Here is a 57671-nt window from a genome sequence, read left to right as displayed (position 1 = left end):
TTTACTCGCCACGGACCAGACGGTCAAAGGCAACGACGGTAATGGTGTCGCCGAGCTCCTTGGAGACCTGCTCAGCGTACTTCTTGATGGTGAGGGAGCTGTCCTTGATGAACTCCTGCTCGGTGAGCACGGACTGCTTGTAGAACTTCTCCAGACGGCCAACAGCCATCTTCTCTTGGATAGCCTCGGGCTTGCCGGACTCGGCAGCCTGGGCCATGTAGATCTGCTTCTCGTGCTCGACGGTCTCGGCCGGAACCTGATCGCGGGTAGCGCAGATCGGGGCGACGGCGGCAACCTGAAGGGCAACGTCGTGAGCGAAGGTCTTGAAGGACTCAGCCTGAGCGGTCTCGGCCTTCTCGAAGGCGAACTCGACGAGGACGCCGATCTTACCACCCATGTGGATGTAAGAAGCGAGCGCGCCGTTCTCGGCCTTGCGGGCAGCGAAGCGGGAGATCTTCATGTTCTCGCCCATGATGTGAATCATCTCGGTGAGCTCGGAGGAAACGGTCTCCTCGCCCATCGGCTTCTCGAGCAGAGCGTCGACGTCAGCAGGCTCGGTGGTAGCGACAACCTCAGCGACCTTAGAAGCAAAGCCGGTGAACTTGGCGTTGGAGCCAACGAAGTCGGTCTCGCAGGAGAGCTCGAGCAGAGCGCCGGTCTTGCCATCCTCGGAGACGAACGCGGCGACAGCGCCCTCGTTGGTCTCACGGCCAGCCTTCTTGGCAGCCTTGGCAAGGCCGTTCTTACGCAGAACGTCGACAGCGGCGTCCATGTCGCCGTCAGCCTCGACGAGAGCCTTCTTGCACTCCATCATCGGGGAGTCGGTCATCTCGCGGAGCTGCTTGACCATAGCGGCGGTAATCTGGGCCATTGTGGTTCCTTTCAAAGAGATGAAAAAGAATTAACTAAGACTGATTTACTCGGCCTTGGGCTCAGCGGCCATCTCGGCCTCGGAGACCTGCTCCTTACCGGAGCCAGCGAGGCAGGCGTCAGCCATGAGCTCGCACATAAGGGTGACAGCGGAGATAGCGTCATCGTTGCAGGGGATGCCGTACTCGACCTCGTCGGGATCGGAGTTGGTGTCGATCAGAGCGACGACGGGGATGTTCAGGCGCTGAGCCTCCTTGATGGCGTTCTCCTCGCGCTTAGTGTCGATGACGAAGAGAGCCTGGGGCAGACCCTTCATGTCGCGGGCGCCACCGAGGTTGGTCTGGAGCTTGGTGAGCTCCTTGCCGAGCACAGCCTGCTCCTTCTTGGGGAGCACTGCCATGCGGCCGTCCTCGACCATGGCCTCGAGCTCCTCCATGCGGTTGATGCGGGAGCGGATGGTGACGAAGTTGGTCAGCATACCGCCGAGCCAACGCTGGTTGATGTAGGGCATATTAGCGCGCTCAGCAGCGTTCTTGACGGCCTCCTGAGCCTGCTTCTTGGTGCCGACGAACAGCACGTTGCCACCCTTGGCGACGTTCTTGACGAAGGTGTAGGCCTGGTCGGCGTCGAGGATGGTCTGCTTGAGGTCGAGGATGTAGATGCCGTTGCGCTCACCGAAGATGAACGGCTTCATCTTGGGGTTCCAGCGACGGGTCTGGTGACCGAAGTGGCAGCCGGCCTCGAGCAGGGTGCGGATATTAATCTTGGTAGCCATGTTAAACCTCCTGTGGTTTGCCTCCGCGCGGGGTCATCCTCCAAAACCAACCCGGACATGTGCTACCAAAGCCCGGGCACCACGGTATGAAGTAGCCGCGCGTGCGTGATAAAAACATGTTGCCGTGAAGCAACCCGATGAATGATAGCAGGAATGCATCTTCGTGCCAACCCGCAATCAAAACCACACACCTGAGTGCGGCGCGGGACGTCCCAGCCACTATTCGCCTCGGGGATGGGCTTGAGCCACGGCACGTTTGAGCCGATCGGGCGTGAGGTGCGTGTAGATCTGCGTCGTGGACAGGCTCGCATGACCCAGCAGCTCTTGAACCGAGCGCAGGTCCGCACCGCCCTCGAGCAAGTCGGTCGCAAAGGTATGGCGCATCGCATGCGGGGCGATGTCGGCCGGAATGCCGGCGAGTGTCGCCAGAGTATGGAACCGCCGCCTGAGCATGGCGGCACTCATGCGATTACCGCGCGCCGATATAAGCAGCGGATGCGGCCCGGTAGTGGGGTCACGGCGCTTTGCCTGAGCGAGCAACTCCGGCCGCCCCTCCTCAATATAGAGACGCGTCGCCTCGAGCGCGCGACGATACAGAGGGACGATACGTTCTTTGCTCCCCTTGCCCCACAGGCGCAGCGTGCGTTCGGACCACACAATGGACTCCACATTGAGTGCTGCGAGCTCAGAGATACGGGCGCCCGAGGCATAGAGCAGCTCGAGCGTCGCCGCATCGCGCAGTCCCGCGGGTGTTGAGGTATCAGGCGTCTTGAGCAGCGCCTCCACCTGTTGGGTCGTCAGCACACCGGGTAGATCGCGCGGGAGCTTGGGCGAGGAAATTGCCGAGACCACATCGCCCTCCACGACCCCCTCGGCAGCCATCCACCGATAGAGCGAGCGAATGGCAGACAGGTGTGCCGCAAGCGTTCGGGAAGCCACCTGCTCACGCGAAAGTTCGGCAAGATAGCGACGAATGGTGCGCACGTCGGCAGCGAAAGCATCTATATCCTCACGCTCGCACCAGGCAGCAAAACGCTCCAGCCTCGAGCCATAGGCCGTCACCGTGTTGGGAGAAAGTCCCTCGACACGTGAGATATAGGCGATAAACGAGTCGACGGTGTCGTACAGGTCAAAGGCTATGACCGGTCGCCTCCAAACAAATCGGGGCGAGTGGCCAGATAGGCATCAAGGGCCTCGAGCGCACGGTCCGCATAGGCCTGGTAGCGGTCGCGCTTGCTGCAGCGCTTACCATCCTCGAGTGGCGGCACCAGGCCAAAGTTGACATGCATAGGCTGATAGCCCACGGTGGCAGGATCGGTCGCATAGCCCACGAGCGCACCCAGGGCGCCCACACGCGGCAGCTCGACGCCCGCGGCCCCGATAGCCTCGGCATAGGTGTTGAGCGCCGCGAGCAGACCCGTCGCCACGGCTTCCATGTACCCCTCGGTGCCGGTGATCTGACCGGCCAGGCGCACGCCGGTGCCGGGCACGGCAAAGGTGCCATCGAGCACGTGCGGGGCGTCGACAAAGGTATTACGGTGCATGACACCGTAGCGGAAGAACTCAGCGTTCTCCAGGCCCGGCACCATATGGAAGACGCGCTTCTGCTCGCCAAAGGTCAAGTTGGTCTGGAAGCCCACCAGGTTATAGGCGGTCTTCTCCTTATTCTCGGCACGCAGCTGAATCGCCGCCCAGGGACGACGACCGGTTCGCGGATCGGTGAGGCCGACAGGCTTCATGGCGCCAAAGCGAATGGCGTCCTTGCCGGTGCGCGCAACTTCCTCGGCAGGCTGGCAGGCCTGGAACAGATCGCCGCCCTCAAAGTCCTTGAGCACCACGCGGTCGGCCGTGGTAAGCGCCTCGATAAAGGCCTCGTACTCCTCCTTATTGAGCGGAGCGTTGAGATAGTCGCCGCTCCCCTGCTCCTCGTAGCGCGACTGCGAGAACAGCACGTCCATATCGAGCGTGGAGGCATCGACGATCGGCGCCGCGGCATCGAAGAACGCAAGGGCGTCGCCACCGACGAGCTTCATGACCTCTTCGCTCAGCGCCGGCGAGCACAAGGGGCCGGCGGCAATGACCACGTGACCTTCGGGAATCTGCGTGACCTCGCCGTGAATGATCTCGATATTGGGACGGGCGGCAACCTCGGCCTCGACAAGCTCGGAAAACTTGACGCGGTCGACCGCCAGGGCACCACCGGCGGGAACAGCCGCACGATGGGCGCAATCGAGCAGGACTGAACCCATGCGCTCAAGCTCGGCCTTCAGCAATCCAGCCGCGGAATCCGGACGGGTCGACTTAAACGAATTGGAACAGACGAGCTCTGCCAGGTGATCGGTATGGTGGGCCGGGGAGCTAACCTGGGGGCGCATCTCGCACAGCCTTACGGCGAACCCGCGATCTGCCAGCTGAATCGCGCACTCCGAACCCGCCAGACCGCCACCGATAACCGTCACCTGATCAAACAGCATCTGCAAACACCTTTCTAATTGACATGTTTTCCATTGTGACCGAAGGGTGTCTGAGCGTGAAGGGCAAACTTGGAGGGCGCATACCTTCCATCCATCATGCGCTCGATAAGACCCTCGAGCTCAAGCGAACCCAGGAGTTTGAGTACGCCGACGGCATCGAGCGAGACGAGCGCCGCGATGTCGTCGACCTTGAGCGGAGAGGCGATGAGCGCATGCATCACGGTCTGCTGTGTTTGATCCAGGTCGGCAATGCCGGGAGCATCGGGGCGCGAGTAGCGCAGGGTGCCGTAGATGCGTGAAATAGCCATCTCGATAGATTCCTCGTCGATGATGCAGCAGGCACCGTTCGCAATGAGGTAATTCGTGCCACGCGACTCGGGCGATAGGATCGACCCTGGCACGGCAAGAAGTTCTCGCCCCAAATCCATAGCAGCCTCGGCTGTAGAAAACGTCCCGGAAGGCATACCCGCCTCGGATACAAAGAGGGCTTGCGACAGGGCCGCGATTACGCGATTGCGGCGCGGAAAGGCAAACTTGCGCGGACCCATGCCCCACGGAGAGATCGACACGACCGCGCCACCCGTATCGAGCGTGCGCGTAATAAGCCCCGCGCTCGAACGCGGGTAGACCACGTCGGCGCCCGTCCCCAGCACCACGACGTGTTTGCCGCCGGCATTGACCGCAGCCCAACCCGAGGCCTGGTCACAACCGACCGCGCCGCCCGAAACTACCGTCACGCCCGCCTCGACCGCAACCTTTGCCGCAAGCTCTGCCACGGCAAGACCATACGGAGAGGCCTTGCGCGCGCCGATGATGGAGAGCGCGGGCGTCGAAAGCACCTCGGGGTTGCCGCGCACATAGAGTGTCTGGGGTACATCAGAAAGCTCCAAAACGGTCTCGGGATACAACGCGTCACCTGGATGCAGCTCGTAGGTCCCCTCGGCCATCATTGGTCCCTCCTTCCCTGGTACATCGCCGCCTCGAGCACGTGGTCCTGCGTCACTTGCTCGCTCTCGGCGACGTCGGCGATGGTACGCGCGATACGCACCAGGCGCACGATGCCGCGGCCCGTGAGATGCGTGCGCTTCGACAGGCCGAGCACACACTTCTCCGCCGCATCATCGAGCTCAAAGGTCGAAACGACGCCGTCAATGGACCGTGTCTCGTCATCCTCGGCCTCGGCATCAGCATCGTCCATACGGGATTCGCGCCAAGCGCGAAAAGCGCGACCGCGCACAACGTAGTCACGTAACTCAGCTGACGACATACCCTCCGCGCCCTCGATAATCACCTGAGGGTCGGGACGGGTCACATCGATCATCATGTCGATACGGTCGGCCAAAGGACCGCGCAGTTTAGACCGATAGCGCTCGACCATCGCCGCCGAGCAGCGACACGGTACCTCACGATCGCCCAAAAAGCCGCAGGGGCAGGGATTGCTCGCAGCCAGCAGCTGAAAGCGCGACGGGAAGGTAAAAGCCCCGTCGACGCGTACGATCCTGACGTAGCCGCGTTCGATGGGCTGACGCAGCGTCTGCAGCACACCCGTGGGAAACTCAGCAAGCTCGTCCAAAAAGAGCACGCCGCCATGAGCAAGGCTGATCTCACCCGGGTGCACCGGGCGCCCACCGCCGATAAGACCTGCGGTCGAAATACTGTGATGGGGACTGCGGAAGGGCCGGTGCCCTGCCAACAAGCCATCAATGTTCTCACCCAAAACCGAATGGATGCACAGCGCCTCCTGTTGATCCTCAACGGAAAGCTCGGGCAGGATGCCGGTCATACGACGCGCGAGCATCGTCTTGCCCGATCCCGGGGACCCGATCATAAGCAAACCGAGCTCACCCGCTGCCGCCAGCGCCATGCCGCGCTTGGCGACCTCCTGACCCAGTACGTCGGCATAGTCGAGTTCGGGCTCAAAGGTCGCCTCGAGCACTTCAGAATCCAAGTAGTGCCGCGCGGCATCGCCCATGCCATGGGCAAGCTGAGACAAATGATCGATAAATCCGCAATCCACGCCCGCAAGCGGCACATGCTGATCGGACCTGCCGGCGATAAAGGACAGCCCCATATCACGCGCCAATAGCTGAAACGCCACCTCGCCCTTGACGGGAAGCACCGTACCGTCCAAGCCGAGCTCGCCGGCGATAAGGCAGCGATCGAGGTTGTCACGGGGAATCTGCCCATCGGCCGCCAGAACCGCGATGGCGATGGGCAGATCAAAGCCGCTACCGGTCTTGCGAATATCGCCAGGCGCCAGATTGACCGTAATGCCCGAGCGCGGGATTTCGAACCCGGCGGAGCGCATCGCGCAGCGAATACGACCGCGTGACTCCATCACCTCCATACTCGGAATGCCGAGCATCTGAATGCCCGGAACGCCGCCGGCAAGCGAGACCTCGACCGTGACGTGAATCGCCTCGACGCCACGGATGCAGGCCGCGTGAACGGCAAACGTCTCGAACGCCATCACGACACCTGCCAATCGAACGCGTTGTACTGATGCTCGATCTCAGCGATATGCCCGCCGCGAATGGTGACACCCACGGCATCGAAGCGAATCGCCTTGAGCGGATAATGTTCCATGAGATAGCAACTTGCGATGCGGCGGTAGCGGCGTTGCTTTTGGGCGTCCACGGCCTCCTCGGGAAAGACCCGCGTGCTGCAATCCAGTGCGACGCGTCTGGTCTTGACCTCGGCCATCACCACGACATCGTCGAGCTCATCGAGCAGCACCAGATCGGCCTCGCCCTCGGTGCAACGATAACCCTGCTCCAGCAAGGTGTAGCCGCGCTCGTTAAAGTAGTCGATGGTGATCAGCTCGCCCAGCATGCCCAGCTCGCGGGGACTGAGCCCCTTGATAAACTCGGGCGTCATCGCCCCGCAGTCGAGCTCGCCGTTTTCCCAACGCTCCTTGAGCTGCTGCGTCTTGCTCTTTTTGCTTGCGGCACTCATGGGGTCTCCTTTCCCGCACGCTGCATTGCCCCGATGATGAGGGCACCTTTCATGCGGGTAAGTACCGGAAGCAAACCAAAAGCTGACCAAATGCCGTCAAAAAACGGGCCGTACGCAGCAATGGTGTTGCATACGGCCCGCTACCAGCAGGTTTATAAAACCCCTGAGGTCCCTGTCTCCACAATTGACCTAGAAAAGGCGCTCAGTCTGCAGAAAGTTTCCGCAAAAGCTCACGCGGTGCAGTGGACAAAGTCCATGTTTGCGAATGGCCTCGATATGCTCGGGGCTTGCATAGCCCTTCGACTCGGCCAGATGGTACTCGGGATACTCGGCGTCGTACTCGACCATCATCTCGTCACGCGTGACCTTGGCCATGATGGACGCCGCGGCGATGCAGGCGATTTTGGCATCACCCTTCACCACATCGCGCTCGTTAGGAACGGCGCCCAAGGGGTTGCCATCCATGAGGACGCAGTCGGGTTCAAGTCCCGTATCGGCCACGGCGCCCGCAACGGCAGTACGGATAGCACGGGCCATGCCCATCTCATCGATATCCGCAGGAGCGATATGGCAAAAGCCGATGGCAGTCGCCACCTCGGCTATCTTCACCGAGAGCAGCTCGCGGCGCGCGGGCGTGAGCTTTTTGGAATCGTTGATGCCCCAGATGCGCGGCTCCATCGGAAGACACACGGCACACACGGTCAAGGGACCCGCTACCGAGCCACGGCCCACCTCGTCGACGCCCACGACCACACCATCACCGCCGAGCTCATGCATAAGCTGATACATGCCGTTGACGCGCTCGCGCTCGGCAAGCTCTTTGGCATGGCGTTTGAGGGCACGCTCGCAAGCCTTGATCACCTGCTGGCGCGGATCCTCGCGATAATGCTCCACGAGGGCAGGAATCTCCTCAAATGTAGCGCTCGCCAACTCACCGGCAACCTGCGATGCCGAAACCGAGCTCGTCATGTTGGCCATACCAGGCCCTCCTTGCATGCAAATCAGATAAAAAGAAGGGCCACCCGAAGGTGACCCTTGTGTCCAAACGAGTGGACAGACGCTGCGATCTTCTTAGCGCTTCTCGGGGATGCGAGCAGCCTTGCCCACCTTGTCGCGGAGGTAGTACAGCTTGGCGCGACGGACGCGACCATGACGAACGACCTCGAGCTTGGCGATCTTGGGGCTGTGAAGCGGGAAGGTACGCTCAACACCGACACCGAAGGACATCTTGCGGACGGTGAAGGTCTCGCGGGCACCGGCGCCGGCCATGCGGATGACGTCGCCCTGGAAGACCTGGATGCGCTCGCGGTCGCCTTCCTTAATGCGGTAGTGAACCTTGACGTTGTCGGCGACGCGAACCTGAGGAATGTCCTCGCGGATCTGCTGACGCTCGATTGCGCGGATGTAATCCATGTGCAATTCCTTACTCTTCTAGAGGTGCCGTACCACCTTGGCCGGCACGTAGTTGAACAAACGTATTCGAGTATACACGCGCGGGTTTCTGCTGCAAGAACATTTTTTTACGCAGACAAAAAGACAAAACCCGCACATGATAACCGCCCGTCTCACAATGAGACGGGCGGCATGAAGGGGGCTACGCTAGGCGTCTAAACCCAAAACGTTAGGCGGAACGCTTGGCCTCGAGCTTGGCCTGGGCGGCAGCCAGGCGCGCGAGGGGCACGCGATAGGGCGAGCAGGACACGTAGTCCACGTCGGCCACGTTAAACAGGCCCTTGATGGACTTGGGGTCGCCGCCGTGCTCGCCGCACACGCCAAAGTGCATATCGGGATTGGTGGCGCGGCCCTTCTCGACGGCCAAGCGCACGAGCTCCAGCACCGCCGTGTCGATGGTCTCGAAGGGGTTGTCCTTCAGGATCTTCTTGTGCAGGTACAGCGGGATGAACTTGGCCTCGGCGTCATCGCGCGAGAAGCCAAAGGTCGTCTGGGTGAGGTCGTTGGTGCCAAAGCAGAAGAAGTCGGCATGATGGGCGATCTCGTCAGCGACCATGCAGGCACGCGGCAGCTCGAGCATCGTGCCCACGGGAATATTGAGCTCGACGCCTTCCTCGGCGGAAACCTCGGCGATCACGCGCTCGATAACCTCGCGGGTCTGGACATGCTCGGCCGTGATGGAAACGAGCGGAACCATGATCTCGGGGCGCGGGTCGACACCCTCCTTGATAAGGCGGGCAGCAGCCGTGGCGACGGCGCGAACCTGCATGAGCGGCAGATCGCCAAAGACGACGGACAGGCGCACGCCGCGCAAGCCCAGCATGGGGTTGGACTCGACCATGCCGTCAATGCGACGCAGGCGGGCGCGCAGGGCAGTGAGCTCCTCCTCGGGAGCGCCGGCGGCCTCCTTCTTGGTGATGGCGATCTCGAGCTCGCGAGGATTATCCAGGAACTCATGAAGCGGCGGATCGAGCAGGCGGACGACCACATCGCGACCGGACATGGTCTTGAACATCGCCAGGAAGTCCTCGGTCTGAACCTTGAGCAAGTCGGCCAGGGCCTGCTGCTTCACGGCCTCATCGTCAGACAGGATAAAGCTCTGGATGATGTTCTTGCGATCGCCCAGGAACATGTGCTCGGTGCGGCACAGACCGATGGCCTCGGCGCCAAACTCGAGCGCGAGTGCAGCATCCTCGGGGTTGTCGGCGTTGACGCGCACGTGGTTGGCGTGACCGTCGGTCTCGTCCAAACGGATCTCATCGGCCCAAGACAGGATGGTGTCCAGGTCGCCGGTGAGCTCTGCAGAGACCAGGTCGACCGCGCCGTCGACAACGATACCCTGGGTGCCGTCGATGGAGACGACATCGCCCTCGCGCAGCACGCGGTCGCTGCCCTCGATGCGCACGACCTTCTCTGCCTCGTCAATGTGGAAGCGCTCAACGCCGCAAACGCAGGGCGTACCCATGCCGCGGGCGATAACGGCGGCATGGCTCGTCTTGCCACCGTGGCTGGTCAGGATGCCCTCGGCGGCGACCATGCCCTTCAGGTCGTCGGGGTTGGTCTCCCAGCGGACCAGAATGACCTTGTGGCCCTCGTTGGCGCGCGCGACGGCGTCATCACTCGAGAACACGACCTCGCCCACGGCGGCACCAGGGCTGGCGTTAAGGCCGCTGGCCAGGGCCTCGTACTTCTTGGAGGCGTCGAACTGCGGGTGCAGGAGCTGGTCGAGCTGCGCGGGATCGATGCGGCTCACAGCCTCCTCGCGGGTGATGAGGCCCTCCTCGACCATTTCGATAGCAATGCGCAGGGCGGCAGTGGCGGTGCGCTTGCCCACGCGGGTCTGGAGCATCCAGAGCTTGCCCTGCTCGATGGTAAACTCGATATCGCACATATCGCGGTAATGATCCTCGAGCGTCAGGAACACGCGCTCGAGCTCCTCGCCTGCGGACTCGAGGCCCGAGGTGGTCTTGAGGTCGGCGATGGGCTCGGTGTTTCGGATGCCGGCGACGACGTCCTCGCCCTGGGCATTCACCAAAAAGTCGCCATAGAACTCCTTGGTTCCGTCGGCCGGGTTGCGCGTAAAGGCGACGCCGGTCGCCGAGGTCTCGCCCTTGTTGCCAAAGGCCATGGCCTGGACGTTGACGGCGGTGCCGAGCTCATCGGAAATGCCATGCTGCTTGCGGTAGATGCAGGCGCGCTCGTTCATCCAGCTGCCAAAGACGGCCTGGATGGCAAGGCGCAGCTGAAGCTCCGGGTCGTGCGGGAAGACGGGCTTGCCGTCAGCGACCTCGAGCTCGGGATACAGGGCAGCCTCGACGTTCTCGGAGAAGATGCCCTTGAAGGTCTCGACGAGTTCCTGCAGGTCCTCGGCCGAAAGCTCGGAATCGACGCGAACGCCGGCGACCAGGCGGGCCTGGGTCAGGGCATTCTCGAACAAGTCGGCATCGACACCCATGACGACGTTGGAGAACATCTGGATAAAGCGACGATAGCTGTCCCAGGCAAAGCGCGGGTTTTGCGTCTGGGCGATAAGGCCCTGAACGGAGTCGTCGTTGAGGCCCAGGTTGAGAACCGTGTCCATCATGCCGGGCATGGAGAACGGAGCGCCCGAGCGAACCGACACGAGCAGCGGATCGGAGGCGTCGCCGAGCTTCTTGCCGCAGCGGGCCTCGAGGTCCGTCTCGGCGGCAACGATCTCATCGAGTGCGCCTTCGGGCCAGACGTTGCCGGCACCGGAGTACTCGACACAGGTCTGGCAGGTAATGGTAAAGCCACCGGGAACCGGCAGACCGATGCGGCTCATCTCGGCAAGGTTTGCGCCTTTGCCGCCAAGCACGAAGTTCATGGATTTGTCGCCCTCAGTGACACAGGTGCCCTGGGCGTCGGTTCCAAAACGGTAAACCCTCTTGCAATCGCTCACGATACTTCCCCTTCCATGCGCTTACGCGCACGACCGTGGTAACGAATCGACCCGCCGGATGCGGGCCGTGAGGGAACTATACGGCGGGTTTTGGACAGGCTTGAGCAGAGGGTGCGCGGTTTGGTAAACGTGCTAAAACCGGCGGTAAACGGTAGGTAAAGGTGGTTACCTTATGAAGATACCACTACAAGGAAAGTGCAGGTCGGATGCGATGTTTTTGCTAAATCGCTTTACCATTTATCAGCATTATTTCCAAGTATTCTCTTTGGTTAGCTAAAAGAGCCCCGTCCCAAATTAGCTACCCAAACAACCTTGTCCCAAGTGAGCTACTTTTGTTGAGCGCGGCGGACGGCACGGCGGGCTCTTGCCTCTTGAATCTCTTCAAGGTGAGCAATGATCTCGGCAGCGCTTTCCTCGATGGCTTTGCCGTCGGTACGCACAACAAAGCAGCCTAAGCGCTTCATGAGAGCACGAGCTTCCTCAAGCTCGCCGCGCACGCTCTCGGGCTCGGCATAGGAGCCGGCAACGGCACGGGCGTAGTCATCGCCCAAGCGGCTATCGCGAATTTCGGAAATCACATCGACGGTCGAAATCAGGCCGAACAGGTGCATCGGGTCAACCTCGTAAATCGACTTGGGCGGCTCCATGCCATGCGCCAGTGGGACATTGGCGACCTTGTAGCCCTGATAGGCTAAATACATCGACAGCGGCGTCTTGGATGTACGCGACACACCCAGCAGCACGATATCGGCACCCGACAGATCGTCGCAACCACGACCGTCATCGTGCTCAACGAAATACTCCATGGCCTCGATACGATGGAAATAGCGGTCATCGGTCTTGTGAATCACGCCCGCAACGCACTTGGGCGGCACACCGATGAGCGACGACAGCACGGCAAGCGTCGGGCCGATCAGGTCGACCGAACGGATATGCAGCATACCCAGGTAATCGAGCACGCGGGCGCGAAGCGCCGGATCGACAATGGTATGGAACACGGCGACATCGCGATGGTCGGCATCGACGCGCGGCCCCACAAATGACTTGACCTGCTCCACCGAGGTCACCTTGGGCAGGCGCAAGAGACGAAAAGCCCCTTCATCAAATTGCCCGGACGCCGCAAGCACCACCTCACAAGCGGTATCGCCGAGCGAATCGGAGATAACGATAACGGTGGGACGAGCGGTGACCGGGCAATCCATGCGGGGCTCCTTTTGCGCTTATGCGCAGGCTGGCTTACTTTTTGCGGGCAAGCTCACCGATGTTGGCGATGCCGGAGAAAACGGCCTCGAAGCGGTTGAGCAGCTTAAGGCGATTATCGCGAAGCTGCTCGTCCTTGTCCATGACCATGACCTCATCGAAGAAACGGTCGATGGGCGCACGCAGGGCGGCGAGGGCGGCAAATGCGGCCGGGTAGTCCTCGGCAGCAAGGGCGGCATCGACGGCAGTCTGAGCGGCCTCGGAGGCGTCGGCAAGCGCAAGCTCAACCTCGCCCATCAGGGCGCGGTCGTACTCCGCACCCAGCTCGGGCTTGGAGATATGCGCGGCGCGGGCATAGGCGGTCGCCAGGTTGTCGAACGTCTCAGCGTCGTTCTTGCGGGCCTCGTCGAGGGCGGCGCAGCGGGCGAAGAAGACGGACGGGGCGATAATGTGCACCGCGGAGACGGCGGCAACGGTATCGGCCGGGATCTTTTCGTCGCGGGCCATGCTCACCAGGCGGCCATGGAAGAAGTCACGAACCTGCTGGGCGACCTCGGCGGCGTCGAACTCAATGCCCTGCTCGCTATAGAGCTCGAGCGCAAAGTCGATGAGCGACGTAGGATCGATCGACAGACGGTCGCGCAGGATGTTGATGATACCGATAGCGGCACGACGCAGCGCGTAGGGATCGGAGGAGCCAGTCGGGGGCTCGCCGATGGCAAAGATACCGGCGATGGTATCGAGCTTGTCGGCGCAGGCCACGATGCAGCCAGCGGTGCCCTCTGGCAGCTCGTCGCCGGCAAAGCGGGGACGATAATGATCGCGAATGGCGTGGGCAACCTCGTCGTTCTCCCCCATCGCGGTCGCGTAATAACCGCCCATCACGCCCTGCTGGCTCGTGAACTCGACGACGGCGTTGGACACCAGGTCTGCCTTGCACAGGTGCGCGGCGCGAGCAGCGTCGGCGGCAAGATGGGCGCCCAGGTGAGCCTCGCGGGCGATGGCGAGCGCGAGCTGCTCGATGCGCTCGGACTTGGCGAGCACGCTGCCGAGCTTCTCCTGGAAAGCGACCTTGGACAGGCGCTCACGGAACTCGTCGAGGGAGATCTTCAGGTCCTCCTCGTAGAAGAACTTAGCGTCGTCCAGACGGGCGCGCACGACGCGCTCGTTACCGTCGATCACGCGCTCGGCGTTCTCGGGCTTGCTGTTGGAGACGACCACGAACTCACGCGTAAGCTTGCCCTCGCCGTCATAGATCGGGAAGTAGCGCTGGTTGGTGAGCATGGACTCGCAGATGATCTCGTGCGGGACCTTGAGGAACTCCTCGTCGAAGGTACCGACGAGCACCGTCGGCCACTCGCAGAGGTTAATGACCTCCTCAAAGACCTTCTTGGGCGTGTCGACATGGCAGCCGGGGCGAGCGGCCTCGACCTCGGCGATACCGGCAAGGATGGCCTCACGACGACGCTCGGCAGAAAGCACGCCGGCGTCCTCGAGCACCTGCTCGTAGGCGGCGGGGCTAGCGACAACGTGGTCACCGGGGCCAAGCACGCGATGGCCGCGCGTAGTGTTGCCGCTCGTCACGTCGGCAAACGACACGGGCACAACATCCTCGCCCAGAAGGCAGCAGATCCAGCGGACCGGGCGCACGAAGGTGGCGTGCTCGTGGCCCCAGCGCTGACTACGGTAGTTGGGCCACTGCAGGCCGGCGATGGTCTTCTCGCACAGGGCCGTCAGGATCGGAGTAGCCGGAGCGGAAGGAATGTTCTTCTCGGCAAAGACGTACTCACGGCCGTCGGTGTCCTCGCGACGGACCAGATCCTCGGCAGCCACACCGCACTTGCGGGCGAAGCCCTGGGCGGCCTTGGTGGCGTTACCGTCAGCGTCGAAGGCGATGTTGGCCGCAGGGCCACGCTTGACCTCGTGAACCTCATCGGTCGCAGTGGCGACGTTGGCCACGAGCGCAGCCAGACGACGCGGACTCGAGATCACGCGGACCTCGCCATGGGCCAGACCGGCCTCGTCGAGGCCCTTGGCGATCATGGTGCCAAGCTGCTTGACAGCATTGTTCAGCGGTGCGGAGGGCATTTCCTCCGTACCGATCTCAAACAGGAAATCCTTAGCGTCTGCCATGGCTTACGCCACCTCGCCTTCCTGGTCGGCATTCTCGTTGACTCCGGCGACCTCGGCCATATAGGCCTCGCAGCACGCCTTGGCGACGGCGCGGACGCGCAGGATGTAGTTGGCACGCTCGACCGCGGACAGGGCGCCGCGGGCATCGAGCAGGTTGAAAGCGTGGCTGCACTTCATGACACAGTCATACGCTGGCAGCGGCAGCTTGCGCTCCAGGCAGGAATGGCACTCGGCCTCGTAGTCGTCAAACTTCTGACGCATCATCTCGACGTTGGCGACCTCAAAGTTATAGGCACTGAACTCGCGCTCGTTCTCGAGGAACACGTCGCCATAGGTCATGGGCGTACCGTCGGGCAGGTAGCTCCACACCAGGTCGTAAACGGAGTTGACGCCCTGGGCATACATGGCGATACGCTCCAGGCCATAGGTGATCTCGACGGGCACGGGGTCGACCTCGATGCCGCCCACCTGCTGGAAGTACGTAAACTGCGTGACCTCCATGCCGTTGAGCCAAACCTCCCAGCCAAGGCCCCAGGCGCCCAGGGTCGGGCTCTCCCAGTCATCCTCGACAAAGCGGACGTCATGGTCGTTGGGGTCCAGGCCAATGGCGGCCAGCGAACCCAGGTAGAGCTCCTGGGCGTTGACCGGCGAGGGCTTGATGAGCACCTGGAACTGATAGTAGTGCTGCATGCGGTTAGGGTTCTCGCCGTAGCGGCCGTCGGCGGGACGGCGGCAGGGCTGCGCATAGCAGGTGCGCCACTCGGCGGGACCGAGCGAGCGCAGCGTGGTCGCGGTATGGAAGGTACCGGCACCGACCTCGGAGTCATAGGGCTGCATAATGACGCAGCCCTGCTCGCCCCAGTACTGCTGGAGGCGCAGGATGATGTCTTGGAAGGAAAGCGATGAAGCGTTCATGCCTCTAATATCCCCTCGTCGAAACGATTACACGGTTAGGTACTGTACTATAGCGGTTTTTAGTCGATAGCGCCGATGCGGTTGAGCGGCCAGTAGCGCACAAGCGCCACAGCGATTAAATCAGAGCGATCGACGGGACCAAAGTAGCGCGAGTCGGCAGAGTTTTCGCGGTTGTCGCCCATCACCCACACGCACCCGTCGGGAACGGTGTAGGGATAACTCACCTGGGCGCCAGGCGCTTGGACCGAAAGCGGCCAGCTCATGCCGGTCGTATAGTCCTCATCGAGCGCCTGGCCGTCAACGACCACGCGACCGTCCTGCAAATCGACCGTCTGGCCGGCCGTGGCGATAACGCGCTTGACAAGAACATCGTGCTCGGAGGTGCCATCGGGGTTGTGAAACACCACGATATCGCCCTGCTTGACGGGCTGGCCGAGCTCAAGGCTCACCTTTTGCGCCAAGATCTGGTCGCCAATCTCGATCGTGGACTCCATGGAGCCGGTGGGCACCACAAAGGGCTCGACCACAAAGGTGCGGATCAGGAAGGTGGCCACGAGCGCGATTGCGATGACCGCGATCCACTCAAAGGCGCCCCTCAACGCGGAATGCTGCGATGGAACCATTCTCACTCCTCGCTCTGCGAATACGAAGCGTCCAGAATCTCCTGCGCGTATGCGCGCTCCTGGGGCGTAAGCCGCGCCGTCTCGATCAGGTCGGGACGCCAGCGGCAGGTGCGCTCGATGGCATTCTTACGGCGCCAGGCGTCAACCTTGGCATGGTCGCCGCTCACGAGCACCGGAGGCACACCCTGGCCATTGAACTCAGCGGGGCGGGTGTACTGCGCATACTCGAGCAGGCCTCCGTCCTCGGCGGTCGAGAACGACTCGTCGACGTTGCTCATCTCGTCGCCCAGGGCGCCGGGAATCAGGCGTACGACGGCATCGGCAACGACCATAGCGGGAAGCTCGCCGCCCGTGAGCACGTAATCGCCGATCGACAGGCGCTCGTCGGCATACGCATAGGCACGCTCGTCGACACCTTCGTAACGGCTGCACACAAACAGCAGGCGCTCGCTTTTGAGCAGACGCTCGGCCACATGCTGCGTAAAGGGCTCGCCGCACGGGGTGAAGAACACCACCGTCGGCTTGGGGCCCTCGGAGCTGATTGCCTCGATTGCCTCGGCAATGGGCTCGACCTTCATGAGCATGCCCTGCCCGCCGCCGTACGGCTCGTCATCGACGGTACGATGGCGGTCGTGCGTCCAGTCGCGCAGGTTATACGCCTTAAAATCAAAAAGGCCGGCCTTGCGGGCGCGGCCCAAGATCGACGTGGACATAACGGGCTCAAACATCTCGGGAAAGACCGAAAGGGTCTCAATCAGCATGTTGTCCTCCCTACTTGTCCATATCGATCAAGCCATCCATCACGTGGACGGAAATTGTTCCTGCATCGGGAAGATCGAGCACGACCTGCTCGATCACGGGAATCAGTACCTCGCCGTACCGATCGCCTTCGACAACCCAAACATCGTTGGCAGGCGTCGACATGATCTCGACAATCGTGCCGAGAGAACCGAAGCGCTCGTCGACCACCTCGCGACCCATCAGGTCGGTATAGGCGGCGTCGAGCGAATCGAGCTCAAAGTCGTCACGATTTGCCAGCACATAGCATCCCGTGATGCCCTCGGCGGCCGTCAAGTCGTCAATGCCCTCAAACGAGACCAGATCGCCATCGCCCGTATCGGTGACGGACACGACCGTGCAAAAGCGGTCGCGCTTGAGCGCCGGCGGCGTCAGGGCGACGCGCATACCCGGCTCTAATACAGAAGGAAGCCCCCGCAGCGGCTGCGCGAGGACCTCCCCCTTCCTTCCGTGCGGCTTGACCACACGGGCGATGTTTTTGTACTGGGACCTCAAGGTCCTAGCCCAGAACCTCTACCTCGACAGCAGTGTCGAGGCGAGCGGCCAGTGCACGGGCGAGCGTGCGAATGGCCTTGATGGTACGGCCACGACGGCCGATGACCTTGGCGACGTCATCCTCGGCGACCGAAACCTCAATCGTAGAGGCGTCGTCACCATCGATGACCTCAAGGCTCACGGAATCCGGGTCGTCGACGATCTGAACAACGAGATATTCGACGAGATCGGCGATGCGATCTGAGAGCATTGCCTCACCCTCGAGCTGTGCAGCGTCAACCTCAGGCACGATTTACTCCTCGGCGCCCTCAGCGGCCTTAGCGGCCTCGGCCTCTTTGGCGAGCTGCTTCTTGGACTTCTTGACGACGGTCTCGGTCTTCTCGCCCTCGTTGGCGGCCTTGACCAGAGCGGCGACGGCGTCGGTGAGCTGAGCGCCCTTGGACTGCCAGTCGGCGATCTTCTCGAGGTCGAGGTTGATGGTCTTGGGGGCGGTCATCGGGTTGTAGCGGCCAACCTCCTCGATGATACGACCGTCACGCGGGGCGCGGGAATCGGCGACGACGACACGGTAGTACGGACGCTTCTTAGCGCCGTGACGAGCAAGGCGAATCTTGACTGCCAAAGGAAACTCCTCCAACCAAGCAGCTTTAGGCTGCAACTACAAACAAACAGTTGAACATAATACGCCATCGACGCGGGCAGGTGAAGTCCGTGAGACCAACTTCTTCGGTGTAGTCGAGGGCAAATCCATATCTTAGACAAGAATTCGGGATTTGCAAGCACATACACGCACCCCACATGAGCTGCGCGGTATACTCATGACATGGAAAGACGCGAACATACATACGGTTATGAGGATGCCATGGGCGTCACGCCGCCTCCCTGGACGGGTCCGGCGGTGGGCCTCATGGACCTCGATGCGTTTTTTGCGAGCGTGGAGATGCTCGATCATCCCGAATGGCGCGGAAAGCCGCTCATCGTGGGCGGAGACGCCGATTCGCGTGGCGTCGTGTCCACGTGTTCGTATGAGGCGCGTCGCTTTGGCGTGCACTCTGCCATGGCCTCGGCCGAGGCGCGGCGCTTGTGCCCGCAAGCCATTTGGACGCACGGGCACTTTGATCGCTACCGCGAGGTGAGCGCGCAGGTCATGGCGATTCTTGCCGAGGAAACGCCGCGCGTAGAGCGCGTATCCATCGACGAAGCCTTTATCGATATCACACCGGGTCGCTTTGCGCCCGAAGACCCGCTACTGGTTGCGCGGCGTATAAGCGACCGCGTGGCAGCGCTGGGAGTGACCTGCTCCATTGGCGTGGGCTGCAACAAGACGGTCGCAAAGATCGCAAGCGAGCGTGACAAGCCGTTTGGATTGACGATTGTGCGCCCCGGGACGGAACAGCGCTTTTTGGCCACGCTACCAGTGTCTGCCATGAGCGGCATCGGGCGCTCGGCCGAGGAACGACTGCGCCGCATGCGCATCTATACGCTCGGCGAGCTGTCACGCGCGCCGGAATCCACGTTGGCTGCAATTTTTGGCGTCAACGGCGAGTGCATGCGCCAGCGTGCGCTGGGACTCGAAATCTCCGAAGTCACAAGTTTCGATGAAGAGCGTGAGGTTAAATCGGTGAGCAATGAGCGCACCTTTGCGAAAGATTTGACTGAGCGCGGGGACATCGAAGCGGCGATTGCGCTGCTGGGCGAGTCAGTGGGACGCCGCCTGCGCCGTCAGGGACTGACGGGCGCCACGGTGACGCTCAAGCTCAAGTATTCGTATGGCAGCGGGCGTACGGCACAGCGCCGGCTGCCTCATCCGACCGACGATGAGAATATCTTCGTGGCGGTTGCACTCGAACTGCTCGACAACATCTGGCAGGAAGGCATGCATGTTCGCTTAGCGGGCATCGGCATGAGCGACTTCGACCACCAAGGCGGCATCCAGACCGACCTGTTCTGCGAAGTCGACGACCGCGGAGCCCAATCGAGCGACCGTCGCGACCTCTCCGTCGCGATCGATGCCGTCCGAGACAAGTTCGGCGACACCGCCCTATCCTTCGGCCGCCAATCCCGCTTCAACGATTAACCGCCTTTAGGCAAAAAGAAAGCCGGGCAGGTACGGAAAACCGCAACTGCCCGGCGAAATACACGAGGCTAGCTAAAAAGCCCCGTATCAAATGTGCTGTTAGAGGAGGTTGAGGGGGAGCTGGGGGGCGTCACCCCAGAGCTTTTCTAGGCGGTAGAAGTCGCGGGCTTCGGGAGTGAAGACGTGGACGACGACCGAACCGTAGTCCATGAGCATCCAGGTCTTCTGCTCGCGGCCCTCGATGGAGAACGGATGCTCGCCGCAAGCCTCGGCGACCCTCTCCTCGATCTCGTCGACGATAGAATCGACCTGGCGGTTGTTGGTACCGGTGGCAAGCACAAAGTAGTCGCACACGTCGGAAAGCTCGGTCAGGTTGAGCACCTGCACGTCCTCGCCCTTCTTGTCGAAGGCGGCCTGCGCGGCGGCGCGGGCGACATCCTCAGCGGCGACACCGCTCGCAGACAGCGAGGCGGCGGTGCGGTCGGACGTGGCAACGAAACTCTTGTGCTCCACACCTTCAAGAATCTGCTCGTCAGTCATGGTCTCGTCGGCCATGGAATACCTCTTTCTAGACACACCCGAGCTAGCGCAGCTGGGCGTAATGGTTGTAAATCGTAATAGCCGTGGGATAAAGATAGCGCCCGGACTGGATCACATAGACCAGACCCTGCGCAAAACAGGAGAAGAACAACTCGTCAAGCGTCGACTCCCCCACCATCTTGCGCAGCGCGTGGGCATAATCACCATGGCGGTTGGGTTCGATGGCATCGGCCACAAAGACCACCATATCGAGCGGCGTCATGTCGCAGGCACCCACGGTGTGACGGTCGACAGCCTGGAAAACAGCCGGCGACAGCTCGGGGAAAAGCTGCGGAAGCTCATAGGCGGCAACAGGGCCATGCAAAAGCGGCGTCGCGGCGGAAGGAGAGCCGGCAACCTTGATGCCATAGTGAAGCGCGCGGGCCACGAGCTCGTCATCGGAAAGAACCTTGTCCCAATCGTGAATTAAGCCGGCGGCAGCCGCATCAAAGCGGTCAACGCCGTAGACCTCGGCCAGATGAAGTGCGGTCTCGGCAACACCCAGCGAATGCACATAGCGCTTGCGCTTATCTTTCATGCGAACATCGAGCAGCTCTTGAATGCGCTTGAGCAGCGCGCGCTCATCGCCCTCAAACTGATCCTCTACCGACAACGTAGCCCCCATCACTCAAAATCTTCTTGGCCCAAATCGGCATATAGCCTGCGCTTGCGAATGTAGCCGAGCACGGACTCGCTCGTAAGATAGCGCACGCTCATGCCGCGGGCAACTCGCTTACGAATGTTCGTCGAGCTGATCGCCAGCGCCGGAATCTGAATATAGCGCACGTCGAACGGCAGCCCCGACTCTTTGATTCGGGCACGCGCCGTATCGATATCAAAGCCCGGTCGCGTCGCCGCAATAAAGGTAGCAAGCTCAGCGATTCGTTCGGCATCATGCCAGGTCACAATATCGATAATCGCATCGGCGCCCGTAATAAAGTAGAGCTTTACCTGCGGCGGGTAAAAATCGCGAAGGGCATGAAGCGTATCGGCAGTATAGGTTACACCCGGACGGTCAATCTCGAACCGGCTCGCCAAAAAGGCCGGGTTCGCGGCGGTGGCGAGGACCGTCATGGCATAACGGTCCTCGGCAGGCGTAACCGGCTTGTCAAGCTTAAAGGCGGGAGAGCCCGCCGGCATAAAGAGCACAGCGTCCAAGTCGAGCGACTCGCGCGCCTGCTCGGCAGTCACCAGGTGCCCGTAATGAATCGGGTCGAATGTGCCGCCCATAATGCCAAGCCGAAACTCCTTGCCCTCTTTTATGGGCAGCTCGGGCAAACCGATTCCACCGCGCAGCGACATGGCTTACTCGCCCTCCGAGGTCTCGGCATCGTCCGCGGCATCCGCCGCATCGACAACCTCGACGCCCTCATCCGCAGCATCGGCCACGTCAATGGCCTCAACGGCAACGTCCTCGCCAGCGTCCTCGAGCTCCTCGTACTCCGAGAAGTCCTCAGCGCCCTCAAAGTCAAAGGCACGCTGGCAAATGCGGACCTCGTCGCCCGCACGGCAACCGGCCTTCTCGAGCGCGTCGTCAACACCCATACGCGCAAACTTATGCTGCAGGTAAATGACGGCTTCCTCGTTTTCCCAGTCGGTCTGGATGACCATGCGCTCGATAGCACGACCGACCACGCGGAAGGCACCGGGCTCTTCCTGGACAATGCGGAAACGCTTCTCGCGCTGCAGACGGCGACGCTCCCACTCCTCGTCGCGCAAATCGACCGGCTCATCAGAGACCGCCAGCTCGGCGCGAAGCTTAGCCACCTGCTCGCCCACGGCAAGCATCAGCGTGTTGAGGCCGGCGCCCGTCACGGCGGACACGGCAAAGAACATATGGCCGTCGTCGAGTGCCGCACGCTTGAGGTCGGCAATCTTGTCGGCCGTGCCCGGCGCATCGCACTTGTTGGCGACGACGATCTGCGGACGCTCCGAAAGCTCGGCGCCATACTGCTCGAGCTCACGGTTGATGATACGGTAATCCTCAACCGGGTCGCGATCCTCAAACCCGCCCGTCATGTCAACGACATGCATGATGAGCGCCGTGCGCTCAATGTGGCGCAGGAACTGATGGCCCAGGCCCTTGCCCTCGCTTGCGCCCTCGATCAAACCAGGAACGTCGGCAACGACGTAAGAATACTCACCGGCACGCACCATGCCGAGGTTCGGCACGAGCGTTGTAAACGGATAGTCGGCGATCTTGGGACGGGCGGCACTCATGCGCGCGATAAGCGAGGACTTGCCCACCGAGGGGAAGCCCACGAGTGCGGCATCGGCCATAAGCTTCATCTCAAGCTCAATCCAGTGCTCCTCGGCCGGTTCGCCCAGTTGAGCGAACGCGGGCGCGCGGCGCACCGACGTCACAAAGTGCGTGTTGCCCAGGCCACCGGCACCGCCGGGCGCCACGACAACGCGCTCGCCATCGTGCACCAGGTCGGCAATCTCGAACATCGGGGTCTGCGTCTCGGGGTCGAGCTCGCGCACCACGGTGCCCATGGGAACCTTCAGGATCAGGTCCTCGCCGCTCTTGCCGTTACGACGGGCACCCTGCCCGTGCGTGCCGCATTCGGCGCGGAAGTGATGCTTAAAGCGGTAATCGATCAGCGAAGACAGCTGAGCATCGGCCTGGATGACGACATTGCCGCCACGACCGCCGTCGCCGCCATCGGGGCCGCCCTTGGGGACAAATGCCTCGCGCCTAAACGACATGCACCCGGCTCCGCCGTCGCCGCCGCACACGTTAATGCGGCTGATATCGGTGAACTGTGACAACAGAATCGCCTCCTACAAAAACGAGGGAGACCCTTGAATCCTAAAACTCAAGTGCCTCCCACATATGTGCTCTATGAAGGGTGAATTACGCGTTCGCGAGCGGGCGTACGCTGACCCTGTGCTTGATACCCTTGTGGAACTCAACGGTACCGTCGACCAGCGCGAACAGCGTATCGTCCTTGCCACGGCCAACGTTCTCACCCGGATGGATGTGCGTGCCGTGCTGACGGACGAGAATCGTGCCCGTGGTTACCGTCTGGCCGGCATAGCGCTTCGTGCCAAGGCGCTGACCGCGGGAGTCACGGCCATTACGGGAGGAACCGAGTCCTTTTTTGTGTGCCATTGTGTATACCTACTCTTTCGTTACGAGTGTAATCTACTCGGCGACGGGAGCCTCGGCGACAGCCTCAGCCTCTGCCTTGACAGCCTTCTTGGCGCGGGAGGTAGCCTGGACCTTCACGATCTTCAGCTTGGTGAGCTGCTGACGGTGACCCTTCAGACGACGATAGCGCTTGCGCTTGTGGAACTTGAAGACCAGCTGCTTCTCGCCCTTGAACTGCTCAACGATCTGAGCGGTAACCTTGGCCTTGGCCAGCTTGTCGGGATCGGTGACGATCTTCTTACCATCGTTGAGGAAGATGACCGGCAGGGTGACCTTGTCGCCCTCATTGCCCTCGATCTTCTCGACGGTGATGACATCGTCGGTGGCGACCTTGTACTGCTTGCCGCCCGTGTTAACGATTGCGTACATGTTTACTTGCCCTTCATGCATCAGTTAGTGCAACAGCCGAATATAGTAGCAGGCGATAATACCCCCGTCAACGAGTATGTGGAGCAAATCCACAAGTTCGCACAGGTATGGGGCTGACGAGTCGGCCCTCGTCGTCCTCGCATGCTTGATTCTGACGCTCGACATCGTAGGAGCAGATGGTCACGAGGTCTTGCATACCGGTGGAAACAATAGGTGCATCGACGCCCGGGGTCAAGCCCTGCAACAAAACATCAGCAGCTGAAAGCAAAATCTCCGGACGCATAGAGCCCTCGTTGTCGGCATGGGTGTCGAGCATGAGCACCAAATGGTCAGCGCGCTCCCCCGCCGTGAGCTCATAGCCCACGAGCGTGTGATCCAAATCCAAGCGCTTGCTCTTTTTGCCGCGCGCGTAGTCGATGCCATGGCCCGCGCGCAGCGTGTCGATCGCACGACGCACCTCGTCGGCGCTTACGGGCGCCTCGGGATCCAAGTGCAGGTCGATGCGATACGACAGACGCGTAAGCTGAGCCGTCAACGCCGGCGTATGCACGTCGATGTACGCCGCCTCGATGGGTGCCAGATCGACCGGAGACGCCGCAACCAGGCGCCCAAACGCCTCGTCGAGCGCCACGAACTCGGTCATAAACAGGTCATACCACTCGCAAGTCGACGACGTACCCACCGGTAGCGCCGAAGAAAAGCCCACGCGCATGTGCGGAGAGAAGCCCTGCGTGACGGCATAGGGAAGCCCCGCACGGCGCACGATGCGCTCAATGGTATGGATTACTTCGAGATGGCCCAGGTACTTAAGGCGATCGCGCTTGCCATAGCGAACACGAAGCCTAAAGAGCGTGGGGTTGTCGGTCAGGCGCTCACTCATGCGCGATCACCCATCAATACATTCTTGGCGTGGAGCGTGGGGCAGATCCCGCAGCCGGTGCACGACGTGCGGGTGCAGTCGGGAGTCGTGACGCCCTCAAGCGAGCGACGGTACTCGCGCTCGAGGAAGCCGCGCGTGCAGCCGGGGCTCACGTGCTCCCACGGCAGGCGCCAGTCCAACTCGTAGGGCAGGTGCACGAGCTCATTGAGGTCGATGCCGTTTTTGGCAGCAGCCTCCTTCCAGTTATCGAGCGAGAAATGCTCTACCCAGGCGTCAAAGCGAGAGCCCGCGCGCCAAGCATCGATGATGACGGGCGTCATGTCACGACCGGCGCGGGACAGCGCGGCCTCGATGAGCGAAGTCTCGGCATCGTGGTAATGCACGCGGACGGCACGGTTGCGAACGCTCGTGATAAGCAACTTCTGGCGACGCTTGACGTCGTCGTAGTCGAGCTGCGGGCACCACTGGAACGGCGTGGCAGCCTTGGGGATAAAGACCGAAACCGAGATGGACACCGAGATCGAGCCGCGACGAGCCTTGGGCACCACGGAACGACCAAGCTCCAGCACGTGATCGGCCAGATTGGCGATGGCCACGATGTCCTCGTCGCGCTCGCCGGGAAGGCCCATCATAAAGTAGAGCTTCATGCGGTTCCAGCCAGCCTCGAAGGCCGCCTTGGCCGCACGGTCCAGGTCCTCATCGGTCACGTTCTTGTTAATAATGTCGCGCATGCGCTGGCTGCCGGCCTCGGGCGCGAACGTCAGGCCGCCCTTCTTTTCGCCGGCGACCGACTCGGCCATATCCACGCCAAACGAATCCAAGCGCTGCGACGGAATAGACACGCGAATACCCGTATCCTCCAGGCGACGGTTGAGCCTGCCGAGCACGTCACGAATGCAGGAGTGGTCGGTCGTGGAGAGCGAGGTCAGCGACACCTCGTCATAGCCGGTCTTTTCCAGACCCTGAATCACCGACGAGACGATCTGGTCGGCCGAACGCTCGCGCACCGGGCGATACGTCATGCCGGCCTGGCAAAAACGACAGCCGCGAGCGCAGCCGCGCAGAATCTCGATAGACAGGCGGTCGTGAACCAGCTGCGCATAGGGCACGCACGACTGCGACAGCGGATTCGTGGCGCCGAAATCCTCGACGACGCGCTTGTAGACCACGGCCGGAGCATCCTTGCCCTCGCGCGGCACGGTGTAGCCATGCGGCGAGCAGGGCTCGTCGTGACGAATCTCATAGAGCGACGGCACGTAGTTGCCGGCAATGGATGCAAGCTGCTCAACAATCTGCGCGCGCGGGACTCCTTCGTCGCGCAGGCGCCGATGCAGCTGGCAGGTCTCGAGCAGCGATTCCTCGCCCTCGCCGATGAGGATGGCATCGAAGAAGGCCGCGTACGGCTCGGGGTTGTACACCGAGGGGCCGCCGGCGATGATGATGGGGTCGTCTTCACCTCGGTCGGCCGCTAACAGCGGAATGCCAGCGAGATCGAGTGCCTCGAGGAAGTTCGTCACCGCCATCTCGTGCGGCACATGCAGACCGACGATATCAAACGAAGCAACGGGGGCAGCACCTTCGAGCGACAGCAGCGGAATGCCCGCCTCGCGCATGGCGTCACCCATATCGGGCCACGGCACATAGCCACGCTCGCAGGAGATGCCCTCGGCCTGGTTAAGGATGTTGTAGAGGATGGCGATGCCCTGGTTGGGCAAACCAACCTCGTACACATCCGGGTAGATCAGGCAGCAACGGTAGTCGGCATCGGCCTTGGAAAGCGTGCCCCACTCGTGATCGATATAGCGGCTCGGCTTTTCGACCTTGGCGAGCAGCGGCTCAATTAAATGAAAACAGTCTTGGTATGCAACGCGCAACAGAAAACCCCTAAGCAGCGAGATCGGATGCGTCTTGGTAGGACGCCATAGGACGGGTAGCGCCCGCGACCGTGGTCACCAGATCGCGAACGCGGGAGAACGTGGCAGTGACCACCTCGTTGGCACGGCTGTAGTCGACATCGCGCTCGTAGAGCGAAACAAGCGCACGGCCCATGCCATAGGTGCCCGCGGCAGCAGTGAGCGCCTTAACGGCAAACCCAATATGCGGCGTCTGCTTGACGAGCGCGCGGGTGACCGCGCGGATCACAAGACCGCCGGCAAGCACGCCCGCGACCTCGTAGCCGCGCTCAGGCTTAATGCCGCGTCCAAAGACGGCAGCGAGCTCAAAGAGCATGCCCACCTGCGCCAGCGCCATAACGGGATAATCGGCGCCCGGCAAAAACACCAGCGCACCGGTCGCCATATTGGTGAGCGCGCACGAGGTAATGATACGATTAGCTGCTGCGATGCGCATAAAGGCAAAGTTCGCCGCAAAAGCCGTTTCCTTGTCGGTGCGATCGAGAATCCAGCGGGCAAGCGTCTCGAGCAGATACGTCTTATCGGTTGCCGCCACCACGCCGAGCATGGGCGTGGACTCCTCGATAAACGGCACCTCCACAGCAGACTCGGCAAGCACGCACACGGGCGCGCCGGCGATCACGAGCTCCTGCACGGCACTCTCCAGGCGGTCGGAACCACACGAGAGCACCAGTACCACATCGGTATCGGTCTTTGGAGCAATTCGCTCCTCCCCCAGACGCTCGACGCGCACAATGCCCGAGGTCGTCTGCGGCACAAAGGCGTCACGCACCGTCTCAGCAAGAAAGCGCGAGGCGGACGAATCCAGATAGACCGAGACGCGCACCGGCGTATCGGAATCCTTCTTAACGGACGCGCCCATCTTAAAAGCGCGGGTCAGCTTATCTACGGGAATTTTCATAGCAAACCCCTCCAGCGGTTACGCGGCGCCCGAACGATGCCGCCATATGGATTGTACGATACCCACCGTCAGCAGCTGAATCATCATCGAAGACGAACCGAAGCTAATAAACGGTAGCGGAATACCGGTAATCGGCATCATGCCGATGCACATGCCGATGTTTTCGAAGGTCTGGAACGCCCACATGCCAACGATGCCCACACACGATAGGCGCAAGAACAGCGACTCACACTTAAAGGCGACGCGAATCGTCGAAAAGATCAGCAGCACGTAGAGGCATAGGAGCAAAAAGGAACCGCAAAAGCCAAAGGTCTCGGACAGGAAGGCGAAGACGAAGTCGGTGTGGAACTCAGGCAGAAAGCCGCCGGCCGACTGCGTCGCATGGCCCAAACCCTTACCAAAGAAGCCACCCGAGCCAACGGCGATAAGCGACTGCTGCAGGTTGTAGGCATCGTCCGAATCGGCATTATCGGGGTCGATAAAGACCGTCAGGCGGTTCATCTGATACTGCTTGATGAGCACATCGTGGCCGAGCAACGAATCAAAGACCGAATCGAGCGCCAGGACGAGGGCCACCAGGCCCACGAGCAGGGCCAGGGTCGACAGCACCCATTCGCGGCGTGCACCGCTCATGCAGATGACGATGGCGCCCGAGACCAGCACGACCAGGCCCGAGCCCAGGTCGCCCATGGCGACGACGGCCAAAAACGGAATGGACAGCATGCCGCAGAGCTTGACGTAGTCGCGAACGGTATCGATGCGGCCGTTATACTGCGAGCCAAGCGTGGCGATAAAGAAGATGGTGATGAGCTTGGCAAGCTCAACCGGCTGGAATGTCAAGCCGATACCGGGAATCTTGATCCAGCCCGTCATGCCCAGACCGCCCGTATAGGACAGGCCCGGAATCTTGGGCGAGAAGATCACAATAAGGTCAATGACGAGCAGCGCCGTCGAGAAGTTAGAGATGCCGCGCAGATCGGTACGCCAGACGAGCACCGCAAGCACCGCGCCAATGCCAATGCCCAGCAGGTGGCGCGAGAATGAGGCGTCGGCCTTAAACTGTGACGCCGACCAAATAATGATGGCGCCATAGGCAACGAGCGCGACGGTAGCCAGCAGCACACCGATATGCACCTTTTGGCGAAACGTACCGCGCGAGGCCGAAAGTTGCTTGTTGACGCGGTCCAGGCTGCTGCGAGAGCCGGTCTTGGTTGAACGGAACAGATCCGCCGGAGAAAAATCCATCGCAACCTCCTATCGAACCGAAGAATCGCCCGAGGCCGAAGAGGTATCGGGCTCGTCATAAATCGCGCCGAGCACGTCGCGCACGACATGCATCGCGGTATCTGAGCCACCGCCGCCCTGCTCCAGGACAGTAGCGATGACATACTTGGGATCATCGGCCGGCGCATAGGCGCAGAACCACGCATATTCGTCCTCGCCGCTTTTCTCGCCCGTGCCCGATTTGCCGTATACCTGCGGCGTCAGGGTGCCAAAGTGAGCCGCCAGGGACGTCGATGCCGTGTAAATCACGTCGTGCATGCCGTTGCGAACAAGGGCCAAATCCGAATCGCTGTTGATCTTGGCCTCCAAGCGCTTCTTCTTGCCTTTGCCGTTGTACTTATAGGCATCGCCGTCGCCATCGCGCGACACGGCAGACAAAAATACGTGAGGCACGTACTGCTTACCGCCGTTGGCAAGGCCCATGTAGGCGCATGCCATCTGCAGAGGCGTCACCAAAATGTCGCCCTGGCCGATGGCAATGTTGGTCATATCGCCGGCATTCCACTTGCGGTCCTCGGCAGAGGCGTCGGTAAAGTACGACTCTTTCCACTCGGCATCGGGAATACGGCCCGCGCCCTCACTCGGCAAATCGATACCGCAGGTCTTGCCTAGGCCCCAGCGACGAAAGACCTCCTGCAGGCCCTCGGAATGTTGCTCGTCATAAAAGAACGCCTTGCCCATATCGTAGAAGACGGGGTCGCACGAGTTGGCAATACCCGACTGCAGCGTCATGGTGCCGTGTCCAGACGTCAGCCAGCAGCGCTTGCCCCAAGCCTTGCCCAAGCCCGTCCAATAGCCCGTGCAGTTGGTTGTCTGCGTTGAAGTGTAGGTTCCAAACTCAAGACCGGCCAGTGCCGAGAGCGGCTTGATGGTCGAGGCCGACATGTACTGTCCGCTAATGGCGCGGTTGAGCAGCGGGTGCGAACCCTTGTCATCATTGAGCTCGGTCCACACGTCATTTGAGACGCCGCCGATAAAGACGGACGGATCGAACTTGGGCTCGCTCGCCATGCCCAGGATCTCGCCGTTGTTGGGATCGAGACACACCACAGCGCCGTTGCCGGCATTGCTGTAGCCAGTGGTCTTGGCAAGCTCGATGGCGCTCGCCAGCGCCGTCTCACAGGCCTGTTGGATCTTGAGGTCGAGCGTGAGCTTAATGTCGGAGCCGGCCTTGGCGGGCACGGCGCCGGCCTGACCGGTCACATTGCCCGAGGCATCGACCTTGACGGTCTGCTCGCCACGAATACCCTGCAGCAGGTTTTCGTAGTAGCTCTCAACACCCGCCTGGCCCACGATATCGCCCGACTGGTACGTAATCCGGCCAGCAGAAGCATCATCGTCGCCAGAGGTTTTCTTATTCTGGGCCTCAAGCTGCTCGGAGGTAATGGTGCCGGTATAGCCCAAAATGTGACAGGCCGTCTCGCCGTACGGGTACTGGCGCTCGGTACGCTCGGCAATCTTGACGCCCGGGAACTCGCCGGCGTGCTCCTTGATATAGGCAACCGTGGAGCGACGGACGTCCGTCGCGATGGTATGCAGGCTCTGGGCGCCCTCGGAATTGTCCTGAATATTGCGCAGAACCGCCACGTAGGGCATACCGAGCACGTTGGCAAGATGGCGAACCAGAACCTCATCCTCGGCAAGGTCGCGGTAGGCCACGACAGCAAGTGAGGGACGGTTCTGGACAAGTGCCACGCCATTGCGGTCGAGGATGCGGCCGCGCACAGCGGGTGTGGTAACGGTGCGCGTCTGATTACTATTAGCCTGCTTTTCATAATAGTCCGACGAGACCATCTGCATGCCCCACAGCTTGACGGCAAGCGCCGCGAACATCGCGCCCACACCCGTGGTGAGGATGGAGAAGCGGCCCTTAAAGGCGGTCGCCGCGGTATTGCCCTCGCCCTCGGTGGCGCGCGGGGCCGTTCCATGCTGCGTATCGTAGGTAAAACGGGAATCGCCGCGACGCATGATGACCAGCGCGACCACGATGGCCACAACCAGCACGATACCGGCGATAATAACCGTCATCTGGGAAGACATCTACGGGCCTCCCCTATTTGAGCTTACGGGTCTTGGGCTTAAAGCGCATGCCCGTCTGGCGTCCGCCACGTGCGGAGAATCCATAACCGGACTGCGGCACGACGCCGGACATCAAAAACGGAATGGCAACCAGACCCGTCAGGATCGAAGACGGCAGCGCATGGCCGAAGATCGCCACGACAAAGCTCGTCTCCATACCCATAAACAGCAAGATGATGCTGTAGATCACATTAATGACGAGCGCAAAGGCGCCCACAGTGATGCCGCGCGCACTCGGGGTACCGCTCGTTTGACCGGCAGCGCTGTGCACCAGGGCAAAAGAACCCACGGTCAGCAGGAGCGACATAACTCCCACCGGCACGGCAGCGGACAGGTCATAAAACAAGCCGCTGCAAAAACCGCACACGACGGCACGGGTCGGGTCGCCCGAGAACACGCTTAGGCACACCAGGATAATCATGAAGTTGACGCGACCGCCCGCAATGGAGATCTGCGGTGCCAGGCCTGCCTGCAGCAGCACGCACACGATGGCGGCGATTACAAACGTGCGGGAGCTCATCCCCTGCTCGTGTAGATCCATGGACATGCCCCCTATTCGCTCGAGCCGGAATCGGTCGTCTCGGACGTGTCGGAACCGTCATCCGAGCTCTCGTCCTTCGTCTTGGTCGCAGCATCGCGCGACGTTCCCTGCGGCGTGCTATTAGCGGTGCTCACGTCCTCATCCGAGGCCGACTGTTCGTCGGTCAGCGAGGTGATGACCAGCACTTCCTCGTTGTTCTCGGCCGTCGTCTGGGCGCGCACCACAATGGTGTAGTACACGTCGTTTGCCGATTTCTCAACCGACGAGACGGTGCCGAGCGGTAGACCCTTGGGGAACACACCGCCAATGCCCGAGGTCACGATGATGTCGCCAACCTTAACATCGGAGTCGACGCTCACGTACTCAAGACGCAGCGTGCCGTCAGCCTGACCCTGCAGCATACCCTGGGCGCGCGTGTCCTGCACCATGGCGGATACGCCGGAGTTCTCGTCGCCAATCAGGCGCACGGTAGAGGTCTTGGCCGATACCTCGATAATCTGGCCGATAACACCGGCAGAACTCGTCACGGGCATGTTGATGGTAAGGCCGTCGGCAGAGCCCTTGTCGATGGTAACGGTCGAGGTCCAGGCATCGCCGGAGGCACCAACGATACGAGCAGCGGTCGATTTGAGGTTATAGGTCGACTGCAGGCCGACCAGCCCCTCCAGACGCTCGGCGGTCTTTTGAGCCTCGGAGAGCTCAGCAACCTTAGAGGTCAGTTCCTCGTTTTGCTTCTTAAGCTCGTCAAGCGTGTCCTGCGACGCCGTAAGGTTAGAGAACACGTTACCGATCGCATTGAAGGGAGCCGCCACAGCCGAGCCCACAAAGCGCACCGGCGAGGTAATCGTCGTCACGCCCGAGCGCACGGCATGAATCGGTCCTGCCTCGCCCTCGCGGATGTAAAACGTGAGCAGCAACACCGAAATCAGGCTGAAAACAATCAACGGGCGCATACCCGTTGATTGTCGCTTGGTATTCAGATTTGTGGAGAAACCCGAAGATCGTGCCAAATGGAATCCACCTTTTGGAAATTAAGCATTGGTCTGGACGAAGCCGCCATCAAACGCATTGGCCTCGAGCACGCGGGCACAGCCGTTAACGACGTTATCGAGCGCCGTGGGGCTGACGTTGACCGAAACACCGGTCTCATCGCGCAGGCGCACGTCGAGACCGCGCAGCAGCGCGCCGCCACCGGTCAGCAAAATGCCGTAGTACATAAGGTCCGAGGCAAGATCGGGAGGCGTAGCGTCGAGTGCGTCCTTGACGGCCTTGGCCATCTCGTCGAGCGGCTTGTTGAGCGCGCGACGAATCTCCTCGCTCTCGATGCGCACGGTCTTGGGCAGACCGGTGATCACGTCGCGGCCGTTGACCTCGACGTCGAGCTCATCCTTGAGCGGCACGGCGGAACCGACCTTGATCTTGATGTCCTCTGCCGTACGCTCGCCGATGGCCAGGTTGTAGGCATCACGAACGTGCGTGAGGATGGCCTGATCGAACTCGTCGCCGGCAATACGGATGGACTGCGAGACGACGATGCCGCCCATAGCGATAACGGCAACCTCGGTGGTACCGCCACCGATGTCGATGACCATGGAGCCGGTGGGTTCCTCGACGGGCAGGTCGGCGCCGATAGCGGCGGCCATAGGCTCTTCGATCAGATAGGCCTGGCGGGCACCGGCCTGGATCGTGGCCTCAAAGACAGCGCGCTTCTCGACCGACGTGACACCGGAGGGAACGCAGACGACAACACGCGGACGCGGAGTCCACGGATAGCGCTTCTCGGACGCCTTATCGATAAAGTAGCGAAGCATGGCCTCGGTAACATCGAAGTCGGCGATGACGCCGTCCTTCAGGGGACGAACGGCCACGATGTTGCCGGGCGTACGGCCGAGCATGCGCTTTGCCTCGATACCGACCGCCAGGATGCGCTCGTCGTTTTTGTCGATGGCGACAACGGAGGGCTCGCGAATGACGATGCCCTTGCCGCGCACGGAGACAAGCGTATTTGCGGTGCCGAGGTCGATGGCAAGATCGCCCGCATAGCTACCGAAGAACATATCCATCAAAGAAAACAACGCAACTCCTGATGTGTTGGATGATTGCTGGAAAACTACTAGCTCATCATACTAGCGCAAGCCCGGCACCTCACTTGCGGTGAAGCGCCGGGCAAAGCTAAATCCCATAAGGTCACTACTGGTTGTCAGCAGCCGAGAAATCCATATCGAGCGAAGAAACGGCCCAGCCGATATGATTGTCGGAGCGCACGAATTTGACGGTGTACTCCTGCTCGCCGCCCTTGGACAGCGATGCCTTCACCTTAGCGGTCGTCTCGGTCATGGACTGATCCATGCCCTCGACGGACACGGTGGCACCCTGCGGAATCGAGGAGATGATCATCGACTTAGCGTCCTCGGACAGGCTCGAGGCCAGGCAAGACTCGGCCTTTGCGGTGTCACCGTCACCGGCAGCCTGGAACAGATCGGTAACGACAGACTCCTGAGACGGGAAGCCAAAGCCGCGCGTGTAGGCAAAGCCCAGACCGCCCGCGGCGATCAAAATGAGCAGAAGCAGCACGATGAAGACTTTGAGGCCCGTGTGGCGATGGCGGCGACGGACCTTGGCCTGCTTACGATCCTGACGGTCCTGCTGGACCATCTCGGACTCGGACAGCGTAAAGAAGCCGGTGTCCGAGGGATCGGGCATAAACTGACCGGTCGCGCCCGTAGGATCGAGCGGATCGACGGCAGGAGCGTCCATCGCGGGCGCCGGAGCCGTGGCCATAGCCGTCTGGGCAGACAGCGCAGCAAGCGAATCCTGCACGCGGGCAAGCTCATCGGCCTGCTCGGAGGTGAGCTGGTAGATGCCATCGGCAGTAGCGGCGTTAAAGGCGTCGAGTGCGTCGGAGGGACGGCCGGCGGCAGAAAGCGCCTGACCCATGCCGGCGTTGAGTGCACGCGTGTCGTCGCGGGGGCCGGCAAAGTCGATAGCCGTGCGGTAGGTCTCCACGGCATCCGCCGGACGGCCGAGCTTAATGAAGCAACGACCGAGCTCGCCGAGTGCGGCGGCAGGAGCCGGATTGGCGCCGTCGATGGCAGCCTGACGGAAGGCGGTTCCCGCGTTGGCATAGTCGCCCGACTGGAACAGCGCATTGCCTAGGCCCAGATAGGCCTTGAACGGCGTGGCATAGGAAGCATCCTGCGTAGCGGCAGAAAACGCCTGAGCGGCCGTCGTGTAGTCGCCCACGGCGGCGAGCGCCTTGCCGCGGTTGGTGAGCAGCGCGCCGCGCTTGCCGTAGGTACCGTCGTTGAGGGCGGCGGCATAGGCCTCGGCGGCCTCGGCATACATGCCCAGGTGCATCAAGGCGTTGCCACGAAGGTGATCGGCCTCGCCCATAATCTCATCGGGAGTCTTTGCCGCCCCAAGCATCTGGGCTGCAGCAGAAAAATCACCCGCGCGGTAAGCGGCGCGGCCCTGTTGGATCAGCTGGCTATTCAAGGAAGTCCCCTTTACTCGTGAACGATCTCGACATGGACGATCTCGTCGCCGGCACGCAGCTGCGAAATCACATCGAGACCCTCGACCGTGGTACCAAAGACGGTGTAACCGGAATCGAGGTTATGCTGGGCACCCAGGCAGAAGTAGAACTGCGAACCCGCGGAATCGGGGTCCATGGAGCGTGCCATGGCAAGGGCGCCATCGACATGGCTGTTGCGCGGATTGGTGGCAAACTCGCCCTTGATGCAGTAGCCGGGGCCACCGGTACCGGGCATACCGTCGGGGCCCTCAAGACCGGCAGCGACGTCGGCGCCGGACATGTCGCGGGTATTGGGGTCGCCGCCCTGGATAACAAAACCGGGCACATAGCGATGGAACTTAAGGCCATCATAGAAGCCCATCGTGGAAAGCTCGCAGAAGTTCGCGACATGAATGGGAGCGCCCTCGCCGTCAAACTTGACCTTGATGGTACCCTTCGACGTCTCGATTACGGCGCACTCGTCGCCGACAAGCTGATACTCGGGCGTGTAGAGCTCTTTCTTAAAACCAAACATGTGGTTCCTTCCTCGTGCGTTTAAAGCATATTTGTACGAATTGTAGCAATAAGCACGGGTTTACATCAATTGCGCACGTAGGTTATGCCGACTATGGCGAACTAATTTTAGGAACGCTGCTGCGGCTTCCAGGAACCCACATTGGCATCGTACTGGTTCAGCGCGCTGTTGCCGCCCTGCGCGATGGGCGCCAGGATCTCGCTTTGGTGGGAACTCATCGACTCGCCATCGGGAATGGCCAGCGAGATATCCCAGCTCTGGCAGATCACGTCGACGCGCTCATACATCCACTCGGCAAGCTGCTTTAAGTGGGCGATGTCATCCGCATAGACCGTATCGTCCTGTACTTTCAGGTTGTTGAGCTCATCTTGCGTCTTTTTGATCTGGTCGCGCAGGGCGTAGGCACTCTGCGACAGCTCCTGACGGGTGGACAGCGGCGTTCGGAGATAACCGTTGTTAAAGGAATCGATGACCTCGCCGATCTGGTCCTCGTCAGCGTAGGACACGATGGTCTGATACAGACCGTCGAGCCTGGTATAGAGCTGATCATCGGTGAGCACGGTTTCTTCCTGGACCACCTCGGCAGAATCGCCCTGCTTGGTATCGTCCTCAGTCGCCTCGCCCTTTTGACGCGTGGGGAAGGTGGTTTGTGCAGCTTGGCCAAACTGGTCGTAGAAGCCAGGCATAACACCCATGGGGTCGGTCGTCACGAACCAATAGGCACCACCGCACACGACGGCAAGGACCGCGATGATAATGAGCGGCTTGGGGATATGACGCTTGTGCTTGTGATAGGCGTCCTCGTCGGGATGCACCTTGCGCTTGGGTTTTTGAGCATCGTCATGCAGGGAAACGGGCGTGGGAATATCGACCTTGGGGATACCGAAATCCTTATCGAAAGCTGGCAGCACGCAGGTCTCATTGGGGTCGGCGGCGTCCGAAAGCACCGCAGCGGCAGAGGCCGGCGCATGCGGCACCTCGGTATCGATCTGCTCTTGCGTTAGGCGCGGAAAGCCCGCCGTGCGGCCCGCTGCCAGGTCGGATGCGGCCGCGTCCTCGGAGAGGATACCCGGAGCGGGGCGTCCGCATTTGGGGCACGTGCGATCATGCGGAGAAAGACGGGCACCGCAGCCCTCACAGAACACGAACTCGGTGTGCTCCGGACCATCGCCCGGACCCACATAGGCGTTGCAGTAGGGGCAGAACGAGGCGCCGTCCTCGATAGTCTTAAGGCAATGCGGGCAGATCACGGCATCCTCTTTTCGAAGCAATTCAAATAATCGAGGTTAGAGCATAACATCGCCACGGCCCTACAGGAGCAAGGCACCAATTCAACATCGCCAGGGCGCGTAGCTACTTCTTCTTTTTGCTCGGCATCGAGACTTTGATGCCTTGGGCGGACTTGGTTACGCGAGAGCGCTTGGCTCCGCTACCCTTCTTTTTCTTGGGCTGGGCCTGGGCCACGCCCTCGAGTGCGCGGGCCTCGGCCTCGCGAGCGGTGCGATCTTCGCGGCGCTGCGCCATGTCGGCGGCGACGCGCTTGGCAAAACGCTCCGCCGTCGAACCCGTCGAGCTCACCTTGCCGCCACCGCGACCCAGGCGGACGCGCACACCGCGTCCAAAACCAGTTGCGGCATGACGACGACGCGGCTTGAGCGAATCCATCATCGTGGCGAGCTTAAAGAACACCGAGCAGGTAAAGACCACGATGACAGCCAAGATAACCATCTGGCCCATCGACAGGTTGGCAATAGACAGCAGCTCCGGGAATCCGATAACGCCCACCAAGATGCCAGCGACTACAAACACAAAGAGCACCACGCGCAAGGGCGTGAGAGGCTGCGAGATGCGCCAGATCAGGCTGACGCTCGCCGCGCACGACGTAAGCAGGCACATCGTAGACAGCGTGAGCTGGCTAAAGCCAAACACGCGCGCCACAAAGATATCGAGCGCCGCAGCCAAAATGACCGCAATCGACGCCGGCAGTGCCCGCTTGAGCACGTTGGTCAAAAACGCACCCTTCACGCGAGCATTGTTGGGCTCCAGGCCCAACACAAAGCCCGGCGCGCCGATGCAGAAGAAGTTGATGAGCGTCATCTGAATCGGCTCGAAAGGGTACGGCGGCAGCGCGATGCACAGCGCCGCCAGGCCCATCGAGAACAGCGTCTTGGTCAAGAACAGCGAAGCCGAACGCTGCAGGTTGTTGATGGAGCGACGGCCTTCGGCCACCACGGCGGGCATCGAGGCAAAGTCGTTGTCGACGAGCACGATCTCGGCCACGTTGCGCGCGGCATCGGAGCCGGCCGCCATGGCGACGGAGCAGTCGGCCTCCTTGAGCGCCAACACGTCGTTGACGCCGTCGCCCGTCATGGCCACGGTGTGCTCGCGGCGCTTGAGCGCCTGCACGAGCTCGCGCTTCTGCTGCGGGGTCACACGACCAAAGACATGGTAGCGGTCCACTGCGGCATCGAGCTTGGCCGGCGTATCGAGCGTCGTGGCGTCCACATAAGCGTCCGCCCCCGGCACGCCCACCACGCGCGCGATCGACGACACCGTACGCGGGTCGTCGCCACTGATCACGTTGAGGGTCACGCCCTGCTCGTTAAAGTAGCCGATGGTCTCGGCCGCCGAGGTACGAATCTCGTCGCGGATGGTCACAAAGCCCACGGGCTCGGCCTCGCCCGCCATATCGCCATCGGGCGTAAAGCCGTCCACGCGCGCCACCACGAGCACGCGGCAGGTATCGGCAAGCTCGGCGACACGGTTCTCGACCTGGGCAAACGCACGATCAGAGAGCACAAACTGCGCCGCACCCATCACATAGGAGCCCTGCGCAAACGACGCGCCGCTCCACTTTTTGGAGGACGAGAACGGAATGACCGACAGCGGCTCAGACACCTCGACCGGGCGATCGGCGTAATAGTTGAGCAGCGCCTGGCAGGTCTCGTTGGCATCGGCCGAAGTCGCACGCGCCACGTTAGCCAGCGCAAAATCGAGCACCGTGGTATCGACGGGAACGGCGGCGTCGCCCTCCCCCGCACCCATACCCTCGACCGGCAGCGGATACGTGCCCTCGACCTCCATGCGACCCGACGTGATGGTGCCCGTCTTGTCCAGGCACAGCACGTCGACGCGCGCGAGCGTCTCGATGCAGTAGAGCTGCTGCGCCAGCACCTTGCGGCGGGCCAGGCGCACCGTGGCGATGGCGAGCACCGACGAGGTCAGCAGCACCAGGCCTTGCGGGATCATGCCCAGCAGGGCGCCCACTGTGGACAGCAGCGCCGACGAAGGCACATGGCCAGCCAACAGCTCGGAGAAGCACCACGAAAGCGCGCTATCGCCTGGGGTTCCCGCGGCATCCCACAGCTCGCTCACACTCGAGGCAAACAACGCCAAACCGAGCGGGATCATGATGATGCTCGCAAAGCGCACGATGGCGTTAAGCGCGTTCATGATCTCGGAATTGACCTTTTTGACGTACTTGGCCTCGTTATTAATTTTGGCCACGTAGTTGTCGGCGCCGACATGGATCACGCGGGCGCGCAGCAGGCCTGAGTCGATAAAACTGCCGCTCATGAGCTCGGAACCGGGCTGTTTCTTAATAAGGTCGCTCTCGCCCGTCAGCAGGCTCTCGTTCACGAGCGCCTCGCCCGAAACCACCACGGCGTCAGCGGGAATCTGGTCGCCACGCCCCAGGCGGATGATATCGTCGAGCACGATCTGGTCCAGGTCGAGCTCCACCTCGGCGCCGTCGCGCACCGCAATGGCCTTCTTGGAGGTCAGCAGCGTGAGCTTATCGACCATCTTCTTGGAACGCATGGACTGGATGACGCCAATAGCGGTATTGAGGAACACCACGAACAGGAACGTCAGATTCTTAAACGAACCGGTCAAAATGACCAGGAACGCCAAGATCACGTTGATCAAATTGAACAGCGTGCAGAGGTTCTCGATGATGAGCTCTTTGACCGACTTGGTCTTGAGCTCCATGTTGCGGTTGATCTTACCGGCGGCGATGCGCTCCTCGACCTCGGCGGTCGAGAGTCCACGCTCGATATCCGTTGCTGCCATACCACGTCCCATCACGTCGCGTCGGTATAAGAAAAACCGCCCGGACCATGCGAGGTTCGGACGGTCTTACGTTCGATGGTGCCCCATGTTGGATTCGAACCAACGGCCTTCTGCTCCGGAGGCAGACGCTCTAATCCCCTGAGCTAATAGGGCCAACGTATGGCATTATACCCAAGTGCACCACGGGCTATCAAAATAAAAGAAAAAGCTTTGCAATTCCGAGGAAGACGCGGCGCAACGGCCCACTTTAGAAGGCAAAAGCGAGTCAGATAGTATAAACTCTCATGCACCATATATACACGGCTCGCGATGCGGGCCGTTTTTGCAAAAGTTATCCATCGAGGTGAGAGGCACACCATGATTGCAATTTTAAAGCAGAGCGCCAGCGACGAGGCCGTCAGCCATATCGTCAGCTGGATTGAGAAAAAGGGCCTGAAGACCGATGTCTCGCGCGGCGAGAATGAGACGATCATCGGCCTGGTGGGCGATACGACCAAGATCGACCCGTTCCTGCTCGAGTCCATGGATGTCGTCGAGCGCGTGCAGCGCGTCTCCGAGCCGTTCAAGCGCGCCAACCGCAAGTTCCACCCCGAGGACTCCGTCATCGACTGCGGCCACGGCGTCAAGATCGGCGGCGATCAGTTCCAGGTCATCGCTGGCCCGTGCTCCGTCGAGGGCGAGAACCTCATCCGCATCGCCCGCCGCGTGAAGGCCGCCGGTGCCACGATGCTGCGCGGCGGCGCCTACAAGCCCCGCACTTCCCCGTACGCCTACCAGGGCATGGGCCCTGCCGGCCTGGACCTGCTGTGCGAGGCGTCTGCCGAGCTCGACATGCCGATCGTCACCGAAATCATGGACCCGCGCGACGTGCAGGTCTTCCTGGACAAGAAAATCGACGTCATGCAGATCGGCGCCCGCAACGCCCAGAACTTCCCTCTGCTCAAAGAGGTCGGCAAGACCAAGACTCCGATCTTGCTTAAGCGCGGCATGTCCGGCACGATCGATGAGCTGCTCATGGCCGCCGAGTACATCATGAGCGAGGGCAACGACAACGTCATCCTGTGCGAGCGCGGCATCCGCACCTTCGAGACCCGTACTCGCAACACCTTCGACCTCAACGCCGTGCCGGTGCTGCACCACCTGTCGCACCTGCCCGTCGTCGCCGACCCCAGCCACGCCACCGGCTACACCCGCTACGTTGAGCCCATGGCGCTTGCCGCGACCGCCTGCGGCGCCAACGGCCTGGAGATCGAGGTCCACGACGAGCCGAGCCGCGCCTGGTCCGACGGCGCCCAGGCCCTCACCCCCGATCAGTTCGACGACACCATGCGCCGCATCCGAGCCATCCGCGAGGTCGTCTGCCAAGAGACCATGGAGTAGCCCATGGGTACAGTGAGAAACGCGCGCGTTAACCAGGGCGGCCCCAAGTGTGCCGGTATCGTCGGCCTTGGCCTCATCGGCGGCAGCTTTGCCCGCGGCTATGCGCAGGCGGGCGTCCGCGTGCTGGCCTGGGATACCGATGACGATGTCATGACGGCCGCCAGCATGGGCACCGTTGCCGGTGAGCTCAACGACGAGACGCTCGGCGAATGCGACATCATCGTCCTGGCTTGCTACCCCGAAGCCTGCATCGAGTGGCTAGAGGCGCACGCCCAGGCACTCGCCGACGCCACCGATACCGAGGCCATCATGGGCCCCGTGGTGATCGACACGGTGGGCGTCAAGGGTATCGTGTGCGAGCGCGCCTTTGAGCTTGCCCGCGAGCACGGCTTTTACTTTGTGGGTGCGCACCCCATGGCGGGCACGCAGTACTCGGGCTATGCGCACTCCCGCGCCGACCTGTTCCAGGGCGCCCCGCTCGTGCTCGTACCGCCCGCGGTGGACGATGCGCTCAAGCTGGAGCTTTTGGGCCAGGTGCGCGAGATGGTGCGCCCCTTGGGCTTTGGCAAGTTCAGCGTGACCAGCGCTACCGAGCACGACCGCGTCATCGCCTTTACAAGCCAGCTTGCGCACGTGGTATCCAACGCCTACGTTAAAAGCCCGACCGCTCAGGTTCACCACGGTTTTTCGGCCGGCAGCTACCGCGACCTCACCCGCGTGGCGCACCTCAATCCGCAGATGTGGTCCGAGCTCATGATCGACGACGCCGATGCGCTCGCCTTCGAGATCGACCATCTGATTGAATCGCTCGGCGCCTACAGCCGCGCCCTTAAGGAACGCGACCAGCGCTATCTGGAGAATCTCCTTGCCGAGGGCGATCGCATCAAGCGCGCACTCGACGACGAGGCCTCCCACTAGACAACCCATCACGCCAGGTCGAAAGGACCGAAGCTTATGGCGATTACCATCGATATCGACACTGCACGCCCCTATCAGGTGCATGTTGGCACGTTTTTGCTGGAGCAGGCGGGGCCGCTCGTGCGCGCCACCGCCGGCGGCACCAAGGCCGTCATCGTGACGGACACCAACGTGGGCCCGCTCTACCAGATGCCCGTTAAGCAGAGCCTGGAGGCGTCAGGCTACGAGGTGAGCATCTGCACCTTCGAGGCCGGCGAGGCCCATAAGCGCGCCGAGGCCTACGTTGCCATTTTGGAGTTTGTGGCCGAGCACGAGCTTTCGCGCTCCGACGTGATCGTGGCACTCGGCGGCGGCGTCGTGGGCGACGTGGCGGGCTTTGTGGCCGCCACCTACATGCGCGGCTGCAAGTTTGTGCAGGTCCCCACGAGCCTGCTCGCCATGGTTGATTCGTCGGTGGGCGGAAAGACGGCCATCGACCTCGCTGCCGGCAAGAACCTGGCCGGCGCCTTTTGGCAGCCGAGTGTGGTTATCGCCGACGTGGGGTGCCTGGCCACCCTCACGCCCGAGCAGTTCGCCGACGGCTGCGGCGAGGTCGTCAAGCACGCCGTAATCGCCGACCCGGAGCTTTTCGCCGAGCTGGAGAAGACCCCGCTCACGCTGGAGCTGCTCAACCAGGACGTGGCTCGCGTGGCGCTTATCATTGCCCGCAATATCGACATCAAGCGCGCCGTGGTCGTCGCCGACGAGCGCGAAACCAACCAGCGCAAGCTCCTCAACTTTGGACACAGCGCCGGACACGCCGTCGAGGCCTGCGAGCACTTTGAGCTGGGACACGGCAACTGCGTGTCGATCGGCATGGGCATCATCACGCGCGCCGCGGCCCTGCACGGCGTCTGCGATGCCGCACTGCCCGGTCGTATTGAGGAACTCTGCGCCCGTCATGGCCTCACGACCCGCTGTGACCTAGATGCCGATACCGTCTTTGCCGAGGCGCTCCACGACAAGAAGCGCGCGGGCGACACCATCGACCTGGTGATTCCGCACGGCATTGGCCGCTGCAGCATCGACCGCACACCGCTTTCCACTTTCCACGAACTCATTGCCGAGGGCCTCGGCCAGAAGGGAGACGCATCCGCATGCTAGCCCGCATCACCCCGTCCCCGCTCAAGGGCACCGTTCCCGCCATCGCGTCCAAGTCGATGGCGCATCGCCTGATCATCTGCGCTGCGCTTGCCAACGGCGAGACGCACGTCACCTGCAACACCACCTGCGCCGACATCGAGGCCACGGTGCGCTGCCTTACGGCACTGGGTGCTCGCATCGAGACCGTCGAGGACGGCTTCCAGGTCCACCCCACCATGAAGAGTGTTGAGTTTGGCCTGCTCAAGGCCCTTGCCGGCGGCACGCTTGACTGCGGTGAAAGCGGCTCCACGCTCCGCTTTATGTTGCCCGTCGCCTGCGCGCTGGGCGCAGAAGCAACTTTTGTGGGTCAGGGACGCTTGGGCGCCCGCCCACTCTCCCCGCTCTCGGACGAGATCATCGCCGCCGGCTGCGACCTGCAGGGTCTGGGCGGTTTTCCGCTCAAGACGAGCGGACGCATGCGCCCGGGCACTTTTGTGCTTCCGGGCAACGTGAGCTCGCAGTATATCTCCGGCCTGCTGCTGGCAGCCCCGCTGCTGGCCCAGCCCTCCTGCGTGCAGGTATGCGGCCTTATCGAGAGCCGCCCCTACATCAACCTGACGATACAGGCCATGAAGGCCTTTGGCGTCGAGGTCAACGTCGAGCGCATTCCGGCCAAGGACGACCAGCCCGAGGTCACGAACTTCCGCGTGAGCAGCGGCTCGTACCGCACGCCCGGCAGCGTAGCCGTCGAGGGCGACTGGTCCAACGCCGCCTTTTGGCTGTGCGCCGGTGCCATCGGCACCGACCCAATCACCGTCGAGGGCGTGTCACTGAGCTCCGCACAGGGCGACCGTAACGTGCTTGCCGCGCTTTCGCGCTTTGGCGCCCGCATCGTGCGCTCCACCAACGCCGCCACCGTGCAGTCCGACAAGCTCGCCGGCTTTGAGATGAGTGCCCACGACATTCCGGACCTGGTGCCCGTCATCTCGGCCGTGGCCTCGCTGGCACAGGGCCGCACCTTTATTCGCGATTGCGCCCGTCTGCGCATCAAGGAATCCGACCGTCTGGTCACCACCACCCGCGAGCTCACCGCGCTGGGCGCGCAGGTGCGCATTGCCGGCGATGGCCTCATCATCAAGGGTGTCGATGCCTTCACCGGCGGCGAGGTCGATTCGCACAACGACCATCGCATCGCCATGATGGCCGCTATCGCCGCGAGCCGCGCCACCGGCGAGGTCGTGATCCACGGCGCCGAGGCCGTCAACAAGTCCTATCCCGATTTCTTCGACCACTACCGCCTGCTGGGCGGCAAGGTCACACTCGAGGAGGAATAGCATGTCCTCGACCTTTGGCAACGTCTTGCACTTAAGCATCTTCGGCCAGTCGCACTCCCCCGCCATCGGCTGCTCACTCGATGGCATTCCGGCGGGCATCGCCGTGGACCAGGAGCAGCTGCAGGCCTTCCTCGACCGTCGCGCCCCCGGTCGCGACGAGACCGCAACCAAACGCCGCGAGGCCGACGCCGCGCACATCATCGCCGGTGTTGTCGATGGACATACCACCGGCGCGCCCATCGCCGCGATTATCGAGAACACCAACACGCGCTCCAAGGATTACTCCGAACTGCGCCGCAAGCCCCGCCCCGGACATGCGGACTTCCCTGCGCGCGTGAAGTATCACAACATGCACGATGTCGCCGGCGGCGGACACTTCTCCGGCCGCCTAACGGCACCCCTGTGCATCGCGGGCGGCATTGCGCTGCAGGCACTCGAGGCCCGCGGCATTAAAGTGATGGCGCATGTAGCGCAGATCGGCGGCATCTCCGACCTGCCGATGGACGACATGGTCTATCGCGAGGCCGACCGCAAGGCGATCCTTACGAACGATCTGCCGTGCATTGACGCCGCCGCCGCCGGCCGCATGCACGAGGAAATCCTAGCCGCGCGCGACGAACTCGACAGCATCGGCGGCATCGTGGAGTGCGGCATTTACGGGCTTCCTGCGGGCATCGGCGACCCCATGTTCGATGGCATCGAGAACCGCATCGCGCAAATCGCGTTTGGCATTCCCGCCGTAAAGGGCGTGGAGTTTGGCATGGGCTTTGCCGTGGCCGCCATGCGTGGCAGCGAGAACAACGATCCGTATCGCATCGATGCCGAGACCGGCGAGATCGAGGTCGAGTCCAACAACGCCGGCGGCATCCTGGGCGGTATTTCGACCGGCGCGCCCGTCATGTGGCGCATGGCCGTAAAGCCGACGCCCTCAATTGGCCGCGAGCAGCAGACGGTGGACATGGACGCTATGGAAAATGCCGAGCTCTCGGTCCACGGCCGCCACGATCCCTGCATCGTCCCCCGAGCCGTCCCCGTAGCCGAGGCAGCCGCCGCCCTTGCCATCTGGGACGCCCTCCTCGAAGACGCCGCCCAGCGCTAACTACCCACCCCTCAACATCCCCCGACACGTGAAAGGGGTCTCCATGGACCTTGCTGACATCCGCCAGGCCATCGATGGCATCGACACCACGCTCCTCAACAGTTTTGTCGAGCGCATGGACATTGCCACCGAGGTCGCCAAGTCTAAAATCGAGATGGGCAAGGCCGTCTTCGACCCCGCCCGTGAGCGCTCCAAGCTCAACAATCTCGCCAGCCGCGTGCCCGAGCGCTACGAGGCCCAAGCCATCACCCTGTTCCGCCTCCTCATGAGCATGAGCAAGGCCGAGCAACAGCGCTACATCAACGAGCTCAAGGGCATCACCGTCTCACAAAAGGCCCACGCCACGGCTGCAGCCTTTGACACGCCTTTCCCCCAGACGGCTAGCGTCGCCTGCCAGGGCGTCGAGGGCGCCTATAGCCAAATTGCCGCGTGCAGGCTCTTCGACGTGCCCGACATTGCGTTCTTCGAGACCTTCGAGGGCGTTATGCGCGCCGTGCGCGACGGCTTCTGCGAGTTTGGCGTGCTGCCCATCGAGAACTCCACCGCCGGCTCAGTCAACGCCGTCTACGACCTGCTCGCCCAGTTCGACTTCCACATCGTGCGCTCGCTTCGCCTCAAAATCGACCACAACTTGCTCGTCAAGCCCGGCGCCAAGCTTGCGGACGTGCACGAGGTCTACAGCCACGGCCAGGCCATTGCCCAATGCGCCGGCTTTATCGAGGCGCACGACCTGCACGCCACCAAGTACCCCAACACGGCCATGTCGGCCGAGATGGTCGCCAGCTCCGAACGCACCGATGTTGCCGCGATCGCATCGCGCAGCTGCGCCGCACTCTACGGCTTGGAGGTACTGGAGCCCAACATCCAGGACTCGGACAACAACTACACGCGCTTTGTCGTCATCACCCGCGAGCCACGCGTCTACCCCGGCGCCAACCGCACCTCGCTCATGATTACCACGGCCAACGAGCCGGGCGCACTCTATCGCGTACTCGAGCGCTTCTACGCGCTCAATATCAACCTCATCAAGCTCGAGAGCCGCCCCATCCCCGGGCACGACTTTGAGTTTATGTTCTACTTTGACCTGGACTGCCCCTTTGGCAGCAAGGCCCTCGATGACCTGCTCGATTCCATCGACGACGTGTGCGAGAGCTTCACCTTCTTTGGCAGTTACACGGAGGTGCTCTAGATGACCGATGTCGCCGCAACCCGCCCCTACGGCGTGCTGGGCCGCGTGCTGGGCCACAGCTACACCCCGACCATCTACAAGGAGCTCGCGGGGCTCGAGTACGTACGATTTGAGCGCGAGCCCGAGGACCTCCAGGCTTTTATGACGGGTGACGAATGGGAGGGCACCAACGTGACCATCCCCTACAAGCGCGCCGTCATGGAATACCTGGACGAGTTGAGTCCACTCGCCGAGCGTATGGGAAACGTCAACACCATCACGCGCCTGCCCGACGGCCGCCTGCGCGGCGACAACACCGACTACTTCGGCTTTCAGTGCCTAGTCGAGGAGCTGGGCGTTGAGGTCGCCGGCAAGAAGGCCCTCGTGCTCGGTGCCACCGGTGGCGCCGGCACCACTGCCAGCATGGTGCTCGGCGACCTGGGCGCCATCGTCGTGCCGGTCGGCCGCACGAGCGAAGTCAACTACGACAACATCGCGCAGCAGTCCGACGCCGCACTGCTCGTCAACTGCACGCCCGCCGGCATGTTCCCCCACTGTCCCGACGCCCCCTGCACACTCGAGGGGCTCAATGCGCTCGAGGGCGTTATCGACATTGTCTACAACCCCGCTCGCACGGGACTCATGCTCGAGGCCGAGCGCCGCGACATCCCCTGCATCGGCGGTCTGCTCATGCTCGTGGCCCAGGCGGCGCAAGCCGTTGAGCGCTACACCGGCCAGGTCACTCCGCGCGAGCGCATTCTGGACGTAACGGAGCGCCTGTCACGCCGCGAACAGAACATCGCGCTGATCGGCATGCCGGGCTCGGGCAAGACCCGTGTGGGCGAGCAGATTGCCCTGCTCACGGGACGAGAGCACATCGATCTGGATCGCGCCCTCGAGGAGCGCCTGGGCATGCCCTGCGCCGACTTTATCGTCGAGAGCGGCGAGGCGGCCTTCCGCGAGCAGGAGACGGCGGTGCTGGCCGGCATCTCCAAGTGCAGCGGCCTGGTGCTTTCCACGGGCGGCGGCGTGGTCACGCGCGACGAGAACTACCCGCTACTGCACCAGAACAGCCAGATCGTGATGCTCAACCGCAAGCTCGACGAACTCGCCCACAAGGGACGCCCCATCACCGCCCGCGATGGTATCGACAAGCTGGCCGAGCAGCGCATGCCGCGCTACCGCGCCTGGGCCGACTACATCATCGACTCGCGCGACTGCGCCGCCAACACCGCCCAAACCCTCCTCGACACCCTCCCACCCGCTCTCTAATCAAAACCACCACAAAGGGGACAGGCAACTTTGTGGTGGTTTTCCAATCGCAAAGGAAGCAACCATGAAAGCACTCGTCATCAACGGCCCCAACCTCAACATGCTCGGCATTCGCGAGCCGGGCATCTATGGCAGCGACAACTACGACCGTTTAGTGCAGATCTGCCAGGAAGCGGGCGCCGCACAGGGCTTCGACGAGGTCGAGGTCTTCCAGTCCAACCACGAGGGCAGCATCGTCGACAAGATTCAGGAGGCTTACGGGAAGGTCGACGGCATCGTCATCAACCCGGCGGCATACACGCACACGAGCGTCGCGATCCTCGACGCCCTCAAGGCCGTCGCCATCCCTGCCGTCGAGGTCCACATCAGCGCCGTCGAGACCCGCGAGGACTTCCGTCAGGTGAGCTACGCCCGCCTGGCCTGCTTCGCCACCATCACCGGCGAAGGCCTCCAAGGCTACGCTCACGCGTTAGAGCTGCTGAAAGAGCGTCTCGAAAAGTAGCCTCGCGAGCAAATCCATCAACGCGATTCGCACGCCAATAATGCCAGTGCCGCCAGCAGCAACCTCACTACTGGCGGCACTTTATTACTGGCATATAATCGTTGCAGTCACAAAACGTCTGGAGACGCTCATGTTAAGCATCCATCTGGGAGATTACCCCCGTTCCATCTACGATACCGAAACCTATTTTAGGAACTCATACCTGGATTCCTGGTTCGAGGACCCTATGGCAGCGCAGATGATTAAAGGCGTTGACGGTTCAGAGCTCATCGGCCCCCACAACATCATCAGCAAACAGCTCGGTTCGATTACGCCCCTCGAGCTTTCCGGCGGCGTTAAAACGCTACTTCTGGTGCGCAATCTCCCAAACATGGTGTTCAATGCATCCACTTGCGGAGATAACTGCGCCCGCTGGCTGCTCAAAATTGGCAAAGAACAGGATGTGCTGGTAACCCTTTACCACATCATGAAATTCCCCTGGAGGCATTTTGAGATTCGCATTAATAACGATGGCCGCATCGTTAGAAACATGCAGGAGTTTGTCGGTGCCACGAATGACTTTTTGGATGTTGATGAGTAATGAAGGGAACACACACTGTTGTCGTGGAGCGCGCAAAAGTCAAATACACGCTCACCTTTAAACGCAATATTTCCTTCATCCGTGGCAACAGCGGCACGGGCAAAACGACGCTCATCTCGATGATTCGCGACTACAACGACCGAGGACCGGAAAGCGGCGTTGCACTTAGCTCCGACGTGCCTTGCGAAACGCTTTCCGGCAGACGCTGGGAGCGCGAGCTGTCGATCATCGAAGATTCAATCGTCTTTCTAGATGAGGGCAACGAGTTTATCTACTCAAAGGACTTCGCCAAAGCCGTAAACGGCTCATCCAACTATTTTGTCCTGATATCTCGTCGAGACGCCAGCGAACTCCCCTACAGTGTCGACGAAATCCTAAAGCTGGTAAACACCACGAGTAAAACAATCAATGGCCGAAAGAGCGATAAACGCTTCTACTCGGTAACAAAACCGATATACAGCCACACGGCAAGCATGCTATATCAGGACCTAAATGTTGGATTCGAAATACCCGATGCCGTGGTTGTGGAGGACAGCAAGTCTGGTTATCAGTTTTACAACGCTCTTTGCAAACGGCTCGGAATCCCCTGCTATACGGCCACCGGCGTTGCGAATCTAAAACGTACGATTCACGAATGCCCCGAGCAAAACGTTCTTGCCATAGGAGACGGCGCAGCGTTTGGTCCCTACATCGAAAAAGTGCTCGGACAGCGCGTTTACAAGAACGTTCGCCTATTCCTCCCGGAATCGTTTGAGTGGACACTCCTGCGCTCCGAGCTCATACCCAGCAGCGACATTCCCAAAATCCTCGAGGACCCCTCAAGCTATATCGAAAGTCGCGATTATTTAAGCTGGGAGCGGTTCTTCACCGATGTGCTGGTCAAATACTCAGCAGACACTCGCTACGCTTACAAAAAGGCGCGACTCAACGAGCAGTACCTAAAGCCGCAGGCAATGAATGCCGTATCGAAAGTCTTACCGGAGTGTTTGAAGACGAATTAGCAGATTCTTTAAATCATCTAGAAACCGGGGCTATGCACATGAGCTGAAGCCGCTGAAAGAAAGCCTACAACACGCCTGGTACACTAATCCTTGGAACAGAATTATCAGGTTTATTTGTCCCAAATCTTAAGTAACTGTTTGATTACATACAAAGGAGCACATCCATGTCCCAGTACGATTACCTCGTCGTCGGCGCCGGCCTCTCTGGCGCCGTCTTTGCCAATGCCGCCAGGCGCGCCGGCAAGTCGGCCCTGGTCATCGACCGCCGCGACCACATCGCCGGCAACGTCTACACCGAGGACGTCGAGGGCATCCAGGTCCACCGCTACGGCGCGCACATCTTCCACACCTCCATGAGGGACGTCTGGGACTACGTCAACCGCTTCGCCGAGTTCAACAACTACGTCAACTCGCCGGTAGCCAACTTCCGCGGCAACATGTACAACATGCCCTTCAACATGAACACCTTCGCCAAGATGTGGCCGGGCGTCGTCGCGCCGGCCGATGCCAAGGCCAAGATCGCCGAGCAGGTGGCCGCCGAGAACATCGGCGAGCCGCAGAACCTCGAGGAGCAGGCGCTGTCGCTCGTCGGCCGCGACATCTTCGAGACGCTCGTGAAGGGCTACACCGAGAAGCAGTGGGGCCGCGACTGCCGCGACCTGCCCGCGAGCATCATCAAGCGCCTCCCCTGCCGCTTCACCTACGACAACAACTACTTCAACGACCGCTACCAGGGCATCCCCATGGGCGGCTACACCAAGATGGTCGCCAACATGCTCGAGGGCGTCGAGGTGCGCTGCGGCGTGGAGTACAAGGAGCTGGCCGCCGCCGAGCCCGATATCGCCGCCAAGACGATCTACTGCGGCCCCATCGACGCGTTCTACGACTTTAAGCTGGGCACGCTGGAGTACCGCAGCCTGCGCTTCGAGACCGTGACGCTCGACGAGGCCGACCACCAGGGCGTGGCCGTGGTCAACTACACCGAGCGCGAGGTCCCCTACACGCGCATCATCGAGCACAAGCACTTCGAGTTCGGCACGCAGGACAGGACCGTCATCACGCGCGAGTACCCGGCCGACTGGAAGCCCGGCGACGAGCCCTACTACCCCATCAACGACGCCAAGAACGAGGCCCTCTACAAGCAGTACGAGGAGCTAGCGGCACAGGAAGGCGACGTGATCTTCGCCGGTCGCCTGGGCGGCTACAAATACTACGACATGGACAAGGCCATCGCCGCGGCATTTGAGCTGGTGCGCAACGAGCTCGGTGTGGAGCCGACGGAGGAGTAGACAAAGCGGGTTATCGCAAACAAGAGCAAATCGAACAGGGCGATTCACGGCATGTTACCGTGAATCGCCCTTAATCGCTGTACATTTAATCTCGAATATTTAATCTGGAGCTCCGGAGCTCTAATACCTCGATAGAATCTCATCCCTGCTTCGTTTATATAGCTTTATAAATAGTTATATAGCTATATAAAACTTTATAAATAGCTATAAAAACAATCGATAATCTGAAGAGAATTCAGTTAATAGAGAATACATTCAGGCGAAATTAACCCATCGAAACAATAGTTTGGACACACCGCGAGATAAAGTGCAGCTCGGGGACAATAAAGCCCCCCGACGGCCTCGCTGGTACGGCTGGGCGGCGCACTGTCATGTGAGAGCCACATGCCACCACAGCAGCAAAAGGACACTAAGCATACTTTGAGACGAGTTTGCGCGCCTTATATAACTTGGCGCCCAAATACTCGTCTTTCATATCCGCCTGATATTCAAACAGTTTGAGAACCTTTACGCAAATAGCCTTCTTTACAGCTCTGTTTTCCTCGGCACCCTTGCGCTTGATAGCACGGTCGATGGATTTCTCAATTGCTTCCATAGATTTGGAACGATTGCCGCACAAGTTGGTACCCGACGCGTTGAGCCCGAGCGTAACCTCAAGATCGTACCGCACGCTCCTATCAGCAGCATCAATACGCCCGTCGCGATGATAGAAAATGCTGTCGAGCGTATAAGGCTTGATCGGATCAACCGTAAGAGACTTGTTACCACGTCGTTTGTCACACGTTGCCCCGCCACGTCCGTCACAGACAGCAACCATGTTGTGATAATCGAGACTCAATTCGCCATCCGCTGCAGAGTCCTCAGGATTTTGCGGAATCAAATGTTCGATCGTAGCCGGATGATCACCAACGCCGATCCTGCATGTGCAATAAGCGCAGAGATGATCCTGCTCTGCAAGCAAGGCCTCCAGAACCTCTCGCTTGTTCTCTCCGCGCAACGCTGTGTAATCAAACGTCGTATCGGGGGTATTGCGTATGGCTCTCTTGGCCTTGGTAAGTGCCGGAGGCTCTTTAGCCTTAACGATCGGAATCACGACAGCAGCTCCTCAAGCTCAAGGGTCGTCTTAGCGGCAACAACATCGGGGTCGTCCACGCCCACAAACTCCTCAAGCTTTTGGAGCGCAAGCCTAGCGTCGTCAAAGCGCTCTTCATCAACGGCGCAATTAAATAAATCGAACAATCGAGCCGCCTCTTCAGGTCGAGAGAATGCGCCCAGAACGGTGTTGAGAATATCCCCGGCATCGCGTCCACGCGTTTCCATTGCAGGCACCGTTGCAGCGTCCTCTCCAAGAATGCGGATGTTACCGCGAGGCACCGACGCAACCACAACAGGTGAATGCGTTGTAACTATAAATTGAACGTTGGGAAATATGCGAACAAGGTCCTCGAGAATCCTGGCCTGCCAGCGGGGATGCAAATGAAGGTCAATCTCATCGATCATAACAACACCGGGCGTCTCGAGCACATTAGAGCCCAAAGCCGGATTGAGCGTTGCCATGCGGTACGCGATGTCTGCGAATAGGCTCAGCGTCCCACGATAGCCATCGCTCATAGAATGCATTCTATTGCGGTGATAAACACCTTCAGCAGTGGTGTATATAAACACAAGTTGGTTAAGCTCGACGTCGTAGTCGACCATGGCGCCCTTGGTTGTCGCGGCGGCATCAAAGCAAGACGCGAGCGCCTTCTTAACCGCAGTGAATAAGGCGCTCTCTCGCCTATCCTGCCATTCCCAAATCGATTGAGACTTAAACCACGCATTCATACGGGCTTCATTCGCAGATGCCCGCAGAGCGCCCTCGTAACCGCGCGTTCTATTGGGCGTTGCTTTATCTTTTGACGCCGCTTGTTTCCACAGTCGATCAGTCCCGTAGCGGGCAAGAACAGGCAGAACGACTTCATTACCTTTACCGACAAGCTCTTGCAGGTGTTCGCCAGCATCAATCACACGTCCGGCATCGGCTTGCGTGGTGCGTCCCTTAGCACTCTTCAACGATCGCAGCCAGCCCACCTCTTCCCCCAGGACAATGCCCGATGCCTCAACTGACACCGGGTACTGGGACTGAATGTCGAACATGTCGCCCTGTTTGATAACCGCTCCGCGAGAATCATCTGGGACTATGCCCAGAGCTTCAGCGTTCTGAATTTTCTGGAACAACGTCCCCAGCGCAATGCAAGCTGCATCGATAAGCGTGCTTTTACCCGTGCCGTTATCGCCGACCAAAACGGTAAGCTGACGATCGAATTCAATTGAATATGATTCGAACTTACGGAAGTTGGTTATCTTCAGTTTCTTAATTTGCAACGCAGCGTTAGCGAAGCTCACGATAGCCTCCCGTGAATTATGTTAGTAGCCAATCGAGTGGAAAATCGTGCGTCAATTCTCAGTTAGCAGCATTATAGCCAACCACTTCAGACTTCAATTGTGCAGAGAAAAATGGGCAGGAGATAAGGCCTTTCGAGTCAGCGTTAGTGTAAGGATGTCGATGGCTAGCCGCCAAACGCAAACGACCCCTGTCTTAGAATCTGGAATTGCTACATAACTCATAAATCGTGGAGCCCGCAGAAACAGAGTAGCTCAACTTCGCATTTGTGAACAAAAAAGCCCAGCAAAAGCTGAGCTTATTAAACAAAAGGTGCTCCATGGCGGATTCGAACCGTCGACCTTGGGATTAGAAGTCCCCTGCTCTATCCAACTGAGCTAATGGAGCAAATAACCGCACGCCAAGCAAGCGCGAGCCCGCCAAGCACAAATAAGTATAACCTACTTGAACTGTTCGCGGTATACCTTGCATACCTCATCGACCGGGCCGTCCATACGAAGGTCGCCCTTCTCAATCAAAACGCACGCTGGCAGATGCGCTCAACCTGCTCCATGGAATGCGACACGAACAAAACCGTCACGTCACCGCTCTGGATAAAGTGCTGAATACGGGCCTCGCACTTTTGCTGGAAGAACACGTCGCCGACGGAAAGCATCTCATCGACGATCAGGATATCGGGCTCGGTAATGGTGGCGATTGCAAAAGCAATGCGCGCAACCATACCCGAAGAGAAGTTCTTGAGCGGCATGTCGACAAAGTTCTGCAGCTCAACGAACTCGATAATGCCATCAAAGTCGACATCGATAAATTCCTTGGTATAGCCGACTAGCGCAACGTTCAAATAAATGTTCTCGCGTGCCGTCAGCTCGGGATCAAAGCCAGCTCCATGCTCAATCAGAGGTGCAATGTTGCCATGAACCTTAACGCTGCCCTCGCTAGGCTCGAGCACACCAGCGATAATCTTGGGCATCGTGGACTTGCCGGAACCATTAGTACCGACCAAGCCCACGACCTCACCGCGGTGAATATCAAACGAGATGTGCTTAAGCGCCCTAAACTCCTCAAAGAACAACTCATGCTTAGCGAGCTTAATAAAACATTCTTTGAGGCTGGTCAGCGAGTCAGACGCCATGTTAAAGATCATGGTGGTGGCGTCGGCCTCGACAGCCAGAAGCTGCTCGTTGTAATCAACAACAGATTCAGTCATCACAGCATTCCTTTAGATGTAGAAGATGAATTTGCGCTCGGACTTGTGGAAGACGGCTACATCTCAGGATGCCAGGGCCAAACGGCTATACTTTCTACGTTTGAATATCAAAGGAGCATTGAGTGAATTCTGAATCTATTGCCGTCATTATCCCCTGCTACAACGAAGCCCTTACGATCGGCAAAGTCATTGACGACTTCCACCGCGAGCTTCCGCAGGCGACGGTCTATGTATACGATAACAACTCGTCAGACGATACCTCGCGCATCGCAACGGAACACGGCGCCACAGTGCGCTTTGAGCCCCGACAGGGAAAGGGCAATGTCTGCCGTCAGATGTTCCGCGATATCGATGCTGCTTGTTACCTAATGGTCGATGGCGACGACACCTATCCCGCCGAGGAAGCCAAAGCCCTCTGCGAGCCCATCCTCAACGGCATGGCGGACATGACTGTGGGCGATCGCCTGTCCAACGGCACCTATGCCGAAGAAAACAAGCGTGCGTTCCACGACTTTGGCAACAACCTAGTTCGTGCCATGATCAAGTGGATCTATGGCTACAGTTTCGACGACGTTATGACAGGTTATCGCGCCATGAACCGTCCCTTTGTCAAAACGTTCCCCGTGCTTTCCGAGGGCTTTCAGATTGAAACAGAACTTTCCATCCACGCCGTCGACCACCGCTGGCGCATCAAGGATGTGCCTATTGAGTACCGCGATCGCCCCGAAGGATCCGAATCTAAGCTTAATACCGTCAGCGACGGCATTAAGGTCGTCGCCATGATTGGCACGCTGTTCAAGGACTACCGCCCGCTCAAATTCTTCTGCCTCGTTGCGCTCCTGTTTGCAATAATCGGTCTTGCCCTGGGCATTCCCATCATTGTCGAGTATTTCCAGACCGGTCTTGTTCCGCGCTTCCCAACCGCCCTGCTCGCCGCATCGTTTATGTTCCTGTGTGGCTTAAGTCTCGCGACTGGTTTTATCCTCGACTCCGTGGCAAAGGTCGAAAAAAAGCAGTGGGAAGTCAATGTGTATAGCAAATACGCCTTCGGTGACTATCGCAACGACAACCCGAACGCAAGGTAAACCGCCATACCGCGCATTTCCATCGTCGTGCCGTGCTACAACGAGTAGGAATCGCTACCGACCTTCCTTTAGGAACTCACCCTGGGCGCATAGCGCCCAGGGTGACAGGCGAGGCAGGTTCACGCACCTGTTATAGAAAAGAGCATGTAAAGAGATTGTCCGCCGCCTGCGTGCGGTCCAGGAGTTGCCCGCATGGAAACTGAAGCCCCCACCACCATAGCCGCGAACGCCGGCCCCACCACCGGCGCGCTCATACTCATCCTTTTCGCCGCCGCGGCATAGCAGGTATGGCAGTTCTGGCGCCACCGCCGCATAGAGGTCACCACCCTTCTGTGGCAGGTTCCGTTCGTGGGTCTGCTTGGGTTCATCATCTATTGGACCGGACAAGGTTTTGTGGAAGATTGGACCGCCGATACGGGCAACACCAGCGCCACGACGGGCCTCGCCTGCGCCGCGGGCACCTGTGGCCTCGTACCGCTGCTGCGTGGACCCCTCGCCCGCCTTATAGATGCAACCAAGGCGCCAATGCGCCTGCTCGCATGCACCCTGCGCGATGCGGTGTGCATCCTCGTGGCGGCCACGCTCTCCTTCCGCGCGCTCGAGGTTGCGTGGAACAACAACGTGGGTCTGCTGCCGTGGTCGTCCGTGACGTTCTCCGTAGCGCTCATCGCCGCGTTCATGGCCGTGGCCTACTTCGCATTCCTGCGCCGCGGCGCCGGCCCCGCGCTCGCGGCCGTAGCGTGCGCCGGCGTGGGCATAGCGCAGAGCTTCATCTGGGCGTTCAAGGGAGTGGCAATTCTGCCAAGCGACCTGCTCGCCCTGGGTACGGCCGCCGCCGTATCCGCCGGCTACGACTACGTGCTCACGCCGGCGATGCTGGATGCGCTGGGGCTGCTGTGCATAGCGCTCGCGATACTGTCGTTGATACGCCCGCCGAAACTGCCGGTGGGCGGCAACATGTCAACTGAAGCAAGTTCAGTTGACATGCCGAAGGATCTCAAGGCGGGTAGCAACGCCCGCGAAGATTCTTCGACTACGGACGCTGCGCGTCCTTCGCTCAGAATGACAATCGGTTCCCTTATCAACCGTGACGCGTGTCCCTCCTCCAATACGGCGATGGGGGCGCACACCGCACTCGGTAGCCACCCTTCGCTCGAATCGAGCGCCAGGTCCGCCCTCACGCTCGCGTCACGCCGGCGTTGGAACATCGTGGCCGCTACCGCATCTGTCGTGCTCGCGGTCGTATACGGGAACAGCATTCAGGGCTGGTTCAACAACAACCAAGTCACTGATGCACTCGAGCTCGACAACACCGAAAGCCTCTACGCCGCCACGATGGACAAGTGGCGCCGCACGCAATACCTGGAGTTCGCCGAGCGCGTCTCATAACCAGTACTCCGGATGTGACCCAGAATGGCGGAAAGGCAAAGCCGCAACCGCCATTCTGGGTCACATCGAGGCGGCACATAACGATGTGTAGCCCGCTCGAGACCACAATCTGCGCAGCCTCGGGGTCGTCCCATATGTTGAACTCGGCGTACACGGTCGCGTTTCCGCCAACCGTGGTGCCGCCCATGAGGACGATGTGGTCGATACGATCGGCACGCCCCGAGTACGTACGTAGGAACAGCGTGATGTTCGTCAAGGGACCGGTTGGAACAAGTGTCATCTTGGTATCGTCGGGCAACCCGGAAATAGAGCGGGCCATCTCCACGATTGCCGGCTCATCGGACAGCTTGCGGTCGGTCGCCCATTACAGTCTGAAGTGGGCCACCGATAAATTTCGATGGCGAGCATTCGGCGCATTGCCTACGATACGGGCAA

54 protein-coding genes, 2 tRNA genes and 1 pseudogene are annotated in these 57671 nt (G+C 60.8%); 15 read left to right on the top strand and 42 right to left on the bottom strand.

What is annotated here, in order from left to right; translation table 11 throughout:
* Window position 1 precedes the first annotated feature (1 nt).
* The 18 genes from tsf to rpsP all read right to left on the bottom strand — a co-directional run bounded on the left by tsf (window position 2) and on the right by rpsP (window position 18232).
* Complete coding sequence (gene tsf, locus PMW70_RS07885; RefSeq protein WP_022094736.1) at window positions 2-871, bottom strand: translation elongation factor Ts; 870 nt, start codon at window positions 869-871, stop codon at window positions 2-4.
* 45 nt (window positions 872-916) lie between these two features.
* The gene (gene rpsB / locus PMW70_RS07880) at window positions 917-1645 is read right to left on the bottom strand and encodes a 30S ribosomal protein S2 (RefSeq protein WP_006236109.1); all 729 of its coding nucleotides are present in this window, start codon (window positions 1643-1645) and stop codon (window positions 917-919) included.
* Window positions 1646-1864: 219 nt separating this feature from the next.
* On the bottom strand, window positions 1865-2773 hold the full coding sequence (locus PMW70_RS07875; protein WP_334203915.1) for a tyrosine recombinase: 909 nt from the start codon (window positions 2771-2773) through the stop codon (window positions 1865-1867).
* A gap of 8 nt (window positions 2774-2781) precedes the next feature.
* Entirely contained in the window at window positions 2782-4119 is a 1338-nt protein-coding gene (trmFO, locus tag PMW70_RS07870; RefSeq protein WP_271744491.1) for a methylenetetrahydrofolate--tRNA-(uracil(54)-C(5))-methyltransferase (FADH(2)-oxidizing) TrmFO, read from the bottom strand.
* Window positions 4120-4133: 14 nt separating this feature from the next.
* Complete coding sequence (locus PMW70_RS07865; RefSeq protein ID WP_271744488.1) at window positions 4134-5066, bottom strand: DNA-processing protein DprA; 933 nt, start codon at window positions 5064-5066, stop codon at window positions 4134-4136.
* Complete coding sequence (locus tag PMW70_RS07860) at window positions 5066-6589, bottom strand: YifB family Mg chelatase-like AAA ATPase (RefSeq protein ID WP_117766659.1); 1524 nt, start codon at window positions 6587-6589, stop codon at window positions 5066-5068. The genes PMW70_RS07865 and PMW70_RS07860 overlap by 1 nt, the downstream gene beginning before the upstream one ends.
* Window positions 6589-7074, bottom strand: a complete 486-nt coding sequence (locus PMW70_RS07855; protein ID WP_035138570.1) for a YraN family protein — start codon at window positions 7072-7074, stop codon at window positions 6589-6591. Before PMW70_RS07855 ends, PMW70_RS07860 begins: the two co-directional genes overlap by 1 nt.
* A 189-nt stretch (window positions 7075-7263) precedes the next feature.
* Window positions 7264-8052, bottom strand: a complete 789-nt coding sequence (locus PMW70_RS07850; protein ID WP_118238098.1) for a ribonuclease HII — start codon at window positions 8050-8052, stop codon at window positions 7264-7266.
* A 93-nt stretch (window positions 8053-8145) separates the two neighbouring features.
* Window positions 8146-8487 carry a 50S ribosomal protein L19 gene (gene rplS / locus PMW70_RS07845; RefSeq protein ID WP_006236098.1) on the bottom strand — a complete coding sequence of 114 codons (342 nt, stop codon included), beginning with the start codon at window positions 8485-8487 and terminating at the stop codon, window positions 8146-8148.
* Window positions 8488-8695: 208 nt separating this feature from the next.
* Window positions 8696-11446: a pyruvate, phosphate dikinase gene (ppdK, locus tag PMW70_RS07840; RefSeq protein WP_271744485.1), complete on the bottom strand. Its 2751-nt coding sequence runs from the start codon at window positions 11444-11446 to the stop codon at window positions 8696-8698.
* Between the two features lie 326 nt (window positions 11447-11772).
* Window positions 11773-12648 (bottom strand): pyruvate, water dikinase regulatory protein, encoded by an 876-nt coding sequence (locus tag PMW70_RS07835; RefSeq protein ID WP_271744483.1) that lies wholly within the window; start codon window positions 12646-12648, stop codon window positions 11773-11775.
* 34 nt (window positions 12649-12682) lie between these two features.
* Entirely contained in the window at window positions 12683-14779 is a 2097-nt protein-coding gene (gene glyS / locus PMW70_RS07830; protein WP_271744480.1) for a glycine--tRNA ligase subunit beta, read from the bottom strand.
* A 3-nt stretch (window positions 14780-14782) separates the two neighbouring features.
* Window positions 14783-15694 carry a glycine--tRNA ligase subunit alpha gene (locus PMW70_RS07825; RefSeq protein WP_006236091.1) on the bottom strand — a complete coding sequence of 304 codons (912 nt, stop codon included), beginning with the start codon at window positions 15692-15694 and terminating at the stop codon, window positions 14783-14785.
* Between the two features lie 59 nt (window positions 15695-15753).
* Window positions 15754-16317, bottom strand: a complete 564-nt coding sequence (lepB, locus tag PMW70_RS07820) for a signal peptidase I (RefSeq protein WP_117639939.1) — start codon at window positions 16315-16317, stop codon at window positions 15754-15756.
* A gap of 2 nt (window positions 16318-16319) precedes the next feature.
* Complete coding sequence (trmD, locus tag PMW70_RS07815) at window positions 16320-17078, bottom strand: tRNA (guanosine(37)-N1)-methyltransferase TrmD (RefSeq protein WP_271744477.1); 759 nt, start codon at window positions 17076-17078, stop codon at window positions 16320-16322.
* A 10-nt stretch (window positions 17079-17088) separates the two neighbouring features.
* Complete coding sequence (gene rimM / locus PMW70_RS07810) at window positions 17089-17580, bottom strand: ribosome maturation factor RimM (RefSeq protein WP_233546451.1); 492 nt, start codon at window positions 17578-17580, stop codon at window positions 17089-17091.
* 34 nt (window positions 17581-17614) lie between these two features.
* Window positions 17615-17860, bottom strand: a complete 246-nt coding sequence (locus PMW70_RS07805) for a KH domain-containing protein (RefSeq protein ID WP_171021534.1) — start codon at window positions 17858-17860, stop codon at window positions 17615-17617.
* Window positions 17861-17902: 42 nt separating this feature from the next.
* Window positions 17903-18232 (bottom strand): 30S ribosomal protein S16, encoded by a 330-nt coding sequence (rpsP, locus tag PMW70_RS07800; protein WP_271744476.1) that lies wholly within the window; start codon window positions 18230-18232, stop codon window positions 17903-17905.
* A gap of 201 nt (window positions 18233-18433) precedes the next feature.
* On the opposite strand from rpsP, the gene dinB reads away from it, so the two are divergent.
* On the top strand, window positions 18434-19687 hold the full coding sequence (dinB, locus tag PMW70_RS07795) for a DNA polymerase IV (RefSeq protein WP_271745028.1): 1254 nt from the start codon (window positions 18434-18436) through the stop codon (window positions 19685-19687).
* A gap of 99 nt (window positions 19688-19786) precedes the next feature.
* On the opposite strand, the gene rsfS is transcribed toward dinB, so the two are convergent.
* The 19 genes from rsfS to PMW70_RS07700 all read right to left on the bottom strand — a co-directional run bounded on the left by rsfS (window position 19787) and on the right by PMW70_RS07700 (window position 39660).
* Window positions 19787-20242, bottom strand: coding sequence for a ribosome silencing factor (gene rsfS, locus PMW70_RS07790; protein ID WP_271744472.1), 456 nt, complete (start codon window positions 20240-20242; stop codon window positions 19787-19789).
* Between the two features lie 28 nt (window positions 20243-20270).
* Window positions 20271-20804: a bis(5'-nucleosyl)-tetraphosphatase (symmetrical) YqeK gene (yqeK, locus tag PMW70_RS07785; protein ID WP_192924102.1), complete on the bottom strand. Its 534-nt coding sequence runs from the start codon at window positions 20802-20804 to the stop codon at window positions 20271-20273.
* 86 nt (window positions 20805-20890) lie between these two features.
* Entirely contained in the window at window positions 20891-21568 is a 678-nt protein-coding gene (gene nadD / locus PMW70_RS07780) for a nicotinate-nucleotide adenylyltransferase (RefSeq protein ID WP_117637231.1), read from the bottom strand.
* A 3-nt stretch (window positions 21569-21571) separates the two neighbouring features.
* Window positions 21572-23038 (bottom strand): GTPase ObgE, encoded by a 1467-nt coding sequence (gene obgE, locus PMW70_RS07775; protein WP_271744469.1) that lies wholly within the window; start codon window positions 23036-23038, stop codon window positions 21572-21574.
* 85 nt (window positions 23039-23123) lie between these two features.
* Window positions 23124-23381 (bottom strand): 50S ribosomal protein L27, encoded by a 258-nt coding sequence (gene rpmA / locus PMW70_RS07770; protein ID WP_006236075.1) that lies wholly within the window; start codon window positions 23379-23381, stop codon window positions 23124-23126.
* Window positions 23382-23414: 33 nt separating this feature from the next.
* Window positions 23415-23789 carry a 50S ribosomal protein L21 gene (gene rplU, locus PMW70_RS07765; protein ID WP_035138585.1) on the bottom strand — a complete coding sequence of 125 codons (375 nt, stop codon included), beginning with the start codon at window positions 23787-23789 and terminating at the stop codon, window positions 23415-23417.
* A gap of 67 nt (window positions 23790-23856) precedes the next feature.
* Window positions 23857-24669: a TIGR03936 family radical SAM-associated protein gene (locus PMW70_RS07760; protein ID WP_271744467.1), complete on the bottom strand. Its 813-nt coding sequence runs from the start codon at window positions 24667-24669 to the stop codon at window positions 23857-23859.
* Window positions 24666-26543 (bottom strand): TIGR03960 family B12-binding radical SAM protein, encoded by a 1878-nt coding sequence (locus PMW70_RS07755; protein WP_271744465.1) that lies wholly within the window; start codon window positions 26541-26543, stop codon window positions 24666-24668. The genes PMW70_RS07760 and PMW70_RS07755 overlap by 4 nt, the downstream gene beginning before the upstream one ends.
* 10 nt (window positions 26544-26553) lie before the next feature.
* Window positions 26554-27483, bottom strand: coding sequence for a YcjF family protein (locus PMW70_RS07750; protein ID WP_006236071.1), 930 nt, complete (start codon window positions 27481-27483; stop codon window positions 26554-26556).
* An 18-nt stretch (window positions 27484-27501) separates the two neighbouring features.
* Window positions 27502-28728: an FtsW/RodA/SpoVE family cell cycle protein gene (locus tag PMW70_RS07745; protein WP_055249988.1), complete on the bottom strand. Its 1227-nt coding sequence runs from the start codon at window positions 28726-28728 to the stop codon at window positions 27502-27504.
* A gap of 9 nt (window positions 28729-28737) precedes the next feature.
* Complete coding sequence (mrdA, locus tag PMW70_RS07740; protein ID WP_117773547.1) at window positions 28738-30807, bottom strand: penicillin-binding protein 2; 2070 nt, start codon at window positions 30805-30807, stop codon at window positions 28738-28740.
* A gap of 13 nt (window positions 30808-30820) precedes the next feature.
* Window positions 30821-31387 carry a rod shape-determining protein MreD gene (locus tag PMW70_RS07735; protein ID WP_117840309.1) on the bottom strand — a complete coding sequence of 189 codons (567 nt, stop codon included), beginning with the start codon at window positions 31385-31387 and terminating at the stop codon, window positions 30821-30823.
* Between the two features lie 11 nt (window positions 31388-31398).
* Window positions 31399-32340 (bottom strand): rod shape-determining protein MreC, encoded by a 942-nt coding sequence (gene mreC, locus PMW70_RS07730; protein WP_117635285.1) that lies wholly within the window; start codon window positions 32338-32340, stop codon window positions 31399-31401.
* Window positions 32341-32418: 78 nt separating this feature from the next.
* Window positions 32419-33450 carry a rod shape-determining protein gene (gene mreB / locus PMW70_RS07725; RefSeq protein ID WP_006236061.1) on the bottom strand — a complete coding sequence of 344 codons (1032 nt, stop codon included), beginning with the start codon at window positions 33448-33450 and terminating at the stop codon, window positions 32419-32421.
* Between the two features lie 127 nt (window positions 33451-33577).
* Window positions 33578-34882 (bottom strand): tetratricopeptide repeat protein, encoded by a 1305-nt coding sequence (locus PMW70_RS07720; RefSeq protein ID WP_233503136.1) that lies wholly within the window; start codon window positions 34880-34882, stop codon window positions 33578-33580.
* Window positions 34883-34893: 11 nt separating this feature from the next.
* Window positions 34894-35436 carry a peptidylprolyl isomerase gene (locus PMW70_RS07715; protein ID WP_055249980.1) on the bottom strand — a complete coding sequence of 181 codons (543 nt, stop codon included), beginning with the start codon at window positions 35434-35436 and terminating at the stop codon, window positions 34894-34896.
* Between the two features lie 107 nt (window positions 35437-35543).
* Entirely contained in the window at window positions 35544-36686 is a 1143-nt protein-coding gene (locus PMW70_RS07710) for a zinc ribbon domain-containing protein (protein ID WP_158551271.1), read from the bottom strand.
* Between the two features lie 103 nt (window positions 36687-36789).
* Window positions 36790-39507: an HAD-IC family P-type ATPase gene (locus tag PMW70_RS07705; RefSeq protein ID WP_271744460.1), complete on the bottom strand. Its 2718-nt coding sequence runs from the start codon at window positions 39505-39507 to the stop codon at window positions 36790-36792.
* Between the two features lie 76 nt (window positions 39508-39583).
* Window positions 39584-39660 (bottom strand) — tRNA-Arg (locus tag PMW70_RS07700).
* Window positions 39661-39864: 204 nt separating this feature from the next.
* Between PMW70_RS07700 and aroF the strand changes: the two genes are divergently transcribed.
* The 11 genes from aroF to glf all read left to right on the top strand — a co-directional run bounded on the left by aroF (window position 39865) and on the right by glf (window position 51172).
* On the top strand, window positions 39865-40887 hold the full coding sequence (aroF, locus tag PMW70_RS07695) for a 3-deoxy-7-phosphoheptulonate synthase (protein ID WP_117629151.1): 1023 nt from the start codon (window positions 39865-39867) through the stop codon (window positions 40885-40887).
* A gap of 3 nt (window positions 40888-40890) precedes the next feature.
* On the top strand, window positions 40891-41805 hold the full coding sequence (locus PMW70_RS07690; RefSeq protein ID WP_271744458.1) for a prephenate dehydrogenase: 915 nt from the start codon (window positions 40891-40893) through the stop codon (window positions 41803-41805).
* Window positions 41806-41841: 36 nt separating this feature from the next.
* Entirely contained in the window at window positions 41842-42948 is a 1107-nt protein-coding gene (aroB, locus tag PMW70_RS07685) for a 3-dehydroquinate synthase (protein ID WP_271744456.1), read from the top strand.
* The gene (aroA, locus tag PMW70_RS07680) at window positions 42942-44261 is read left to right on the top strand and encodes a 3-phosphoshikimate 1-carboxyvinyltransferase (RefSeq protein WP_271744454.1); all 1320 of its coding nucleotides are present in this window, start codon (window positions 42942-42944) and stop codon (window positions 44259-44261) included. The genes aroB and aroA overlap by 7 nt, the downstream gene beginning before the upstream one ends.
* A gap of 1 nt (window position 44262) precedes the next feature.
* Window positions 44263-45360: a chorismate synthase gene (gene aroC / locus PMW70_RS07675; protein ID WP_271744452.1), complete on the top strand. Its 1098-nt coding sequence runs from the start codon at window positions 44263-44265 to the stop codon at window positions 45358-45360.
* Between the two features lie 43 nt (window positions 45361-45403).
* Window positions 45404-46549 (top strand): prephenate dehydratase, encoded by a 1146-nt coding sequence (pheA, locus tag PMW70_RS07670; protein ID WP_271744450.1) that lies wholly within the window; start codon window positions 45404-45406, stop codon window positions 46547-46549.
* Window positions 46550-47800, top strand: coding sequence for a shikimate kinase (locus PMW70_RS07665; RefSeq protein ID WP_271744448.1), 1251 nt, complete (start codon window positions 46550-46552; stop codon window positions 47798-47800). It begins immediately after the preceding gene.
* 64 nt (window positions 47801-47864) lie between these two features.
* Window positions 47865-48302: a type II 3-dehydroquinate dehydratase gene (gene aroQ / locus PMW70_RS07660; RefSeq protein ID WP_117583259.1), complete on the top strand. Its 438-nt coding sequence runs from the start codon at window positions 47865-47867 to the stop codon at window positions 48300-48302.
* Window positions 48303-48432: 130 nt separating this feature from the next.
* Entirely contained in the window at window positions 48433-48882 is a 450-nt protein-coding gene (locus PMW70_RS07655) for a DUF4869 domain-containing protein (RefSeq protein ID WP_117654848.1), read from the top strand.
* Window positions 48882-49883, top strand: coding sequence for a DEAD/DEAH box helicase family protein (locus tag PMW70_RS07650; RefSeq protein WP_117654849.1), 1002 nt, complete (start codon window positions 48882-48884; stop codon window positions 49881-49883). Before PMW70_RS07655 ends, PMW70_RS07650 begins: the two co-directional genes overlap by 1 nt.
* Before the next feature lie 164 nt (window positions 49884-50047).
* Window positions 50048-51172, top strand: a complete 1125-nt coding sequence (gene glf, locus PMW70_RS07645; protein ID WP_271744444.1) for a UDP-galactopyranose mutase — start codon at window positions 50048-50050, stop codon at window positions 51170-51172.
* A 409-nt stretch (window positions 51173-51581) separates the two neighbouring features.
* Here the strand turns inward: glf and PMW70_RS07640 are convergent, their stop codons facing one another.
* The 4 genes and pseudogenes from PMW70_RS07640 to PMW70_RS07625 form a co-directional block, all read right to left on the bottom strand.
* A complete protein-coding gene (locus PMW70_RS07640) occupies window positions 51582-52265 on the bottom strand; it encodes an HNH endonuclease family protein (RefSeq protein ID WP_271744443.1) in 684 nt (227 codons plus the stop codon).
* On the bottom strand, window positions 52262-53557 hold the full coding sequence (locus tag PMW70_RS07635) for an AAA family ATPase (RefSeq protein WP_117736647.1): 1296 nt from the start codon (window positions 53555-53557) through the stop codon (window positions 52262-52264). Before PMW70_RS07635 ends, PMW70_RS07640 begins: the two co-directional genes overlap by 4 nt.
* 311 nt (window positions 53558-53868) lie before the next feature.
* A tRNA-Arg gene (locus PMW70_RS07630) sits at window positions 53869-53942 on the bottom strand.
* Between the two features lie 53 nt (window positions 53943-53995).
* Window positions 53996-54762: pseudogene (locus PMW70_RS07625) on the bottom strand (ABC transporter ATP-binding protein).
* A gap of 122 nt (window positions 54763-54884) precedes the next feature.
* Here PMW70_RS07625 and PMW70_RS07620 point away from each other — a divergent pair.
* Window positions 54885-55847: a glycosyltransferase family 2 protein gene (locus PMW70_RS07620; RefSeq protein ID WP_271744442.1), complete on the top strand. Its 963-nt coding sequence runs from the start codon at window positions 54885-54887 to the stop codon at window positions 55845-55847.
* Window positions 55848-56195: 348 nt separating this feature from the next.
* A complete protein-coding gene (locus tag PMW70_RS07615) occupies window positions 56196-57236 on the top strand; it encodes a hypothetical protein (RefSeq protein ID WP_271744441.1) in 1041 nt (346 codons plus the stop codon).
* Here PMW70_RS07615 and PMW70_RS09765 read toward each other — a convergent pair.
* On the bottom strand, window positions 57133-57555 hold the full coding sequence (locus PMW70_RS09765) for a nucleoside hydrolase (RefSeq protein WP_147330830.1): 423 nt from the start codon (window positions 57553-57555) through the stop codon (window positions 57133-57135). The two genes, PMW70_RS07615 and PMW70_RS09765, sit on opposite strands and share 104 nt — an antisense overlap.
* On the opposite strand from PMW70_RS09765, the gene PMW70_RS07610 reads away from it, so the two are divergent.
* On the top strand, window positions 57479-57671 hold a 193-nt coding region (locus PMW70_RS07610; RefSeq protein WP_271744440.1), incomplete at its 3' end, for a hypothetical protein. The genes PMW70_RS09765 and PMW70_RS07610 overlap by 77 nt on opposite strands.

Source organism: Collinsella aerofaciens (assembly GCF_028209625.1).
Taxonomy (GTDB): Bacteria; Actinomycetota; Coriobacteriia; order Coriobacteriales; family Coriobacteriaceae; genus Collinsella; species Collinsella aerofaciens_AM.
The sequence above is the reverse complement of the archived record's forward strand: the minus strand, read 5'-3'. Positions and strand labels throughout refer to the sequence as shown.

Excerpts from the sequence above, each read along its gene's own strand:
- tsf (WP_022094736.1), bottom strand. The coding sequence starts at position 871 with ATGGCCCAGATTACCGCCGCTATGGTCAAGCAGCTCCGCGAGATGACC.
- rpsB (WP_006236109.1), bottom strand. The coding sequence starts at position 1,645 with ATGGCTACCAAGATTAATATCCGCACCCTGCTCGAGGCCGGCTGCCAC.
- trmFO (WP_271744491.1), bottom strand. The coding sequence starts at position 4,119 with ATGCTGTTTGATCAGGTGACGGTTATCGGTGGCGGTCTGGCGGGTTCG.
- PMW70_RS07865 (WP_271744488.1), bottom strand. The coding sequence starts at position 5,066 with ATGGCCGAGGGGACCTACGAGCTGCATCCAGGTGACGCGTTGTATCCC.
- PMW70_RS07860 (WP_117766659.1), bottom strand. The coding sequence starts at position 6,589 with ATGGCGTTCGAGACGTTTGCCGTTCACGCGGCCTGCATCCGTGGCGTC.
- PMW70_RS07855 (WP_035138570.1), bottom strand. The coding sequence starts at position 7,074 with ATGAGTGCCGCAAGCAAAAAGAGCAAGACGCAGCAGCTCAAGGAGCGT.
- PMW70_RS07850 (WP_118238098.1), bottom strand. The coding sequence starts at position 8,052 with ATGGCCAACATGACGAGCTCGGTTTCGGCATCGCAGGTTGCCGGTGAG.
- rplS (WP_006236098.1), bottom strand. The coding sequence starts at position 8,487 with ATGGATTACATCCGCGCAATCGAGCGTCAGCAGATCCGCGAGGACATT.
- PMW70_RS07835 (WP_271744483.1), bottom strand. The coding sequence starts at position 12,648 with ATGGATTGCCCGGTCACCGCTCGTCCCACCGTTATCGTTATCTCCGAT.
- glyS (WP_271744480.1), bottom strand. The coding sequence starts at position 14,779 with ATGGCAGACGCTAAGGATTTCCTGTTTGAGATCGGTACGGAGGAAATG.
- PMW70_RS07825 (WP_006236091.1), bottom strand. The coding sequence starts at position 15,694 with ATGAACGCTTCATCGCTTTCCTTCCAAGACATCATCCTGCGCCTCCAG.
- lepB (WP_117639939.1), bottom strand. The coding sequence starts at position 16,317 with ATGGTTCCATCGCAGCATTCCGCGTTGAGGGGCGCCTTTGAGTGGATC.
- trmD (WP_271744477.1), bottom strand. The coding sequence starts at position 17,078 with ATGCTGATTGAGACCCTTTCGGTCTTTCCCGAGATGTTTGAGCCCGTT.
- PMW70_RS07805 (WP_171021534.1), bottom strand. The coding sequence starts at position 17,860 with ATGCTCTCAGATCGCATCGCCGATCTCGTCGAATATCTCGTTGTTCAG.
- dinB (WP_271745028.1), top strand. The coding sequence starts at position 18,434 with ATGGAAAGACGCGAACATACATACGGTTATGAGGATGCCATGGGCGTC.
- rsfS (WP_271744472.1), bottom strand. The coding sequence starts at position 20,242 with ATGGCCGACGAGACCATGACTGACGAGCAGATTCTTGAAGGTGTGGAG.
- yqeK (WP_192924102.1), bottom strand. The coding sequence starts at position 20,804 with ATGAAAGATAAGCGCAAGCGCTATGTGCATTCGCTGGGTGTTGCCGAG.
- nadD (WP_117637231.1), bottom strand. The coding sequence starts at position 21,568 with ATGTCGCTGCGCGGTGGAATCGGTTTGCCCGAGCTGCCCATAAAAGAG.
- rpmA (WP_006236075.1), bottom strand. The coding sequence starts at position 23,381 with ATGGCACACAAAAAAGGACTCGGTTCCTCCCGTAATGGCCGTGACTCC.
- rplU (WP_035138585.1), bottom strand. The coding sequence starts at position 23,789 with ATGTACGCAATCGTTAACACGGGCGGCAAGCAGTACAAGGTCGCCACC.
- PMW70_RS07760 (WP_271744467.1), bottom strand. The coding sequence starts at position 24,669 with ATGAGTGAGCGCCTGACCGACAACCCCACGCTCTTTAGGCTTCGTGTT.
- PMW70_RS07750 (WP_006236071.1), bottom strand. The coding sequence starts at position 27,483 with ATGAAAATTCCCGTAGATAAGCTGACCCGCGCTTTTAAGATGGGCGCG.
- PMW70_RS07745 (WP_055249988.1), bottom strand. The coding sequence starts at position 28,728 with ATGGATTTTTCTCCGGCGGATCTGTTCCGTTCAACCAAGACCGGCTCT.
- mrdA (WP_117773547.1), bottom strand. The coding sequence starts at position 30,807 with ATGTCTTCCCAGATGACGGTTATTATCGCCGGTATCGTGCTGGTTGTG.
- PMW70_RS07735 (WP_117840309.1), bottom strand. The coding sequence starts at position 31,387 with ATGGATCTACACGAGCAGGGGATGAGCTCCCGCACGTTTGTAATCGCC.
- mreC (WP_117635285.1), bottom strand. The coding sequence starts at position 32,340 with ATGCGCCCGTTGATTGTTTTCAGCCTGATTTCGGTGTTGCTGCTCACG.
- mreB (WP_006236061.1), bottom strand. The coding sequence starts at position 33,450 with ATGGATATGTTCTTCGGTAGCTATGCGGGCGATCTTGCCATCGACCTC.
- PMW70_RS07715 (WP_055249980.1), bottom strand. The coding sequence starts at position 35,436 with ATGTTTGGTTTTAAGAAAGAGCTCTACACGCCCGAGTATCAGCTTGTC.
- PMW70_RS07705 (WP_271744460.1), bottom strand. The coding sequence starts at position 39,507 with ATGGCAGCAACGGATATCGAGCGTGGACTCTCGACCGCCGAGGTCGAG.
- aroF (WP_117629151.1), top strand. The coding sequence starts at position 39,865 with ATGATTGCAATTTTAAAGCAGAGCGCCAGCGACGAGGCCGTCAGCCAT.
- PMW70_RS07690 (WP_271744458.1), top strand. The coding sequence starts at position 40,891 with ATGGGTACAGTGAGAAACGCGCGCGTTAACCAGGGCGGCCCCAAGTGT.
- aroB (WP_271744456.1), top strand. The coding sequence starts at position 41,842 with ATGGCGATTACCATCGATATCGACACTGCACGCCCCTATCAGGTGCAT.
- aroA (WP_271744454.1), top strand. The coding sequence starts at position 42,942 with ATGCTAGCCCGCATCACCCCGTCCCCGCTCAAGGGCACCGTTCCCGCC.
- aroC (WP_271744452.1), top strand. The coding sequence starts at position 44,263 with ATGTCCTCGACCTTTGGCAACGTCTTGCACTTAAGCATCTTCGGCCAG.
- pheA (WP_271744450.1), top strand. The coding sequence starts at position 45,404 with ATGGACCTTGCTGACATCCGCCAGGCCATCGATGGCATCGACACCACG.
- PMW70_RS07665 (WP_271744448.1), top strand. The coding sequence starts at position 46,550 with ATGACCGATGTCGCCGCAACCCGCCCCTACGGCGTGCTGGGCCGCGTG.
- aroQ (WP_117583259.1), top strand. The coding sequence starts at position 47,865 with ATGAAAGCACTCGTCATCAACGGCCCCAACCTCAACATGCTCGGCATT.
- PMW70_RS07655 (WP_117654848.1), top strand. The coding sequence starts at position 48,433 with ATGTTAAGCATCCATCTGGGAGATTACCCCCGTTCCATCTACGATACC.
- PMW70_RS07650 (WP_117654849.1), top strand. The coding sequence starts at position 48,882 with ATGAAGGGAACACACACTGTTGTCGTGGAGCGCGCAAAAGTCAAATAC.
- glf (WP_271744444.1), top strand. The coding sequence starts at position 50,048 with ATGTCCCAGTACGATTACCTCGTCGTCGGCGCCGGCCTCTCTGGCGCC.
- PMW70_RS09765 (WP_147330830.1), bottom strand. The coding sequence starts at position 57,555 with ATGGCCCGCTCTATTTCCGGGTTGCCCGACGATACCAAGATGACACTT.